52 protein-coding genes and 1 tRNA gene are annotated in these 57,671 nt (G+C 45.0%); 26 read left to right on the top strand and 27 right to left on the bottom strand.

Annotated elements, in window-relative coordinates; all coding sequences use genetic code 11:
* Positions 1-168: 168 nt before the first annotated feature.
* From QUB70_RS03985 to QUB70_RS03975, 3 genes are all read left to right on the top strand, one after another.
* Complete coding sequence (locus tag QUB70_RS03985; protein ID WP_332978474.1) at positions 169-681, top strand: hypothetical protein; 513 nt, start codon at positions 169-171, stop codon at positions 679-681.
* A 213-nt stretch (positions 682-894) separates the two neighbouring features.
* Positions 895-1,659, top strand: a complete 765-nt coding sequence (locus tag QUB70_RS03980; protein ID WP_332978473.1) for an HpcH/HpaI aldolase family protein — start codon at positions 895-897, stop codon at positions 1,657-1,659.
* A 304-nt stretch (positions 1,660-1,963) separates the two neighbouring features.
* The gene (locus tag QUB70_RS03975) at positions 1,964-2,632 is read left to right on the top strand and encodes a 2OG-Fe dioxygenase family protein (RefSeq protein WP_332978472.1); all 669 of its coding nucleotides are present in this window, start codon (positions 1,964-1,966) and stop codon (positions 2,630-2,632) included.
* A 256-nt stretch (positions 2,633-2,888) separates the two neighbouring features.
* Here QUB70_RS03975 and QUB70_RS03970 read toward each other — a convergent pair whose 3' ends face one another.
* Positions 2,889-3,302 (bottom strand): nuclear transport factor 2 family protein, encoded by a 414-nt coding sequence (locus QUB70_RS03970; RefSeq protein ID WP_332978470.1) that lies wholly within the window; start codon positions 3,300-3,302, stop codon positions 2,889-2,891.
* A gap of 545 nt (positions 3,303-3,847) precedes the next feature.
* On the opposite strand from QUB70_RS03970, the gene QUB70_RS03965 reads away from it, so the two are divergent.
* Together QUB70_RS03965 and QUB70_RS03960 are read left to right on the top strand one after the other, a co-directional pair.
* Positions 3,848-4,900, top strand: coding sequence for an aromatic ring-hydroxylating dioxygenase subunit alpha (locus tag QUB70_RS03965; RefSeq protein ID WP_332978469.1), 1,053 nt, complete (start codon positions 3,848-3,850; stop codon positions 4,898-4,900).
* A 34-nt stretch (positions 4,901-4,934) separates the two neighbouring features.
* On the top strand, positions 4,935-6,371 hold the full coding sequence (locus QUB70_RS03960) for an NCS2 family permease (protein WP_332978468.1): 1,437 nt from the start codon (positions 4,935-4,937) through the stop codon (positions 6,369-6,371).
* 177 nt (positions 6,372-6,548) lie between these two features.
* On the opposite strand, the gene guaD is transcribed toward QUB70_RS03960, so the two are convergent.
* Positions 6,549-7,904: a guanine deaminase gene (gene guaD, locus QUB70_RS03955; RefSeq protein WP_332978467.1), complete on the bottom strand. Its 1,356-nt coding sequence runs from the start codon at positions 7,902-7,904 to the stop codon at positions 6,549-6,551.
* Between the two features lie 673 nt (positions 7,905-8,577).
* On the bottom strand, positions 8,578-9,492 hold the full coding sequence (locus QUB70_RS03950) for a branched-chain amino acid transaminase (RefSeq protein WP_332978466.1): 915 nt from the start codon (positions 9,490-9,492) through the stop codon (positions 8,578-8,580).
* A gap of 309 nt (positions 9,493-9,801) precedes the next feature.
* Between QUB70_RS03950 and QUB70_RS03945 the strand changes: the two genes are divergently transcribed.
* Positions 9,802-10,170 carry a Lin0512 family protein gene (locus QUB70_RS03945; protein WP_332978465.1) on the top strand — a complete coding sequence of 123 codons (369 nt, stop codon included), beginning with the start codon at positions 9,802-9,804 and terminating at the stop codon, positions 10,168-10,170.
* A 168-nt stretch (positions 10,171-10,338) separates the two neighbouring features.
* Here the strand turns inward: QUB70_RS03945 and QUB70_RS03940 are convergent, their stop codons facing one another.
* The 3 genes from QUB70_RS03940 to QUB70_RS03930 all read right to left on the bottom strand — a co-directional run bounded on the left by QUB70_RS03940 (position 10,339) and on the right by QUB70_RS03930 (position 14,063).
* On the bottom strand, positions 10,339-11,085 hold the full coding sequence (locus tag QUB70_RS03940) for a DUF4142 domain-containing protein (protein WP_332978464.1): 747 nt from the start codon (positions 11,083-11,085) through the stop codon (positions 10,339-10,341).
* Between the two features lie 71 nt (positions 11,086-11,156).
* Positions 11,157-12,008 (bottom strand): hypothetical protein, encoded by an 852-nt coding sequence (locus QUB70_RS03935; protein ID WP_332978463.1) that lies wholly within the window; start codon positions 12,006-12,008, stop codon positions 11,157-11,159.
* A 1,599-nt stretch (positions 12,009-13,607) separates the two neighbouring features.
* On the bottom strand, positions 13,608-14,063 hold the full coding sequence (locus tag QUB70_RS03930) for a hypothetical protein (RefSeq protein ID WP_332978461.1): 456 nt from the start codon (positions 14,061-14,063) through the stop codon (positions 13,608-13,610).
* 429 nt (positions 14,064-14,492) lie between these two features.
* Here QUB70_RS03930 and QUB70_RS03925 point away from each other — a divergent pair, with 429 nt between their 5' ends.
* Positions 14,493-15,212 carry an SAM-dependent methyltransferase gene (locus tag QUB70_RS03925; RefSeq protein WP_332978459.1) on the top strand — a complete coding sequence of 240 codons (720 nt, stop codon included), beginning with the start codon at positions 14,493-14,495 and terminating at the stop codon, positions 15,210-15,212.
* Between the two features lie 178 nt (positions 15,213-15,390).
* On the opposite strand, the gene QUB70_RS03920 is transcribed toward QUB70_RS03925, so the two are convergent.
* Complete coding sequence (locus tag QUB70_RS03920; protein WP_332978457.1) at positions 15,391-16,491, bottom strand: iron-containing redox enzyme family protein; 1,101 nt, start codon at positions 16,489-16,491, stop codon at positions 15,391-15,393.
* Positions 16,492-16,825: 334 nt separating this feature from the next.
* Entirely contained in the window at positions 16,826-18,577 is a 1,752-nt protein-coding gene (locus tag QUB70_RS03915) for an AAA-like domain-containing protein (protein WP_332978456.1), read from the bottom strand.
* Positions 18,578-18,751: 174 nt separating this feature from the next.
* On the opposite strand from QUB70_RS03915, the gene QUB70_RS03910 reads away from it, so the two are divergent.
* The 9 genes from QUB70_RS03910 (at position 18,752) to QUB70_RS03870 (ending at position 27,257) form a co-directional block, all read left to right on the top strand.
* Complete coding sequence (locus QUB70_RS03910; RefSeq protein WP_332978455.1) at positions 18,752-19,294, top strand: NfeD family protein; 543 nt, start codon at positions 18,752-18,754, stop codon at positions 19,292-19,294.
* A gap of 259 nt (positions 19,295-19,553) precedes the next feature.
* Positions 19,554-20,114, top strand: a complete 561-nt coding sequence (locus tag QUB70_RS03905; RefSeq protein WP_332978454.1) for an SPFH domain-containing protein — start codon at positions 19,554-19,556, stop codon at positions 20,112-20,114.
* A 122-nt stretch (positions 20,115-20,236) separates the two neighbouring features.
* Positions 20,237-20,761 (top strand): type IV pilin-like G/H family protein, encoded by a 525-nt coding sequence (locus QUB70_RS03900; protein ID WP_332978452.1) that lies wholly within the window; start codon positions 20,237-20,239, stop codon positions 20,759-20,761.
* A 19-nt stretch (positions 20,762-20,780) separates the two neighbouring features.
* A complete protein-coding gene (locus tag QUB70_RS03895; RefSeq protein ID WP_332978451.1) occupies positions 20,781-23,585 on the top strand; it encodes an AAA-like domain-containing protein in 2,805 nt (934 codons plus the stop codon).
* Between the two features lie 107 nt (positions 23,586-23,692).
* A complete protein-coding gene (locus tag QUB70_RS03890) occupies positions 23,693-24,751 on the top strand; it encodes a potassium channel family protein (RefSeq protein ID WP_332978449.1) in 1,059 nt (352 codons plus the stop codon).
* A gap of 18 nt (positions 24,752-24,769) precedes the next feature.
* The gene (locus QUB70_RS03885; protein WP_332978448.1) at positions 24,770-25,000 is read left to right on the top strand and encodes a hypothetical protein; all 231 of its coding nucleotides are present in this window, start codon (positions 24,770-24,772) and stop codon (positions 24,998-25,000) included.
* Positions 25,001-25,080: 80 nt separating this feature from the next.
* Positions 25,081-25,902: a TIGR04255 family protein gene (locus QUB70_RS03880; protein WP_332978447.1), complete on the top strand. Its 822-nt coding sequence runs from the start codon at positions 25,081-25,083 to the stop codon at positions 25,900-25,902.
* A gap of 4 nt (positions 25,903-25,906) precedes the next feature.
* Entirely contained in the window at positions 25,907-26,716 is an 810-nt protein-coding gene (locus QUB70_RS03875; RefSeq protein WP_332978446.1) for a hypothetical protein, read from the top strand.
* 121 nt (positions 26,717-26,837) lie between these two features.
* On the top strand, positions 26,838-27,257 hold the full coding sequence (locus tag QUB70_RS03870) for a hypothetical protein (RefSeq protein ID WP_332978444.1): 420 nt from the start codon (positions 26,838-26,840) through the stop codon (positions 27,255-27,257).
* Positions 27,258-27,463: 206 nt separating this feature from the next.
* On the opposite strand, the gene QUB70_RS03865 is transcribed toward QUB70_RS03870, so the two are convergent.
* Positions 27,464-27,535, bottom strand: a tRNA-Thr gene (locus QUB70_RS03865).
* Positions 27,536-27,629: 94 nt separating this feature from the next.
* Complete coding sequence (pyk, locus tag QUB70_RS03860; protein ID WP_332978443.1) at positions 27,630-29,417, bottom strand: pyruvate kinase; 1,788 nt, start codon at positions 29,415-29,417, stop codon at positions 27,630-27,632.
* 540 nt (positions 29,418-29,957) lie between these two features.
* Between pyk and crtR the strand changes: the two genes are divergently transcribed.
* Positions 29,958-30,848: a beta-carotene hydroxylase gene (crtR, locus tag QUB70_RS03855; RefSeq protein ID WP_332978442.1), complete on the top strand. Its 891-nt coding sequence runs from the start codon at positions 29,958-29,960 to the stop codon at positions 30,846-30,848.
* A 156-nt stretch (positions 30,849-31,004) separates the two neighbouring features.
* Here the strand turns inward: crtR and aroH are convergent, their stop codons facing one another.
* The 3 genes from aroH to QUB70_RS03840 all read right to left on the bottom strand — a co-directional run bounded on the left by aroH (position 31,005) and on the right by QUB70_RS03840 (position 32,743).
* On the bottom strand, positions 31,005-31,412 hold the full coding sequence (gene aroH / locus QUB70_RS03850; protein WP_332978440.1) for a chorismate mutase: 408 nt from the start codon (positions 31,410-31,412) through the stop codon (positions 31,005-31,007).
* 152 nt (positions 31,413-31,564) lie between these two features.
* A complete protein-coding gene (gene sppA / locus QUB70_RS03845) occupies positions 31,565-32,383 on the bottom strand; it encodes a signal peptide peptidase SppA (RefSeq protein ID WP_332978439.1) in 819 nt (272 codons plus the stop codon).
* Positions 32,384-32,425: 42 nt separating this feature from the next.
* Entirely contained in the window at positions 32,426-32,743 is a 318-nt protein-coding gene (locus QUB70_RS03840) for a hypothetical protein (RefSeq protein ID WP_332978438.1), read from the bottom strand.
* Positions 32,744-32,871: 128 nt separating this feature from the next.
* Here QUB70_RS03840 and QUB70_RS03835 point away from each other — a divergent pair, with 128 nt between their 5' ends.
* Positions 32,872-33,945 (top strand): DMT family transporter, encoded by a 1,074-nt coding sequence (locus QUB70_RS03835; protein WP_332978436.1) that lies wholly within the window; start codon positions 32,872-32,874, stop codon positions 33,943-33,945.
* A gap of 13 nt (positions 33,946-33,958) precedes the next feature.
* Here the strand turns inward: QUB70_RS03835 and QUB70_RS03830 are convergent, their stop codons facing one another.
* Genes QUB70_RS03830 through QUB70_RS03810 form a run of 5 tightly spaced genes read right to left on the bottom strand, consistent with a single transcriptional unit; the run spans position 33,959 to position 37,245 of the window.
* Positions 33,959-34,378 carry a type II toxin-antitoxin system VapC family toxin gene (locus QUB70_RS03830; protein ID WP_332978435.1) on the bottom strand — a complete coding sequence of 140 codons (420 nt, stop codon included), beginning with the start codon at positions 34,376-34,378 and terminating at the stop codon, positions 33,959-33,961.
* Positions 34,375-34,671 carry a hypothetical protein gene (locus QUB70_RS03825; RefSeq protein ID WP_332978433.1) on the bottom strand — a complete coding sequence of 99 codons (297 nt, stop codon included), beginning with the start codon at positions 34,669-34,671 and terminating at the stop codon, positions 34,375-34,377. Before QUB70_RS03825 ends, QUB70_RS03830 begins: the two co-directional genes overlap by 4 nt.
* A 50-nt stretch (positions 34,672-34,721) precedes the next feature.
* Positions 34,722-35,399 (bottom strand): phage tail protein, encoded by a 678-nt coding sequence (locus tag QUB70_RS03820; RefSeq protein ID WP_332978431.1) that lies wholly within the window; start codon positions 35,397-35,399, stop codon positions 34,722-34,724.
* A 1-nt stretch (position 35,400) separates the two neighbouring features.
* Entirely contained in the window at positions 35,401-36,570 is a 1,170-nt protein-coding gene (locus QUB70_RS03815; RefSeq protein ID WP_332978429.1) for an AAA family ATPase, read from the bottom strand.
* Positions 36,571-36,630: 60 nt separating this feature from the next.
* Positions 36,631-37,245 carry a hypothetical protein gene (locus QUB70_RS03810; RefSeq protein WP_332978427.1) on the bottom strand — a complete coding sequence of 205 codons (615 nt, stop codon included), beginning with the start codon at positions 37,243-37,245 and terminating at the stop codon, positions 36,631-36,633.
* A 73-nt stretch (positions 37,246-37,318) separates the two neighbouring features.
* Here QUB70_RS03810 and QUB70_RS03805 point away from each other — a divergent pair, with 73 nt between their 5' ends.
* Both QUB70_RS03805 and QUB70_RS03800 read left to right on the top strand, forming a co-directional pair.
* Positions 37,319-38,179 carry a M28 family peptidase gene (locus tag QUB70_RS03805; RefSeq protein WP_332978425.1) on the top strand — a complete coding sequence of 287 codons (861 nt, stop codon included), beginning with the start codon at positions 37,319-37,321 and terminating at the stop codon, positions 38,177-38,179.
* Between the two features lie 232 nt (positions 38,180-38,411).
* Positions 38,412-42,137, top strand: coding sequence for a hydantoinase B/oxoprolinase family protein (locus QUB70_RS03800; protein WP_332978482.1), 3,726 nt, complete (start codon positions 38,412-38,414; stop codon positions 42,135-42,137).
* A 189-nt stretch (positions 42,138-42,326) separates the two neighbouring features.
* On the opposite strand, the gene QUB70_RS03795 is transcribed toward QUB70_RS03800, so the two are convergent.
* From QUB70_RS03795 to QUB70_RS03780, 4 genes are all read right to left on the bottom strand, one after another.
* Positions 42,327-42,782, bottom strand: a complete 456-nt coding sequence (locus QUB70_RS03795; protein WP_332978423.1) for an HNH endonuclease — start codon at positions 42,780-42,782, stop codon at positions 42,327-42,329.
* On the bottom strand, positions 42,779-43,012 hold the full coding sequence (locus tag QUB70_RS03790; protein WP_332978421.1) for a hypothetical protein: 234 nt from the start codon (positions 43,010-43,012) through the stop codon (positions 42,779-42,781). Before QUB70_RS03790 ends, QUB70_RS03795 begins: the two co-directional genes overlap by 4 nt.
* 41 nt (positions 43,013-43,053) lie before the next feature.
* On the bottom strand, positions 43,054-43,260 hold the full coding sequence (locus QUB70_RS03785; protein WP_332978419.1) for a hypothetical protein: 207 nt from the start codon (positions 43,258-43,260) through the stop codon (positions 43,054-43,056).
* Between the two features lie 150 nt (positions 43,261-43,410).
* Positions 43,411-44,199 (bottom strand): DUF5131 family protein, encoded by a 789-nt coding sequence (locus tag QUB70_RS03780; RefSeq protein WP_332978418.1) that lies wholly within the window; start codon positions 44,197-44,199, stop codon positions 43,411-43,413.
* A 209-nt stretch (positions 44,200-44,408) separates the two neighbouring features.
* On the opposite strand from QUB70_RS03780, the gene QUB70_RS03775 reads away from it, so the two are divergent.
* The 3 genes from QUB70_RS03775 (at position 44,409) to QUB70_RS03765 (ending at position 45,971) form a co-directional block, all read left to right on the top strand.
* A complete protein-coding gene (locus QUB70_RS03775) occupies positions 44,409-45,056 on the top strand; it encodes an RNA polymerase sigma factor (RefSeq protein WP_332978415.1) in 648 nt (215 codons plus the stop codon).
* A 136-nt stretch (positions 45,057-45,192) separates the two neighbouring features.
* Positions 45,193-45,513: a 2Fe-2S iron-sulfur cluster-binding protein gene (locus QUB70_RS03770; RefSeq protein WP_332978414.1), complete on the top strand. Its 321-nt coding sequence runs from the start codon at positions 45,193-45,195 to the stop codon at positions 45,511-45,513.
* A 5-nt stretch (positions 45,514-45,518) separates the two neighbouring features.
* Complete coding sequence (locus QUB70_RS03765; protein ID WP_332978413.1) at positions 45,519-45,971, top strand: hypothetical protein; 453 nt, start codon at positions 45,519-45,521, stop codon at positions 45,969-45,971.
* Positions 45,972-46,322: 351 nt separating this feature from the next.
* On the opposite strand, the gene treS is transcribed toward QUB70_RS03765, so the two are convergent.
* Positions 46,323-49,712, bottom strand: a complete 3,390-nt coding sequence (treS, locus tag QUB70_RS03760) for a maltose alpha-D-glucosyltransferase (protein ID WP_332978481.1) — start codon at positions 49,710-49,712, stop codon at positions 46,323-46,325.
* A 395-nt stretch (positions 49,713-50,107) separates the two neighbouring features.
* Between treS and QUB70_RS03755 the strand changes: the two genes are divergently transcribed.
* The gene (locus QUB70_RS03755) at positions 50,108-50,338 is read left to right on the top strand and encodes a photosystem II protein, Psb35-related (protein WP_332978412.1); all 231 of its coding nucleotides are present in this window, start codon (positions 50,108-50,110) and stop codon (positions 50,336-50,338) included.
* Here the strand turns inward: QUB70_RS03755 and QUB70_RS03750 are convergent.
* From QUB70_RS03750 to QUB70_RS03735, 4 genes are all read right to left on the bottom strand, one after another.
* The gene (locus QUB70_RS03750) at positions 50,308-50,487 is read right to left on the bottom strand and encodes a hypothetical protein (RefSeq protein ID WP_332978411.1); all 180 of its coding nucleotides are present in this window, start codon (positions 50,485-50,487) and stop codon (positions 50,308-50,310) included. The two genes, QUB70_RS03755 and QUB70_RS03750, sit on opposite strands and share 31 nt — an antisense overlap.
* A gap of 159 nt (positions 50,488-50,646) precedes the next feature.
* Entirely contained in the window at positions 50,647-51,018 is a 372-nt protein-coding gene (locus QUB70_RS03745) for a DUF5615 family PIN-like protein (protein WP_332978410.1), read from the bottom strand.
* Positions 51,015-51,245: a DUF433 domain-containing protein gene (locus QUB70_RS03740; RefSeq protein WP_332947108.1), complete on the bottom strand. Its 231-nt coding sequence runs from the start codon at positions 51,243-51,245 to the stop codon at positions 51,015-51,017. The genes QUB70_RS03745 and QUB70_RS03740 overlap by 4 nt, the downstream gene beginning before the upstream one ends.
* Positions 51,246-51,619: 374 nt before the next feature.
* Positions 51,620-54,553, bottom strand: a complete 2,934-nt coding sequence (locus tag QUB70_RS03735) for an ATP-dependent Clp protease ATP-binding subunit (protein WP_332978409.1) — start codon at positions 54,551-54,553, stop codon at positions 51,620-51,622.
* A 442-nt stretch (positions 54,554-54,995) separates the two neighbouring features.
* Between QUB70_RS03735 and QUB70_RS03730 the strand changes: the two genes are divergently transcribed.
* Together QUB70_RS03730 and QUB70_RS03725 are read left to right on the top strand one after the other, a co-directional pair.
* The gene (locus QUB70_RS03730) at positions 54,996-56,516 is read left to right on the top strand and encodes an MBOAT family O-acyltransferase (RefSeq protein WP_332978408.1); all 1,521 of its coding nucleotides are present in this window, start codon (positions 54,996-54,998) and stop codon (positions 56,514-56,516) included.
* A 5-nt stretch (positions 56,517-56,521) separates the two neighbouring features.
* Entirely contained in the window at positions 56,522-57,502 is a 981-nt protein-coding gene (locus QUB70_RS03725) for an SGNH/GDSL hydrolase family protein (RefSeq protein WP_332978406.1), read from the top strand.
* The last annotated feature ends 169 nt before the right edge of the window (positions 57,503-57,671 follow it).

Raw genomic sequence — 57,671 nt, 5'->3', positions numbered from 1 at the left:
AGTTTCATCGGAGATTGTGGAATTAATTTTGACATAAGCGAAAAACACTCATTCCATCTAAATGTTTATTTTGCAGTATACTGGTATTTTGCGGTGTTGCCAGGTAAAACTTTTTTAGAGAAGAGGCATTAATACCAGCAACAACTATTGAACAGCCGGATGAACCTTATGCTCAAGATCGTCAATTTTTTTAGGTTATTTATTCCTTTTGAAAGTTTAACAATTACCACCAGTTTAACTTGTTCGGAAGTTTGGCGAAGGTTGGACGAAATTGTCACTAATCCCAAAATTTTGAAAATAATTATACCCTTTGGCCCGCCACCTGCAAAACCTTATGAAGGAACAATTTCTGGCAATACCTTCAAAATCAATCGTATCATCATCGGCAGTCATTTATTTTTTCCAATTATAAAAGGAAATATCCATTCTCAACCCTTCGGTTGTTCCATCAAAATTAGCATGACTTTAAATAAAATAGTCCTAGCATTTTTGATTCTTTGGCTGTGGACAACTGGCAGTATAGGAATGTTTTCTTTATTTGCTTGGTTAGTCGAACCCTCCGTGGGAGCAATATTTTTACCAATTCTAGGAATGTTTATTTTTGCCTGGCTTTTGTGCTTGATTCCCTTTAAAATTGAAGCAAAATCAGCTACCAAATTTTTAGCTATTCTGTTAACATAAAATAGACCTCTTGCAAAAGTCCTTTTAATCAAATTTTGGAACGGGCTCTCCGGCCCATTCCACAAGAAAAAAACTTTTTGTGGGATGGGCATCTTGCCCGTCCCAGCTATTTTTGCAAGAGGTCTAGTAATTTAGAAGGGCAATATTTGAGCTGTATTTAAAAAAAAACATGGGTTCACCGGCATTCATCGCCAATAAAAAAACTCCAAATTTATGCGTCAAAACCAACTCAAACAAAAAATTAAACAAGGCGAAACAGTCCTCGGTTTATTTATGAACTGCGCTTATCCCGCATTCATGGAAATCTGCGGTCACGCTGGATTTGATTTCGCCGTCATCGACATGGAACACGGCCCCCTGAACCCGCTTGCTGCTGAAGATTTGTGTCGCGCCGCCGACTGTAGCGGAATTGCACCGATTGTTCGCGTCCGCAAAAACGACGGGCCGCAAATTCAACGAGCTCTCGACATCGGCAGTGCAGGCGTTCAAGTACCTCAAATTGAAAGCAAAATCGATGCCGAAACCGCTGTCAAAAGCGCTAAATACAGTCCTCTGGGCACGCGAGGCCTTTCCTTCGCTACGCGGGCGGGACTTTACACCGCCGCAGGTACAAATATCACCGATCGACTCAACGAAGAATCCTTAGTTGTGATTCATGTCGAAGGCAAAGGCGGCATCGACAACCTTGCGGAAATTGTGACTGTGCCGCAGGTTGACGTGATTTTTCTGGGCCCTTACGATCTGTCACAGTCGATCGGCATTCCCGGCCAAGTCCGCGATCCCCGAGTCATCGACATGATGCAGGAGGCAGTGCAAACCATCCGCAAAGCAGGCAAAGCCGCAGGTACTTTTGCCGAAAACCCCGAAATCGCCCAGCAGTGGATTGATGCTGGCGTTCAGTACGTCGCGCTTGGGGTCGATGTTGCCGTTTTCCTGCGGGCCTGTCAGTCGCTGGTGAAAGCAGTCGATCGATTTTAGATTAGACCTCTTGCAAAAATAACTAGGACGGGCAAGATGCCCATCCCACAAAATTTTTTTTCTTGTGGAATGGGCATCTTGCCCGTTCCAGAATTTGATTAAAAGGATTTTTGCAAGAGGTCTATTGTGGATTTTGGATTAAAAGAAGAACCCGCCCCCGGATTCATCTTGCAAGCTTTACGATATCTTTGCAATTTTGGTAGTGCCTTTTACGACACATACAAAAATCCTGCGCTAGAGTAGAAGCATACACCTCCTCAAGGCAAAATTAGGGAGGGGAGCAAGGCTTCATGGAGTAAAATTTATGAAAACCGTATTAGAATCCATTCATTTGGATTATGCCTTCATGTTTACTTTCAAAAAAGTAAACTCGATTAAGCTAGAAGGTTTCAAGGAATTTTTTGACGATATGCCTGTCGATCCGTATGTGAAAGGTAAGTATCGTTCGAGAAGATTATCGCGGTTTGCAGTCAACGGAAATGAGTTAGTTAAGTTACCTCACGGCTATTTGTATCAAAGCAAAACCTACAATCCGCTAGTGGGCGATATCAGGCGGGAATTTGCCGAATTGGACGATCGGCTAATCGCCCTCGATAATTTCAAACAAATGATTTTTGCTTTTTTCGATTCTTGCAAAATTCACCCGGAAGCTGAAATCGGTATCCATCAAATCAGGACGAGTTGTTCGCCGCACAATTTCGGCAACCCCGCACCGGAAGGCATTCACCGAGACGGTACTGACTTTATCGGCATCTTCTCGGTTGACAGAACTAATATTGTCGGCGGGGAAACGCATTTGTACTTGGCTAAAAAAGAGAAGCCTGTTTTTAATAAAATTCTGCATCCGGGAGAATTGCTGTTAGTTAACGACCACGAGTTTTTCCACTTTACTACGCCGATTAAACCGGAATCAGAAGGAGTGGGAACCAGGGATGTCTTTGTGCTGACTTCTCCGAGTTTACTTTGCGATTGAGTAGAGTTGGACAATTGGGCGTCTTTCGTTCGTAGTGAGGATTTGAGTCCTGTTTCTGGCGTTTAGTCAATCACGACTCTTCGTCCTGACTACAAACCTGCATATAGCCTTTCTCAAACAGATGAGGTATGACTGACAGCTTATATAACCACTAAACGTATAGGGCTGAAGCCCAACTACGTACCTCATCTTTCTGAGAACCGCTATATTTTCCTAAAAAACCAGGTTTATGCGTCTAGCAAATCACAGATAAATTTTATCGAAACTTCCGTTCAGACTCTTGAATTGGAACATCATTAATGCTGGCTTCACGTCTTCGCATTAACCCATTTTCTGCAAATTCCCATTGCTCGTTACCATAGGCGCGATACCAGTAGCCAGAATCATCGTGCCACTCGTACTCGAAGCGAACAGAAATCCGATTGTCTGTAAAACTCCAGAGTTCTTTCTTTAAACGGTAATCTAATTCTTTTGCCCATTTTCGTCTTAAGAAAGCCTTGATTTGTTCCCGTCCGCTAAAGAATTCGGCGCGGTTTCGCCACTGAGAATCTTCTGTATAAGCTAAGGCTACTCGTTCTGGATCGCGGGTATTCCAGGCATCTTCAGCAGCTTGAACTTTGGCTTTAGCCGTTTCCAGCGTAAAGGGCGGTAGAGGTGGTTTAGTTTCCATAAGCTTTGTTGTTTGTGACTGTAAAGGGTAAGTGCGGTGTGCGTGGAGCCCTAGAGATAGCGTGTGTGCGTCGAGGACAGGCTTTATTGGATTAGATATTTTCTCATGCCCTCCCTCTACATACAGCAGATTTCAGGTCGTCGATCGCACAGACGTGAAACCATGAGCGATCGCTCCTGTGAACCCTGCAATTCCTGGTGCGCCGACTGTCAATATTTGGTGGCGCGTGATTTTCTGAGATAAGCAGAAGAATCAACCAGCTAAGAATGCCAGCGAAGGGGAAGATAAAAAAGAGGCAAAACTAGAGCCTTTTAAAATGACAATGGGCGCGATCGGGGGATTGGTGCTATTTTTATATGGTTTTACTCGGATGGCGAAAGGACTCGAAGCAATTGCGGGCGATCGCATGAAAGAAATTATCGGACGTTAAGCCCAACCTACAACTAACTACTGCAATCATTGCCATACATTTACATATGTAGTAAATCGTACAGAAGTAAGCTTTCTAATGTTTTAAGCTTCAGCGGTATTTCGCATACATCATTATGCACACTACACAAGAACGATCGTGCAATTCTGCGTTTGTATTGCCTCGAAACTGCACCTTTACTGAAACTGATTGGAAAGCCCTTGCGCCGTTTTGGTATCCGATCGCGTTCTCGCATGAAGTCACGGATCGACCGTTTGCCGCAAAGCTGCTCGATGAACGGCTCGTGCTGTTTCGACTTTCCGATAGCTCGATCGTTGCAGCGCGGGACTTGTGTTTGCATCGCGGTGCTCCTCTGAGTTTGGGATGGGTTGAGAACGATGAACTCCAATGCAAATATCACGGCATCCGCTACGACAAAAGCGGTCAATGCACGTGTATTCCCGCTCAACCGGATGCCGCAATTCCCGCTCGGCTGAAATTGACGACCTACTCTGTCACCGAACGCTATGGTTTAGTGTGGGTAAGGCTCGTGGATAACGGTTCAGTCCATTTTCCTGACTTTAAGGAATGGAACGATCCAGACTATATTCAGGTTCTGCCAGCCAGCGTGGCGATCGAAGCTGCCGCAGGTCGTCAAGTCGAAGGCTTTCTGGATGTGAGTCATTTTGCGTTTGTTCACACCGAATCCTTTGGCGAGCGCGAAAATCAAGAAGTGCCAGATTATCCCGTTGAGCGACTACCGCACGGGTTTCGCGCTGATTATGTCAGCACTGTGAGCAACTATCCGCACGGTCTAAAGCATCTGAGTCCGCCTGGGTTTAAGTGGCGTCGATTGTTTGAAGTGTGGCTGCCGTTCACAGCTAAGTTAACCGTTACCTTTCCGAACGGGCAGTTACACATCCTGAATGCTGCCTGTCCGGTTTCAGCCCGCAAAACGCGCTTGTTTGTGCCGATTTGCCGCAATTTTGACAAAGATGCACCGCTGCAAGACACGCTGGACTTTAACCATCAAGTGTTTGGCGAAGATAAGGACATTGTTGAGGAACAGTATCCCGAAGATTTGCCGATCGCGCTGCAAGATGAAGTCCACATTGCCGGGGATAAAAGCTCGATCGCGTATCGCAAAGGATTGGCGGCATTGGGTCTAGGACGATCGTTTACCGCCTAACTCCTATCTCAATAGAATTTCGGAGATCCAAACCATGAGCGCTGATTTAGAATTTCAAAAACCGATTCCGCCAAAGCAATCCTACACAGGTTGGCAAGCTGCACTCGCAGAGTTCTTCCAGTTTGATTTCTACAGAACCAATTTCAAAACAGAGACGCTCGCGGGTATCACCACGTTCATGACGATGGGATACATCTTAGTCGTCAATCCGATTATTCTGTCAAACGCGATTTTTCTACAACAGCCTGGAGATTTGTTTTCGCAATTGGCTGTGGCAACCGCTGTGGCGGCGGCAGTTGCAACCTTCTGTATGGCAATTTTAGCAAACTACCCGTTCGGGCTGGCACCTGGAATGGGAACGAATGCCTTTTTTACTTTCTCAGTTGTAATCGGACTGAAAATCGATTGGCGATTGGCGCTGTCGTGCGTGTTTGTTCAGGGGTTAATTTTTATCGCTCTGACATTCACGGATGTACGTCGGTTATTGATCGTGGCAATTCCCAAGTCGCTCAAGCACGCAACCGCAGCAGGGATCGGCTTGTTTATTGCCTACATCGGTATGTCAGGAGATGTTGCCACTGGGGGAGCCGGATTGATTGTGGCAAATCCAGCGACAAAAACGGCGTTTGGCAGTTTAGCAGAACCGAACACGCTACTCGCTGTGGCGGGTTTAGCGATGACAGCCGGATTGGTGGTTCGGGGTGTCAGAGGTGCGTTACTATTTGGAATTTTTGGCACCGCAATTTGGGCTTGGCTGTTCAAGGTTTCACCCCCACCTCAAGGATTTTTTGCGCTGCCAGAATTGCCAAAAGACATTTTTGGTCAAGCATTTCTGGGAATTGCTAATCTGAACTCCGACAATTTTCTTGACTGGATTGCAGTGCTGTTTGTATTTCTGTTTGTTGATATTTTTGACACGATCGGGACGCTAACGGGTGTGGGAATGCGGGCAGGCTATATCGGCCCGGATGGCGAGTTGCCGCGTGCAAATAAAGCACTGATGGCAGATGCCATTGGCACCACAATCGGCCCGATCTTCGGTACGTCGAGCGTGACGACTTATGTTGAATCCGTGGCAGGCGTTGCCGAAGGCGGTCGAACTGGATTTACCGCTTTAGTTGTGGCAGGATTATTTGCGGTGTCGCTGTTTTTCATTCCGGTGTTTAAAGCGATTCCGGCTTTTGCAACGACGCCGACGCTGGTCATTGTTGGCGCGATGATGTTGGCTGAGGTTAAAGAAATTCCCTGGGATGATATTTCGGAAGTGATTCCAGCGTTTCTAACGATATTCCTGATTCCATTGACTTATTCGATCGCGGAAGGGTTGTCGATCGGATTCATTGCCTATCCGATTGTGAAAACCTGCCAAGGTAAAGCCAAGGAAGTGTCTGCGGGAACTTGGATCATTGCGGGCATCTTCGTGATTCGGTTCATCTTTATGTCGCTGCGGTTTCATAATTCAGCAGCCTGAGCCAACTTCTAGGTTTGAATGACTTACCTGTTGTTTAGGCGACGCCGATAGTTTAATAGACCTCTTGCAAAAATCCTTTTAATCAAATTCTGGAACGGGGTCTGGGGCCCGTTCCACAAGAAAAAAAATTTTGTGGGATGGGCCCCAGAGCCCGTCCTAGTTATTTTTGCAAGAGGTCTAATCTGCTTTGCTGTAGGCGAGTTCCCCCAGGATGTAGGTTGCCTGAACGGCCCGATCGTCGCCCATGATGATTAAACTAAAGGCACGATCGGCAAGTTCTTCCAGCGTTGTTGCGGGTGCTGCTGAATTGCGAAAAGCCATGATCGGCGTCGATCGTAAGTCCAGCACCACAAAATCTGCTTCTTTACCCACCTCGAAATTGCCAATGCGATCGTCCAGACATAACGCTCTAGCGCTGCCCAGCGTAGCGAGAAACAATGCTTGAAATGCAGACAGAGAGTATTGTCTCAGTTGCGCGACTTTGTACGCTTCATTTGCCGTTTGCAGCATCGAAAGACTCGTTCCTGCACCAACATCTGTGGCAAGCCCTACTTTAACCGGAGCGTCGATCGACTTCGCTTTTTCAAGATCGAACAACCCACTGCCTAAGAACAAATTTGACGTAGGACAGAATGCGATCGTAGATTTTGCTTCAGAGATCCGTTGAAATTCTGCATTCGTCAGTTGTACGCCGTGTGCAAAGATCGATCGCTCTCCCACCAATCCAGCTCGATCGTACACATCGAGATAGCCTTTGCACTCTGGAAAAAGTTCTTTTACCCAAGCAACTTCATTAACGTTCTCTGATAGATGCGTGTGCAGATAAACATCAGGATACTCTTGCAACAGTTTCCCTGCTAGCTTCAGTTGTTCCGGGGTTGAAGTCGGTGCAAACCGAGGCGACACCGCGTACAGCAATCGTTGATTGTGATGCCATTTTTCAATCAGCTTTTTGCTATCTTGATACGACTCTTGGGCCGTATCGGTCAGATATTTCGGTGCATTGCGATCCATCATCACTTTCCCCGCAATCATCCGCAGATTTCGACGGCTCGCTGCCTCAAAAAAAGCATCGACTGATGCTGAAAAAACCGCTGCTAAAACAACTGCCGTCGTGGTGCCGTTGCGTAATAGTTCATCAAGAAAAATAGCTGCAACCTGTTCGGCGTATTCTCGGTCTTTAAACTTCAGTTCGGTTGGAAACGTATATTGATTCAACCAATCCAAAAGCTGTTTTCCGTAAGCAGCAATCATTCCAGTTTGGGAGAAATGCACGTGAATATCAATAAATCCAGGCATCAACAGCATTCCTGGGTATTCAGACACAGTGATGTCTGAGAACTGCTCTTTCAGGCGATCGTAAGCTCCAAAAGCTTTAACAATTCCGTTTTCTACAACCAGCAGACCATCTGGAACATAGCGAACGCTTTGATTTTGGGCAACATAAAAAGGATCTTCCACAAAATCTAGAAAAGCACCGCGAAACGCTTTAATTGAATTTTTAGATACAGATAAATTTTTGTTAATTGCCATGTGAAAAATTCTTTGGTTTTGGAGGTTTGCTCAATCCTATGAAAATGATTGCTTGTAATGTCAGATTTGTAAGTTACATTTACTACAAAAATAATTTTAAGACTAATCTAATCGCATTATTACTGCTTTAGCATTTATAAAATTGCATAGAACAGTCCTGGACGCACTCCGACAGAGAAACCGGGTTTTTTACCGAATCTGCGGGTAAAAACGGAGTATTTTCGTAAAAAAACCCGGTTTCTGAGCCCCCGTGCGTCTAGGACTAAGCTGTGTTGCATCTAGATTGCCTATGGTATTAGAGAGGGAGAGGGGGAGAAGGGGAGCTGACAGGTGTAGGTTTTGCCTTGCAAAGCCCTACAGACAAGCGACAGTGCAACGGTTTTAGGCTTTTGCCTTGCGAAAATCTCAAACTCTTATGGGATAAGGCTTTTACCAAAAAACCTACATCTGTCAGGAGAAGGGGAGAGGGGGAGAGGATTTGACGATTTTTGATCGGGACTCGAAATATACAATTTAAATGCACAACAGCTTATAGTTAATTCTGGAGCGTCGATATAGAAGTTTTCAAGCCGATGAAATACAGCAGACGGGTGTAAACACGGCAGTCCAGTTGATGGTTTGTAGTGAGGAATTTAGTCCTTAAAAGAAGGACTGAACTCCTCACTACAAAGGGTTAATTTAGGTCGATGGGAAATACCCAGTCTTGGTAGTTACTATCGCGATTTTCGATGATTCCCGTGAGTTTGTCCAAAATCTTTTCGGTGATGGGTCGGTTTTTGGGCAAGTGATAGTTTTCTACTCGCTTAATTGGCGTAATTTTGGCGGCGGTTCCGCAGAGGAAAATCTCGTCTGCAATCAACAATTCTGATTTATCAACTGGTCTTTCTATGACTTCAATTCCTAAGTCTCGGGCGATTGTGATTACGCTGTCTCTGGTAATTCCTTCGAGAATATCTTGCTCAAAACCGGGAGTAATTAACTTACCGTTTCTGGTGACAAATATGTTCATTCCTGAAGCTTCGCTGACTTTTCCTTGAGAATTCATCATAATTGCTTCGTCGAAGCCGGATTCTACTGCTTCTGTTTTAGCTAATGCTGAGGTGATGTAAGCACCGCTAATTTTACCTCTTAAGGGCAAGCTGCGGTCTTCTTGGCGATACCAAGAGCTAATTCTACAGTTGACTCCTTCTTTGGGCAAATAGTCGGAAAGTTCTAATCCGTAGACAAAAAAGTCTGTTTCTACGTTGTGCAGTCGCGGGGCAATTCCTAAACTGGATGTGTAGATAAAAGGGCGGATATAAAATGATTTTGTTGGCTGGTTTTTCTGGACAAAATCAATGATTATTTGTTGGATTTTGCTGGCTGGCAAATCGCAGTGGAGGAAGCTGGCACTTTGACTTAATCTTTGACAGTGGCGGTCTAATCTAAATAGCAAGATTCGATCGGCATTTTGGGGGTCTGGAATTCCCCGCAACCCGCCTAAAACTCCGGTTCCGTAGTGCAGTGCGTGGGTGGCTATGGAAATTTTGGCGTCGGTAAATGGGAGAAATTGGTTTTGAAAGTAGGCAATTGGTAGAAAACTATCCATGATTCAAGCTGGCGATGAGTTTTGCAGTCCGCTAGGAAAGCTGAATTTGGTTATATTACCATAAGTTGTACCATTTTAGATTTTAGATTTTAGATTTTAGATTTACAATGACTGATTCGATATGGGTTTGGAGGTTGCACAAAGTTGCATTGTTTTTTTTTAAAGTGGATTATTATTTTATTGTTATTTCGATTTATAAAATAATATAAATTGCGGTCAGTTTGGTCGATAATTGTTTGGGGAAAAAGTGCGATCCTCTTCTGCAAGCTTCGCTAACGACTAAAAATAAAAATCAACCAAGGGGCAACTATGGCACGTAAATGTTTCATCATTGAAATGGGGATGGGTATAGACCAGCACGGGCAGGAACCGACTGTAGCCTGTGCAAGGGCTGTACGAAATGCGATCGCCAATAATGCTCTCCTAGGCGTCTGGGAAGTGGCGGGTTTGAGCGACCCGAATCAGATGATTGTTGAGGTTAAAGTGGCTGTTCCTTACCCGGAACAAGTGCGGGAACAGGAGGTGTTGGCGGTGCTCCCTTTCGGCAGCAAAACTCTGATTGTGGAGCAAGGGGGCATGATTGTGGCAGGCAGGGCGATCGCCTCTCTGAATGATAAAAATGATGAAATGCTAATCGCTGTGGCGGCTGTGAGTGTTTTTGTGGACACTCAGGATTAACTAATTTTTTGTTGTTTGAATAAATCGCCCGATCGCACTTGCTTGTTTCCGCGATCGGGCGATCGAACGCCTGTCTGTTCAAAAATGATTAATTTAGGCTAAGTCTCGAATTAGGAAAAGTAAAGTGCGATCGTCTCAAACCCGATCGCACTCTACCTCCTCTACCTCCTATTTAGGCTGGCTGGTATCTGCCAACATTTGGTTAACCATTTGCAAGTGCGCCTGAAGGTTCGGCAAAAGCTTGGTGGCCCAAGCCTTCAATTCGGGATCTTGTCCCTGTTGAGACTGAGCCTGAAACAAAGCAATAGCCTGATTGTGGCTGTCAATCATAGCCTGCTTGTAAGCGCTGTCAAAACTTGTACCGGAGAGTCCCGAAAGTCGCTCCATCAAAGCTGTGTTCTGGGTACTCATTTCGGTTGGCAATTTTACCTCTTTTTGCATTACTAACTGCATCAATTCTTGATTGGCCCGAGTGTGTTCCTCAACCATTTCTTGCCCGTACTCTTTCACACGAGCGCTAGAACCGCGCTCCACGGCCAACTTACCAAGCTGCACTTCCAGCATACCAATTTGACCTGCTTGCATGACAAAGTTTCTGTCTTGGCTGCTGAGAGAATTAGGCGAAGTTTCGCTACCTGTTGGAGTGTTGGGAGAACGGCTGGGATTGTTGTTGATGGGGGTATTTGGAGAACGGCCGGGAGTGTTGTTGGTGGGGGTATTTGGAGTGTTGGGAGTAGTAGCATCGTCAGTAGCGTTATCAGCAAGCTCAAAAACCCGATCGCCCGACTGGTTGAAGCCGTGAGTCTGGCGGTTTAATTCTGCCAATCCCGGCACAGCTATCAAGGAACTAACGCCGGCAATTCCGGCAACTGTTACCAATTTTTTGAACAAACTTTTGCGATTGAGTGAAGTCATGAATTTCTAAGCCTCTAAGTTGTTTTCAAAAGTATGTGAAGCGAAGCTATCCCGTAGGGAATCGCCAGAAACTAGCGATGGGAGGGTGTACTGCCTTTCCGAAACAAGTTGATCAAACCAAACGCGCCCAAGGCACCCAGCCACCCCAAATTGTTGGGGCTATCGCGCCGAGCACTCAAAACTCCAGAATTAGTATCAGCCGGCGTGGATGTGGTACCCGTTGTACCCGTTGTACCCGTTGTATCGGTTGTACCCGTTGTACCCGTTGTACCCGTTGTACCCGTTGTACCCGTTGTACCCGTTGTACCCGTGCCTGTCGTATCGGTTGTACCGGTTGTGCCGGTGCCACTCGTACCGGTTGTACCGGTTGTGCCGGTGCCACTCGTACCGGTTGTACCGGTTGTGCCGGTGCCAGTCGTATCGGTTGTACCGGTTGTGCCGGTGCCAGTCGTATCGGTTGTACCGGTTGTGCCGGTGCCACTCGTACCGGTTGTACCGGTTGTGCCCGTGCCAGTCGTACCAGTTGTGCCCGTACCAGTTGTGCCGGTGCCAGTCGTATCGGTTGTACCGGTTGTACCCGTGCCAGTCGTATCGGTTGTGCCGGTTGTACCCGTGCCAGTCGTACCGGTTGTGCCGGTTGTACCGGTGCCAGTCGTATCGGTTGTGCCGGTTGTGCCCGTACCAGTTGTGTCGGTGCCCGTACCAGTTGTGCCCGTACCAGTTGTGTCGGTGCCCGTACCAGTTGTGCCTGTACCAGTTGTGCCCGTACCAGTTGTGCCTGTACCGCCTCCAGCACCCCCTCCAGCACCCCCTCCAGCACCGCCGCCTGACTGGGCAGAAGCAGGCACTGCTAAGGAAACCGTTGCTAAACCTAAAGTACAAGCGCTTGCTAAAACAACTTTCAACAATTTAGAAGATTTCATGGTAATGCTTGCTTTTGCGTAAAATCCTGCGATCGCTTGTGATGCCAAAATCCCAGGGTCAAATTGACAGCGTAACGTGCAACTTTTCTAACCTTTGCTGCGGAATAATCAAGGTAAAGGAGCATATTTAGTCCCGTGCCTCGATTATTTCACCCGGATAAATTAGACCGCCACGTTAACAGTTTATAAGCTATTAGGTATTGTTCAAGTTCGCCATTCATCTTTAGGAATATTTGGCAAAATGGCGTTTTATTTCAGGTGGTGGATGATATTTGATGGGGCGGCAGACTAGCTAAATCAAAATTTGTGTACGGGGGATAAAAAGCGGGGTGAACTGAAAAATTTTGGGTTGAGTAACGAAACATATACGCATCAATCTGGTTTCTGAGACAAGCGCGCGGTTCTTTCTATAAATTTTCTCCGGCGCCTGGTGCTTTGAGACAGAAATTCTTGATTTTCTCACCGTCAATTTTGGGTTAGCGCTACGCCCTAGGAGTTAGTTTCAAATTTTTTGAGCGTTATTTTTCCTTAACTTGCTGCTGGCAATTTGGGCGCTGGCAGAATACTGCTCAAACTTTCCCAGAAACTAAATTATCTCAAAACGCCCGATCGACCTTTCCGAGTCGCAAAAGCGCCTGCAAACCCTCAACAGCAAGGCGTTTGACTGGGCTTTGACTTGCGTAAAACAGGAAGGCGAACTGAGGGCTATCCGAGTCGAACCCGCGCGACATTAAATTAACCAGCGGCGGCGCACTCGTCAGAATTGCTTGTAAGTGCGATCGGCTAAACCCTGATATAGTAAAGCCAAAACTAAGCCAGATAGCGCTTATTCCCTAACACATTTCACAAGCAGACATCAAGTAGGCTGTATCGAATTATGGCCAGAATTGGCTATCTAATGTTCATCTCTTTTTCTAAACTCGCAAGTGAAAAAGCCGAAATCAGATTAATGACTGTTTCAGAAAAGAAATTACCCAAATCCGGGCCAAGCAGCAACGGCAAGTCAATTCCCTTCGTCGCTCATAATAAATTTAATATTACATCTGTCTTGGGAATGAGAAAAGTGCGGTTTAAAACTTGCTTTTAGAGAGAGGAAAGTAGTGGCTTCTAGTAGATAACATTAAATTTATGTTTAATAATTAGAGGTCATTATTTCAGAAAAACACTTTGACACCTTACCTTCAAAAGCACAAGAACTCCCCCAAGGGGAGAAACAAATTTTTCAGACTGCTTTTAAAAGTGCTAGTGAAGATGGAATGAGCGCTGCTTAGAACACTGTAAAATCTGAATATGTTAAAGGCGAAGGTGGCATTTGGAATCACAAGGGCGACGATACTAATCAAACCCGCAAATCTGTACAGTCTGGTGGCAATTAGTTATCAGCCATCAGTAAAATCGTGTCCGCTAACCTAACCCCTATCCGCTGTGTAGTGATGGCTTCCTTCCTCAAATTTTGATTAGAACGAAGAGTCCTCACTACCAACCAATTGCAGTAACATTATTCTAGCGGGCACGATCTCATCAGTCATTAGTAATGTACTCATCACTTGTGGTTAATGCTTTACGTTGATAGCTCTTGAAATCGCGGTGGTACAGAAGTTAATGCAGCCTGTTAAGAGGCTGGCGCATATCCCATTGCAATTCTGCTAAAACGAGCAAGCTAAATACCATTACGGCTCCCGTAAATAGGAAATACCAACCGCCCGTGAAAGGCAAAATCAAAATCCCCAACAGGTGAAATAAACTGGTAGCTAAAAGCGCGCGCGCTCGCACTGCCCATCCCCTCCCAAAATAGCCGATTCCGCTCATTCCCAACCACAGGGAACAGAGATTCGCCAACACTTTTTCCCGACTCAAAAAAATGGCAGAGTCGGTTAGCAGCAATGCTAATAATATCAGTATTACCCAACTGTAAAGCACCCAAGTCAGGCGTTCTATTTTAACCCAATAGTATGTCCAGCTTACCATAGCTGCTGTACCTACGAGGCTGAGTGTTGACTGCAAAACTGCTTGCAGCATCCAACTCACCGAAAAAAATTGTGCCGTGCCGAACATGGGTATTAACAGCAAGCTCCACAGCAGGCAAGATCGATCGAGACAAGTATAAAATTTTGAATAAAATCGCTATTTGCCAAGGGGAAACTGAACTTGCCAAAGCCGTTCTCAATCCTGAACGGCAATGTTAATCTGTTTGCGGCGCAGAGGCGGAACTGACTATTTTAAAAAGGTCACGTTTGACACTATTAAAATTAATAGTTAGTGGCTCATTTACCTCTCTAAACAGTAATCAATATAATTGCTATCTGCACAAGGGATTAATTTTGTTAAGGTGACGATCTATCGGCAGTAATAGTTATTTAATCGCCATGTAAAACCGGAAGAGATCGATTATAAAAATTTAGAAAATAGCTCTTGCGACAGATTGCTGCACTATTACTTGTCCGATAAGTTAAAAACAGTCAACTTTGTTACCGAATCGAATTTATGCTCAGTTCAGCCCATCCTCTGAAACAGGTATTCCACTGCCCGGAAGAATCGGATTTTTACGCGCACTGCTTGGAAAGTTTAGTGTTAAATGCCAGCGATAATTCTCGACTTATCGTAGAGTTTGGTTCAGGAGAGGGAAGTCCTGTTATTAAGTCTTTGTTGAGAAGTGATTTTGACGGGACAATACAGGGATTTGAGCTAAATAATGTAGCTTGGAAAATAGCTCAGTCTCAAATTAAGGAATATGAACTGAGCGAACAATACACGGTCAACAATTGCTCTTTTTTTGATTCGCCTTTATACGAGTCGGCGGATTGTGTAATCTCAAATCCTCCTTACTTACCTGCGGTGGATGATAAAATTTACCAGCCGCTGTTGCACGGCGGGAGTGATGGTTCTACAATTGCTAAAAAACTTTTATCTCTGGGCAGTGACAAAGTTTTGCTGATGGTTTCTAGCTATTCTAATCCGGTGGGTTTGGTCGATTATGCCTTGGATCGAGGCTACTCGGTTGCGAATTTTGAGATTGCACCTTTAAGTTTTGGGTATTATAGTTCGGAACCGAAGGTGAAAAGCGCGATCGCCAGTCTCCGAAAACAGGGAATGGCTTTTTATTCGGAAAATATCTATCTGCTGGCTGGAGTTTTGTTTAAGAAGCAAGAAAAGTCGCAAAGAGATTTGTCGATCGAGCTAATTCAGTTAATGACAGCATTTTAAAATACAGGCCTGGTAGGGTGCCTCTGAGATGTTGCACCATTGTCAGCAACAGGCAAGATGCCTGTTCCACAAGAAATACACTCTTTGTGGAACAGGCATCTTGCCTGTTCCTAAAAGGCTTATTGAGAACGGTGAAATATGTAGGGTGCATCACTCTTTGATGCACCCTAGATAGCTGTTAATTCCGTTCTGCGGCTTGGATCGATCGCACTACAGCAGCAGCAGCCCGATCGCCGATCGACTTCTCCTGATCGTACCCCAACACCAATTCCCACGCATCTTGCGGGTATCTGTCAACCAGCGGGATCGCCACTTCATCCAACATCCAGCGGCCGTGACGTTCATCTTCTTTGATGTGCAGTTCCCAATAACCCATCGCAGCTTGCGAAAGGCCCAAACGCTGGGCGGCGGCTAGATAATTGCGGTAAGCAACGGGCCCCGCCACCTCAAAATAAGTGAGTCCGCCGTTGTAGCGCAGAAAATGGCGCTTGCGTTCCGTCAGCAGAAAGTTGTGATTGATGCCTGCGAGCACTTCCCAAGGCACTAAATCGAAGTACGCTTCCGGTTCCGTACTCATATCGAATTCGGCCAGCATTTGAGCAAAAAAGGTCGAATGCTTGCGGGGAAGGCGACCGCCGCCGTATTCTTCGATCAGCACTCGGGTAAGGGTACACTGAATTTCGTTGCCGGCACCGCCGAGGATGCGAGAAAGACGGCTGGCTTCCACTAAACCGTCGAAGGAGGCGATCGCCAGCAGGTGTCTGTATCCCTCTTCAGTCATCTGTTCCCGCTGGTAGCGATCGATCTCAGTTAGCGGAGGATCGACATCGGCGGCTGCGCGATCGCGCAGAGCTTGCTTGACATCCTCGATGTTTTGCAGCGCTGCAACGTCGATTTGCGCGATTTCCCACTGCTGCCAAGGTTCCTCGATGCGATCGCGCACCGAACGCAAATAGTGCGATCGCTCGTTGTTGTAGCGGCGCAAATCGTCGTACCAAAACAATTTGAGGCGGTTGATGCGGTAAAGTACGCGCTGCAAGAAGCGGTGCGCGGCCTCATCGCCCGGTTCCTGTTGGTAAGCTTCTTGAATTGCATAGGCGATCGCGCTTTCAAAATCGCTGACAAGTAACGGTTTTGCCGCCACCGTCTTGTCTAAATCTTCGACTTCTAGCAAATTGACAAATTGGCGATCGGCTGCTTCGTAATTTGGGAGTGCGGGTTGCTTTTTGGGAAGACTCGGCGAATTTATTTGTGGGAGTAAATCTGCGGTATTTTGCATGGAATCAACTTATTCTAACTCTGATTTTGGTGCTGCCTGCCCAAACAGCCAACCGTTGTAGATTGGTGAGGATTATGGCTAATTACTTTCAAGATAGCGAATCAGTCAGCCGCATACACCCTTCCATTGATAGAGATTTGACCGCTACCGTCTCATACCCTTTTCAACTTGTGAGTAAAGGTAACAACGTTTATGGAAATTTGTATTAACTGATATCAGGCATCATTCTCGATCACCTGTTTAGAAACGGGCAAGATGCCCGTTCCACAACAAAATACAGGTTTTGTGGAACGGGCATCTTGCCCGTTCTTGAGACTGGTACAACCTATGACTGTCAACCTAGGCGATCGCGAAAATACTCCTCATACAAATTGCATCTCGCACTGCAATAATTGCCCTCCTGTTTCACCAAGCCCATACTGTTTAATTTAAACGCCACTTCTAGCCTTAATCTGACTGGCTTTGACACACTCGTTACTTCCCTCATCGCCTCGATTAATTCTGGATATTTTTCTAAATTCCACAAATGCCGGCGCAAATGATCGCTGTAAATTCCTGTTTCCGTTGTCGCCGATTTCAGCAATTGATTTAAAGTCACATCTTCACGGGCAATGCGATACATAGCCAGCCGCACTAAATAGGGATGTCCTCCCACTAGCGCCATCAATTCTGCAACTTCTGTATCACTCCAACTCAGTTCGTGCCGTTTAGCTAAATCTTGCACTTGCTGCGAATTAAACTCAGGCAAATCAATCGGCAAACCCACATTAAACGGCGATTTATTCACATCCAGCGGGATGTAAACTTCTGTCGAATGCACCACAATCAAACGCAATTTTTTCCAAATATCTCGCCGTTTTGCTTCTTCGTGCAAAGCTCGCAATAACCCAAAAAAGTCGTCGGCAATTTCCGGCGATTCAAACAGGCGATCGCTCTCATCCAACCCTAACGTCAGAGGTTGTGAGGATTCTGACAGCAAATACTGTTCTAAATAAGCCTTGCAGCACTGATTGCTCCCAATCAAATCGGCTAATTCCCAACACTTCGGCAACTGCTCCAGCATTCCTAACTCTTGACCGATGCTAGCACAAAACCACTGCAAAAATGTATCTGAATTAGCGAATATTTTCCTATTTGCTAGCTGAAAACTGAGCGCTACCGTGCGAGAACCTTGCACTTCTGCGTGATGCAAAATCCTCGCCATCAAAGAAGTTTTGCCCATTTGTCTGGGTGCTTTTATGCGGATCAGCGCTCCCGGTTGGGCGATCGTCTCGTAACAGCGGGATTCGATCGGAGGGCGATCGATATAAAAACGAGAAGCTATTTCAACTTGTCCTCCCGGCAATTCTGGCGGCGCTGCTGGCAGGGGTTGAATTATTGACTGTTTTGTGCTAGTAATTGCGTTCCATTGTACAGCTAATTCATGGTCGGCAGTTAACGATGTGCGACCTTCTTTGATAAGGGTTAAAATTTGTGATAATAACTTAAATGAGTCGCCAGCACCGCGCCACAGCCAGGGCTGAATTCCTGCTAAATAGCTGAGTAAATCAAAGGAAAGCGGTGTATTTAATTCAACTAAAATCGGTAAAATTGCGGGTTTGCGAGCAGTTAAATTGTGCAATTCTTTGGCTAGCTGCACTTGTTCCAATACCATTTCGCTAGCGGCAGATGCTTCGGAAATCAGCAACAGCAAATAATCGCAACCCTTTAAATATGAGCCTGAGTCGCTGCTGTTGTTAATCAAAAAGACTTCGTGGCCTCGGGCACTCAAAGCTTGGTGTAACTGCTGGGAAAGGGTGTTGTTTGAGGTCGATCCTATCGCCACTTTTGCCCTTACCAGCACTACCTCCTCCGGCTCTGAATTAGCCTCAAAATCGGCTAAATCGCGCCATTCCTGCCCCAATCCGCGACAAATTTCGATGAAATTGGCATAATCCACAGGTTTGCCATTCAGAAAATGGCTGACAGTAGATTGGGCCATCCCTAAATCCTCAGCCAAAATTTTCTGACTGGGAAAGCCATTTCTCAGGAGACAGGATTTAACTGCGCGAATGCACTCTTCGCGCACCCTTAGCGATCGCGGCATTGCTTATAACGATCGAGACACTGAAACCATCATAAATGCCAACTGCCCTTAAGTCGATGAAAAGTCGATGAAAAGTCGATGAATTTTCAAATAACTCAGTCGCCAACTCAAATAGCCACCTGATTAGATTAGAAATAACAAGGTTGAGCTACATCGCAACGAGGTAAAAGCATTGTGTATTCTATCCTAATTTGGTCGCTGGCCTCAGCCACTAATCGATCGGGTTTCGCCTTCACACCCCCGATGTTGTGGTTGCTAATCGGAGTTGTGCTTAGTGCGATCGAGCTATTAATCATCAAAACTCAGCCCCAAAAATACAGGTTTTACCTGCTAATGATGGGAACTTCTGCTTTAATTGAATCCTTTATTTTGTGGAGAGGATCTGTAGCATTTCAGTTTAGTTGGGCGAACATAATGTATGAAGATTTTGACTGGCAAATCTTCTACTGGATGGGGATAGCCCTCGCGCTGAGCATCTGGATTCGACCGATTTTCATTGTTCGCAAAAAGTTTGTGATTCCCGAAGCAACCGAAGCGACAACTATCTCCGAAATTTTCCCCGGAGAAACTGGAATGGTGATTTATGAAGGTGCTTCGTGGAAAGCTCGCAACGAAGATTCCCAAGGAATCGCACCCAGACAAAAAGTTTACGTTTTGCGCCGCGAAGGAAACACGCTGATTGTTGTACCTGACAGACTAATTCACATCAACGGCTAAATCTGAGTTATAGCGCTTCTCAGAAAGATGAGGTACGTAGTTGGGCTTGGGCCCTCTTAGTTTAGTTATATAAGCTGTCAGGCATACCTCATCTTTTTGAGAAAGGCTGTAGCTCTTTTATGACTCGGCGATTGAAATCGCTTCTTGTCAAACAAAGTCCGCCTTCGCGGACTAAGAAATCACTATCAACTGTCAACTGTCAACTATCAACTGTCAACTGTCAACTGTCAACTGTCAACTATTTACCAGGAGATTCACTATGTATCAGTATTTTTTGATGGTGTTGTTTGCAATTACCGGAGTATCCTTAGCCAACAGCGTCAAAATCGTCCGTCAAGGAGATGAGGCTTTAGTTGAGATTTTTGGAAAGTACGATCGCAAGAAACTCGAACCTGGTTTGACATTTTTGATTCCCTTTGTCGAAACAGTGGCCTATAAACAAACTCTGCGCGAGCAAATTTTAAGACTGCCACCGCAAGAATGCACGACGCGCGATCGCGTTGCCGTCACCGTTGATTTTATTGTTTACTGGCGCATAATTGACTTAGAAAAAGCTTCCTACAAGGTGCAGAATCTCAAGGAAGCGATGTTAAATATGCTGATTCTTTCAATTCGGACTCACATTGCGACATTAGCTGTAGAGGAGCTTTACACGGCTCGCAATCAAATCAATAATGCTTTAGTGCAGGAGTTGGATACAACGACAGATCCTTGGGGTGTGAAGTTTACGAGAGTGGAATTGCGCGATTTTGCGATCGGCAGTAAAGTGATTCAGCCGACATCCATTGACCGGAAAGATACACCAAAAATGCGAGCTTAGAGATGATTCTCCTCGTTCCCAGGCTCTTCCTGGGAATGCAGATTCAGAGGAAGAGCCTCCCTGAATTTAATTAAGCTTTTCAGGACTAAAGTCCTTACTACAAACACAGAGGATAAAATACCATGAGTCAACAAAGTTATAATTCAGATAGCAATTTACCTATTAATGCTGGTTGTGGATGTTTAGTTATTTTGATAGTTCTTCTCTCAACAATTGGTATTTTAATTCTTCCCGAATTATTGACCAGCAACACAAAAGCAAAGCAAACTGAAGCAAAACAGTATATTAGAGCGATCGACAAAGCTCAACAAGTCCAATTTGCCAAAAAAGGTAGTTTTTCTAATTCAGTTGAAGCATTGAACCTTGGCATTAAAACTGAAACAAAAAACTACAAATATTCAATTAGCACCACCAAGCAAGCAACATTTAGTTATGGAGTATCCCAGGAATCCAAACTAAAAAGTTATATCGGCGCTGTTTTTGTACTTCCTGCGAAAAAAGTCGATACCAAGGCTGCTAAAGATAAAATCACAACAGCATCGATCTTGTGCGAAGCTGATTCTCCTGGTACACTTAAACCAGCCGAACCAATTTATCAAAGTGGCAAAGTTGCTTGTGCTAAAGGCACAAAAGATTTGAAAATATAGTCCAGCTAAAGGCAAAATAATGACAGTCGATTACCACTATCAAATCGGCGGCAGTCTCCCGCAAAATGCACCTACTTATGTAGTGCGACAAGCTGACTCGGAACTTTATCAAGCCCTCAAAGCCGGAGAGTTTTGTTACGTGCTCAATTCCCGACAAATGGGAAAATCTAGTTTGCTGGTGCGAACTGTACAAAAACTCTCGGCTGATGGCATTGCTTGTGCTACGATCGACCTTTCGGACATTGGCAACCAGCAAGTCTCTCTAGATAAGTGGTACGGCGGCGTCGCTTACAAAATCTTGTGCAGTTTCAACCTGTTTAACCCAGTCGAGTTTATGACTTGGTGGCGGGAGAGAGAGTTGATGCCGCCGGTGCAGCGCTTAGGAGAGTTAATTGAAGAATTGCTGTTGGTCAAAATTTCTCAAAACCTGGTCATTTTTATTGATGAAATTGATAGTGTTCTCAGTTTCCAAGAACCGCTAGACGATTTCTTTGCATTAATTAGATGTTGCTACAATAAACGCGCTCACAATTCAGAATACCAGCGCATTACATTTGCTTTGTTGGGAGTAGCTACGCCATCGGATTTAATTAGCGATGCAACTCGCACGCCCTTTAATATCGGTTTAGCTATTGAATTGCACGGTTTTAACTTAGAGGAAGCTCTGCCTTTAGCAAAGGGATTTGAGGGACAAGTAGGCAATCCTCAAGAGGTTTTAAAAGAGATTTTGGACTGGACTGGAGGGCAGCCATTTCTGACTCAAAAGCTTTGCAAGCTGATTTTGAACCATGTAAAAAGCTTACCTTCGGCTTCTATTATATCAGACTCAACGGATGAAAGCAAAACTGAAATTTTTACTACTAATCAATTATTAATTAGCGAGATAGTGCAAACTCATATTATTGATAATTGGGAATCATCCGATGAACCTGTACACATCAAAACAATTCGCGATCGCCTTCTCCGAAGTCCGCACCGCGCCAGTAGGTTATTAGGACTATACCAAAAAATATTGCCACTTTCAGAACCCCCCGATTGTAGGGGCGGTACCCCCGTGCCCGCCCTGGTAGGAGAAATCTGGGCGGATGATACTCCCGAACAAACAGAATTGCGGCTGAGCGGATTAGTAGTAAAACGAGCCGGAAAATTAACCGTCTCCAACCGCATTTACGCAGCTATCTTCAACCATAACTGGGTAGAAAAAGCACTCGGCGACTTGCGCCCCTATGCCGAATCTCTAACTGCATGGATAGCTACAAATTGTCAAGACGAATCTCGCTTGTTGCGCGGTCAAGCACTGGAAGAAGCCCGAAAGTGGGCGGCAAATAAAAGCTTGAGTACCCAAGATTATCAATTTTTAAATGCGAGTCAAGAAGCGGAATTTGCCAAGTTCCGCTGTCAAGAAAAACAGCATCAAGCTGAAATAGAACAACTGCGCCGCGAAAAAAAGTTACTAGAGGAACTAAGCGAAGCACAAAAGCAGAAAAAAGTGATTGCAATTAAACTTTGGCGCGAGCAACAACTGAGAGTGCAAACAGTTACAGTAGCAGCAGGAATACTGATATTAATTTTGATAGCAGCCTTTTGGATTAAACCATCAATCGAAGAAAGAAACCACAAAATTCTCACTCTCAGTTTGCTATCAGAAACGCTCTTGGCTGCCGATAAAAAAGAGGAAGCACTCCTAGAAAGCATCAGAGCTGTTACAGAAATCAAGCGATCGCTCGGAGTGAGTTCAGATATTCAGATGCGAGTGGCGATCGCCCTCGAACAGGCAGTTTACAGCTTCCGGGAACGCCGCCGCTTCCAGAGTCAAGCCAGTAGCCTTGCTTTCGCGAGTTTCAGTCCTGACAGTCAAACGATTGTGACGGCTACCGATGATAATTATATCAAACTTTGGCAAACTAATGGAACTTTGCAAGCAACATTGACAGGGCATACTGATAAAATTAGAAGGGCAATTTTCAATGCTAGCGGTCAGATAATTGTCTCTGCCAGCGACGACAAAACTATCAAGATTTGGCAAAAAGATGGCAAATTTATTCATGATTTAAAAGGACACCGCAGTCAAATAACAAGCGTCTGTTTGAGTCCAGATGGTAAAATTATTGTTTCAGCAAGTGCCGATGGAACTGTTAAACTCTGGAAAATTAACGGTGAAGAATTGTCAAGTTTTAACGTGGAGCGAGGTTGGATAACCAGCGCGACTTTTAGCCCAGACGGTCAGATAATTGCTGCGGCTGGCACTGATGGTACTGTTAAACTTTGGAGTTTGACAAAGGTTATGGAAAAGTTGCAAAAACAGCAGTCCATCGAAGCAAGCACCGATATCCAATTGCTCCGAAGCTTACAGATTGAACGCGATCAAATTATGAGTGTAACTTTCAGTCCAGACGGAGCAATGCTGGCGGCTGCAAGTGCTGCGGGAACTGCGAGAATTTGGAGCCAAGACGGCACACCGCTAAGTATTTTAAAACATACAAGTGGATTGACAAATATCAGCTTTAGTCCCGACAGTCAAATGTTGCTATCTGCAAGCACAGACAAAATGTTGAGGCTGTGGAACATTGACGGTACATTGCTCAAAACTTTAAAAGGTAACAAGGATGCTGTTTGGAGTGCGAGTTTTAGTCCAGACGGCAAGGCGATCGCAAGTGCTAGTGCTGACGGTACGGTGATGCTGTGGAATCTTAATCTTGACGATTTGCTGGTGCAGGGCTGCAATGTCGCCCGCAATTATTTTCAGACAAAGCCGATCGCAAATCCCAGCAATCGCCACCTCTGCGACGGGATTGAAACTCAGTCAATCGATTTTAGATTTTAGATTTTAGATTTTAGATTTTAGATTTACTGCAATGAAGCGGGTTTTTGCGTCAGTCTTGATATGCTTAAATTTGGTAGCAGCTAATAGGTAATAGGTCAGCCCGATCGGTGTATTCAACTCTAGAACAAAAGTATCAGCGCCTGCAAAAAGACTTAAGAAACGGAGTCATCGCCCTTGGCGGCATTTTATGCACGGGTACTCTCTGGTATTGGCAGGTGGAAAAATGGTCTTTGCTAGATGCCGCTTACATGACAGTATTTACCCTAGCAACTGTGGGCTACGGTGAACTTCAGCCCCTCGGCCAACGCGGGCGAATGTTTACGATATGCCTGATTTTGATGGGCGTGATTGTGATTGGTTTCATCGTCAACCGCTTTACAGAAGCGCTGATTGAAGGATATTTTCAAGAAGGAGCAAGAATTAGGCAGCAGCGGCGATTGGTAGATTCTTTGATCGGGCATTACATTCTCTGCGGTTTTGGGCGCACGGGCCGCCAAATTGCCTTGGAATTTCAGGCGGAATATATCTCTTTTGTGGTGATAGATTCGGCGGTACAGTCGGTTGAGGCAGCTTTGGCGCTGGGGTACACGGCTGTGCAAGGAGACGCGACACTCGATGAAATATTGCTGAGTGTGGGGATCGATCGCGCAATTTGCATAGTAGCAGCTTTGCCTTCGGATGCCGAGAATTTATACACTGTCATGTCGGCGAAAACTCTGAATCCGAAGGTACGGGCGATCGCCCGCGCCACCACAGAAGAAGCTGTAAAGAAGTTGCAGCGGGGCGGCGCCGATGCCGTCGTATCCCCCTACATTACCGGGGGAAAACGCATGGCGGCGGCGGCTTTGCGGCCTCAAGTTATGGATTTTTTAGACGGTGTTTTGACGGGAACAGAAAGTTCTTTTTACATGGAGGAATTTTTGATCGATCCCAATAGTTGTGTCTACGTTGGGGAAACTTTGAGAGATGCCAAGTTGCGATCGCAATCGGGGGCGTTAATTGTAGCGATTCGACGCGCTGGCGGGACTTTGATTGTGGGGCCTACCGGAGAAACTGCGATCGAAGGAGGAGATACGCTGATTTGTTTGGGTACTGCGGAACAACTGCGAACTCTCAATCAAATCCTCAGTCCCCTGAGTTTTCGCATCCCGCGGCCTCCGAACTAATACGATGTGGGGTTTGTAGTGAGGAATGCAAGTCCTGTTTTGGGGCGGTTTCGGCGGGCGAGTGAGTTAACGCCGACTGGGTTGGGAGGTGCGATCGCTCGTTGGGAAAAGTTTTATTTGAACCTGTTTCCGTCTGGAGAGCCGTTGGAGGCGATCGCGCGCGGTATGCGGTATGTGGTGAGGGTGGAAGGCGATTGTATCGATAAAAATATCCAGATCAGAATCAAAGTTTTCTTAATGATCGAGTAACCAGGTTCATTCTGAGTTACACTTAATATTAAAGTATAAATCTATAAAGTAGTTTGTTCGGGTAAGTAGAGGAGTACAGCGTGACAGTCAGCGTCAACACCAAACAATTGCCATCTTATGACCAACCACCCGTTAGTGAGGTGGTTTGTAGTGTTCTGTTTGACTCTATCGAAGCTTTACTTAGTCCCCATATTGGCTTATTATGGCTGAGGTTTCAACCTGACTACCCCTTTTGCAACGACGTTGCCCCACTAGCACCAAAGGTGGAAGTTTTCAATAATCAAATTATTGAAGCTCAACTGCAAATGAGTGATATTCCTCCTTTGCCAAGGGTATGGTTCATTAGTTCTGATGAAACGAGGGTTATCCAAATTCAACGCGACCGACTGATTCATAACTGGAGAAAAATTAGTTTAGATAGTGAGTATCCCAGATATGAAAGTCTTATTAAAGCGTTTCAAGATCATTTAAACCGCTTTAATTTATTTATAGAAGAGGCTGATTTGGGTAAAATTCAGATTCATCAATATGAACTAAGTTATGTTAATCAAATTTCACAAGGAGAAGCATGGGAAACTCTTGAGGATATAGGTAAAATTTTCCCTGACTTTAAATGGCAAACAGGTCTAGCTAGATTTCTTCCAAAACCTCAAGGTATTGATTGGGATACAATTTTTGACTTGCCGGAAGAATTTGGCAGATTGCATATATCGATCAGAAATGTAGTTTTTAACAACCATCCAACTCTTTTATTTGAATTAACTGTGCGTGGAATTGGCGGTTATACTTCCCTGGATTCGATGCAAAGTTGGTTTGACGAGGCACATGAATGGATTGTACAGGCATTTGCGGATTTAACCGATCAAAGAATCCAGACAAATGTTTGGAAGCGGAGAGGGTGAAGTTATGACTATAATTACATCTCTATTGGAAAAACCAGAACGAGAAGAGCAAGCAACTCTCTTAATAAACCCATTGACCAATCAGAAAAAAAAGTATCCTGCTACTTCTGTCCGAATGGTTAAACCAATTCGTTCCCCAGCACAGATATCGGCTGATTATGGAAATGCTGAAGGTAGTAAATATGATCGGCTTGATCTTCCTATACAGCTAGATATTGGTTCGAGAATTTATGCGGACCTACTTAAGCATATTGATGAGGAGAAAGTCAGAGATTCCCGCCAGGAAATAGCTGTGTACAATTTGGCTCCACCTGTTGGGCATCAAGCTAATTTGATCAAAACTGATCCACAAGAACGACGGGGTAGATTTTTATCACCTCCGATCAGTGATTTATCAAATAATTTGCCCCGTATTCATAAAAAGATTGATGCTAGAAATCATCAGGGACAAAGATGCCAGGGGCTTCGATTATATCTTGATTCACTAAAAAATGAGGTGACAGAGGCAAGAGATGCAAACTTTTCAGAAAGAGTTCTCAATCTATCCTGGTCGGTGTGGAAAGCACTCAAAAGTCTGTTTGAAGCCAAAGGGCGATGCTTGGAAGTGCCAGATGCTTGTCCAGGTTCCAAAGATAATTTCATGTACACATGGTCAGAATCGGAACACTACTTAGAGTGCGAAATCTTTGCGACTGGTGAAATAGAATTTTTCTATCGTAATAGAAACACGGGAGAGGTTTGGGGAGAAGATACTACACTTGAACAGGGTTTTTCGACTGATATATTGGACAAAGCTTCGTTCTTTATTGAGTAAGTTCTTGAAAAGAAACTCGGCTGGAGCTAATTTAACCCCAGTCGCAGATGTTTGCTGCGTCCTTCGACTTGCTCGACCACCCAAAGATTTTACAGAAAAGGGTAATATCTTAGCGATACAATTGGAAGATGAATTTACTCTGTCAACAAAGGATAAAAACTCTGATCCACCCCACCTAAGCGTTTGGGTTGACTCTCTTACAACACCTGAACAAGCTTACGGATTCCTTCCGCCAAACTCGCCTCGGAGATTAGTTCTTCGCCTTAAAGTTAATGAAATCTGTCAAATTCAAGCTAACTCTGGGGAATGTGTCTATCCTAACCTGTTAAATGTTATCTGGGTTTACCTGTTTCAAGAAATCGATGGCAAGTGTGTTAGAGATTATTGCCCTGGTGCTGATGGTCATTCTGGTATCACAGGGCTTGATGAGGAATCAGCCCCTAATGAATTAACTAACAGGCAAAAGAAGAATATTCGCAAGGATTTACGTGCCCAATTAGCAGAACTTGCATCTAAGGATTTTTTTCAAATTACGGATTGATAGATATCTCGATAAAAGTGAAAGCTAATCACCATGCGATCGCACCCTACTCCTTTACTCTCTCACGCGATCGCCCATAAATCACATATAACCACACCGGCACAACAAACTTCCCCTCAGCCCAAGCTGAGCGATCGTATTAATTTGTCAATACGTACAACAATCTGTCAACGCAGACAAATAATTTGACACTCGACAAACCCCAAAGCCGATGGCGGGATTTGAACCCGCGACCGATCGATTACGAATCGATTACTCTACCACTGAGCTACATCGGCACAGACAATTTTGAATTATAGCACAGCCTAAGCAAAAAAAGCTAGGAGTTGTAGAATTAAATTCACAACTCCACAACTCCTAGCTTACCAACAGTTAAACAGCCACTTCCATGTCAGTTGAGCCGCCTCTGGCCCCGGAATAAACTAAACCCCGCTGCATATCCAGCGTCAGCATAGTTCCGTCCCGAATCACCCGCATCGCATTGTCCACGCCCACCATCACCGGCACGCCCAAGCGCAAACCGATAATCGCGGCGTGAGAAGTCAAACTTTCCTCCTCCGTCACCACACCTGCTGCTTTCCGAATCATCTCCACAAAATCGGCGCTGGTGCGCTCCACTACCAAAATGTCTCCAGCGCGGAAATTCGACACATCCGCAGCAGTGCGAGCAACCCTGGCCATGCCGCTCACCGATCCCAAACCGACACCGGTGCCTTTGCCTAAAACCGCTGTCACTACCTCAACTTTGATCAAATCCGTCGATCCGGCAACCCCTTGCAGAGTACCGGCGGTCATCACCACTAAATCTCCGTCGCAGAGTAACTCTTTTTCCTGGGCGACAGTCATTGCAGATTGAAATGTCTGGCCTGTGGAGGGCAAATCGAGCACCAGCAAGGGTTTGACTCCCCATACTAATTGCAGTTGTCGGGCTACGTCTACGTGGGGAGTAACTGCCAAAATCGGAGTTTTTGGTCGGAACTTGGAGACATTGCGCGCTGTAGAGCCGGTTTTGGTCAGCGTCATGATGGCGGCCGCGTTCAACTGTTCGGAGATTTGGCTGACTGCTTGGCTGATGCCGTTGGGGATCGATCGACCTACATCTTCTACATTTCTAATATTGCGCTTAATTCCTTCCCTCTCCATCCGCACCGCAATTCTCGCCATCGTCGCCACCGCTTCGACGGGGAACTTGCCGACAGCCGTTTCATTCGAGAGCATCACCGCATCAGTTCCGTCGAGAATCGCGTTCGCCACGTCGGAAATCTCGGCGCGGGTGGGACGGGGATTGTTGACCATGCTGTCGAGCATCTGGGTAGCGGTAATTACCGGAATCCCCATGCGGTTGGAGGTAGCAATCAGCCGTTTTTGTAAAATCGGCACGTCTTCGGCGGGCAGTTCCACTCCCAAATCGCCGCGGGCGACCATCACGCCGTTGCAAAGGGCCAGAATTTCCTCCATTTGTTCGATCGCCTCGTGCTTTTCGATCTTGGCAATCACCGGTACTTGCTTGCCCGCACTGGCTATCAGTTCTTTAATTTCGAGCATATCCTGGGGATTCCGCACAAAGCTCAGCGCTACCCAATCCACACCCTGGTCGAGACCGAACATTAAATCTTTGCGGTCTTTATCTGTGAGCGCCTTAATTGACAGGTACACTCCCGGAAAATTCACGCCTTTGTTGTTGGAAAGCGGCCCGCCGACTACGACGCGGCAGTACAATTCCCGCGAAGTGCGGTCTACTTTTTCGACGCGCATTTCCACTTTTCCGTCGTCTAGCAGAATCACTGCTCCCTCTGGAACTTCGTCTGCTAGGGGGTCGTAGGTGACGGAAGAAATGAGTTCGGTGCCGGGAACCTGGCGGCTGGTGAGAATGAAAGGATCGCCGTTTTTGACAACTATAGAGCCTGTCTCAAAGCGCCCTAAACGAATTTTCGGGCCTTGGAGGTCTTGGAGGATGGCGACCGGCTGGTTGAGTTCAAAGGATGTTTGCCGGATCAAGCGAATGCTGCGCTGGTGGTCTTCTTCTGTTCCGTGGGAAAAGTTGAGGCGCAAAGTTGTCGCACCGGCTTCTATGAGCTGGCGCAGCACTTGTGGATCGGAAGTGGCTGGGCCAATGGTGGCGACGATTTTAGTCCGGCGTAGGGCTTTTGGCAGTTGCATGAATTGAGATGGGGTGGCTGGAGGATTTATTGTTTAAATTTCGGCTAAGTTTTTGCTATTCATTACCACAAGTAATGACGCACGTCTTAATTCTTAAAAGTTTGTCGATCGTCCGTTACAGCGGGCATTGACCATTCTCTAGAATATCTGACTTTATTACCGATCGATAATCTTTTCTTTTCGTTCGGCTTTTCTTCAAAATAACTTTAGATTTAGGGCTTGACAAATATACAAATATACCCATTTATTTTTGTTGGTTTCCCAAGAGCGTTGTGCGAATCTAACATCGGTAAGCTGTTGTGGATTTGACTTTGTATGTTGAGGGCGGGTTCCGATGCTTACCCACAAGAATTCGATCGCGCTTTGACTGTAATATCAAATCCGGTAGCATCGGACGATCCTTGCCAAGCAACAATACTTTTATGTTTGTGTACAGAAGGGGCGATCGAGATTAGATACACTTATTTGACAAAACTTTACTATGGAGAGGCTTGTATCTTATACTACGCAAGTGTGAAATATTAAGGAGTCTTAACAAAGATGTCGGAGGCAGGACGGCCGCTGACAGTGCCTAGAGAGTTTCTCAGTCCTCCCGGTGACTTCAATCCGACACTGCTGCTGTTTTTGAGTGCAGTAGCGATTATCGTGATTTCTTACTTGGGTTTCTGGTTTTGGGAATGGCCCCAATGGTGCTGTTTTTTATTGAACGTGTTGGCTTTGCACATGGCGGGGACAGTGATTCACGATGCGTCTCACAATGCAGCGCACCGCGATCGCACAATTAACGCTATTTTGGGACACGGTAGCGCGCTGATGTTGGGTTTTGCTTTTCCAGTGTTTACGCGGGTACATATGCAGCATCACGCCCACGTTAACGATCCCGATAACGATCCAGACCATTATGTTTCGACTGGTGGGCCTCTGTGGCTGATTGCTGCGAGGTTTTTTTACCACGAGATTTTCTTTTTTAAGCGCCAACTATGGCGAAAAAATGAACTTTGGGAGTGGTTTTTCAGCCGCTTGTTTGTGGTAGCGATCGTGTATATCTCGATTCAATACGACCATTTAGGTTACGTGCTGAATTTTTGGTTTTCTCCGGCTTTGGTGGTGGGGTTGGCGTTGGGATTATTTTTTGATTATTTGCCGCACCGTCCGTTTCACGATCGCGATCGCTGGAAAAATGCCAGAGTATATCCGAGTCCAATTCTGAATATCTTAATTTTGGGGCAGAACTATCACCTGATCCATCATTTGTGGCCTTCAATTCCTTGGTATAATTACAAGCCTGCTTACGAAGCTGTCAAGCCGCTGTTAGATGAAAAGGGTTCTCCTCAAACTTTGGGAATATTGGAAGGTAAAAAGGACTTTTGGAGTTTTATATATGACATCTTTTTAGGGATTAGGTTGCATCACAAAAAAGCATCTGATTGATAAAAACCCGGTTTCATTGAGAAGCCGGGTTTTTTTCTAATAAAAGCTTTTAACCATATATCCCCAGGGCAGGTTTTGTACTGTATCAAATCCCGTAAAAAATAAACCCACCTGTAATGATGGGTTTATTTTTAAATCAAGCCCAAAGTGAATCTATTATTTTTCCCCAGCCACAGCCACCGCTAAATTCCAATCCGGCCGCAAATTTTGAGCTCCCCGCAAATAAGGATGATAAATTTCAACCTGTGCCGGCCAATTGACGTGAATTAAAAACCGAATGCAGCGTTCCAAAGCACCCTCAACGTGCATTTGCTGTACATCCAACAAAGGAACATTACACCAGTGAGGACGTTCGCGGGCGATCGCAGCCGGAAAGACAGCATCTAAATCGCGAGTAGCAGAAAACGTAGCACTAATAATTAATTCTGGATTTATATCATTTTTTGCTTCTAATTCATCTAATAGTTCTTTCACCGCTTCTCGAATTGCTGCCACCGAATTATCGCTAGCAGTAGTTGCCCCACGAATTCCCCGCACTTGCCACTCCACGAAATTTTTCTCCATTTTTTAGTTGTCAGTTGCTAGTTGTCAGTTGCTAGTTGTTAGTTGCTAGTTATTAGTTGTTAGTTGTTAGTTGCTAGTTATTAGTTGGCAATTACCAACTGCCAACTGCCAACTGCCAACTGCCAACTGCCAACTGCCAACTGACTATTCAATCACGGGCGATACATCCACAGCGGCAAACCGCTAGCAGACAGCTCGAATTCCAGCCATTTTGTGTAAGCTGAAAGCCCCGATGTATCCAGACTACTCCCCAAGACGCGATTTAGGAAAGGTTTTGCTTTTTCCAGAGTGCAGCACTCGGTTTTTTCTGGGTCGAGGCCTGCGAGTTCAGCGGCAAGGCGACGGGCGTCCTCTTCTGTTCCGAGTCGATCGACCAAACCCAATTCTAAGGCTTGCTGACCCGTAAAAACCCGACCGTCGGCAAAACTTTTCACGTTTTCCACTGCCAATTTTCGGGCTTCAGCGACGGTTTCCACGAATTGCTGGTAGCTGGTGTCGATCAAGTCTTGCAGAATTTGCTGTTCAGGATCGGTCAATTCGCGATCGAATGCCAAGATATCTTTATACGGCCCAGATTTAATCACCTGAAAAGAAACGCCTACTTTTTCTAACAGCCGTTCTAAATTGTTGCCCCGGATAATCACGCCAATGCTGCCGGTAATTGTACCGGGATTGGCAACGATATGCTCGGCTCCCATGCCGATGTAAACTCCGCCAGAAGCTGAAATATTGCCAAAACTGGCAACAATTTTGACTTTTTCGCGCAAACGCTTCAGCGCGCTGTAAATTTCCTGGGAATCGCCGACAGTGCCGCCGGGGCTGTCTATCCGCAGCAGCAAGGCGGGAAATTTGCGTTCTTCAACAGTTTTGAGAGCTTCTAAGACTCGTTTGCGGGTTTCTCCGGCAATGGCTCCGGTGATTTCGATACGGGCGATTTGTTTGCGGTAGCGGGGCTTGAATGGCCAAATCATGGGCAGTTTTCGGGCAATGTTACGGATTTTTGTAGCTAACTTCTAGTGTGCCTTATTCATCGGGGTAGATGTTGTGCCCTTTAGGAACAGGCAAGATGCCTGTTCCACAAGAAATTGCTTGATTGTGGAACGGGCATCTTGCCCGTTCCAGATTGTTCGCAACAGGCAAGATGCCTGTTGCACAAGAAAATTCTGGATTGTGGAACGGGCATCTTGCCTGTTCATAATGGCAGCAACAGGCAAGATGCCTGTTCCACAAGAAAATTCTGGATTGTGGAACAGGCATCTTGCCTGTTCATAATGCCCGCAACAGGCAAGATGCCTGTTCCACAAGAAAATTCTGGATTGTGGAACAGGCATCTTGCCTGTTCTAGATTGCCCGTGCGATCGCACTTAACTCCACACCAATATATAATTGTAAAAATTGCTTAACAAATCTACATCATTCTCCTGAGAGCCAATCTCATCAATTATTTGGAGTCTCCGCCATGCAGCTAAAACTTACCGATTCTAAACTGCCTTTTGCCCCGCTGTTGCTAATTGCGCCGTTTTTCCTGTGGGGAACCGCGATGGTAGCGATGAAAGGGGTGATGCCGCACACAACGCCGCTGTTTGTGGCATTCGTGCGTTTAGTACCTGCGGGCGTGTTGGTGCTGCTGGCGGCGGCACTGATGGGCAAACAGCAGCCGCAGGGTTGGAAAGCTTGGCTGTGGATTTCGCTGTTTGCTTTAGTTGACGGTACTTTATTTCAAGGCTTTTTAGCTGAAGGTTTGACCAGAACCGGTGCGGGTTTGGGTTCGGTGATGATTGATTCTCAACCGCTAGCTGTGGCGATTTTGTGTTTGTGGCTGTTTCAAGAAAAAATTGGTTTTTGGGGCTGGTTGGGATTAGTTATTGGCGTTGTCGGCATCAGTTTAATTGGGTTGCCGGATGGCTGGATTTTGGGGCTTTTTCATCCTGAAAACGCGCAGGTTTCTGGGGGTATCGAACAGTTGTTTCAGGGTGGGGAATGGTTGATGCTGTTGGCGGCTTTGTCGATGGCTGTGGGTACGGTTTTGGTGCGCTGGGTTTGCCGTTATGTTGACCCGGTGGTGGCGACTGGTTGGCACATGATTTTGGGCGGTTTGCCGCTGTTGGCAATTTCGGCTGCAACTGAGTCCGAACAGTTTGTGAATATCGATTTTTCCGGCTGGATGGCGTTAGGTTATTCTACTGTGTTTGGAAGTGCGATCGCCTACGGTTTATTCTTTTATTTTGCTTCAAGTGGCAGTCTTACGAGTTTAAGTTCTCTTACCTTTCTTACGCCTGTATTTGCTTTGCTATTCGGCAATTTGTTGTTGGGCGAAGTCCTCAATCCGCTGCAATCGATGGGAGTTGGGCTGACTTTGGTGAGTATTTATTTGATTAATCAGCGGGATACTTTGGGTGAGAAATTGCGAAAAGTGCGGCACGGTGAAGCGAGTGCAGAAGTTGAAGCAACAGGATTGTTAGAGTCGTCTGAGTTGAATTCTGTAGAATTACCCGTGCAGTTGCGGGTTAGCGAACTCGAATCAGAAGTTTAGCGCTTTGAGAAATTTAGGGAGAATTAGTTAATTCTTGAATTAACAGATTTGGAGTTACAATCCTAGGAGTAGTAACCGGAAAATCTCGCGGGTTGCGGGTGACAATGGCATCAATTAGATTGATGACAGCAGTGCTGTACTGAATCGCATCTTCAAAATCCTTAAAATGGCAAGTTAATGCAATGGAAATAACAGAGTTATCTACTGTTGCTACTTGACAAAATGTGGCTAACTGCCGCAAAAACTCCAGTGTCCAATCGCGGCCTTTGTCTCTACGAATAATATAAAAAAGGTCGCTAAAAGTTGAGGCTGAAACATAGCCTTGAATTTGTGCTTCTTCAACAAAAGTTAAAATGCGATCGCTCTGAGCATAGAAAGGTTCTCGCTCAAGCGCAACATCTACTATCACATTGGTGTCTATGAGGACTTTCACAAGTTATGTTTCTCCTTCAAATATTCCCATTTTGCTTGTTTGTCGGGATTGTCAAAATCTAGCGGTTCGGGTACAGCATCTCGCTCAAACAAAGCTTGAAATGCTCTCACCTTCGTTTTAAAGTTTGTCTGAGGTGTCTCAGGTATCGCACTTTTCGACTTGCTAGCTAGTGTAACCGCATCAGGCACTGGCCAAACGATGATTTCGACATCTCCGGGTGGCATATCTACGGATTCCAAAACTACCAAGTTGCCAGTTGCATCGATTTTACCTCTCAGTTTGTATGCCTGCATAGTAATCTCCTAAGTTTTGTCTCTATTATACGACATGAAAATCTGGATCGTTACCAGTCATCCTCTTCAATAATTTGAATATTTCTACTCTCAATCTCTTCTATAAAAAATTTCAGACTAGGATTATCTTGGTAATGCTTCATTAAAACTTTATGCTTGCCATATTGTTTTGCAATATATCGATAATATTCAGGATTTTTACGATTCTTGTCAATTGTAAAATTGTGTTGCTTGGAAAGCTCATCATTTAACGTATTAAGACAGTTTTTGCATTTAGCTTTTTTCTGTTTATCTGTATAATATAGTGGGAGCAACCAACACTCAATAGAGTGTACAGATATTGCAAAAATTATCTTCTGTTGATTGGTGTTGTAAAAATCCTCACCAATCCCGTCTATAAATTTCTCAATAACTTTGGCAATCAACTGCTGAGGAGTAAACTCACCATTTTCATCTTGGTGGGCGATATTATAATCTTCTGAAACATCAGTATCTATTTGAATAATGATATAGTCAAGAAAGCGAAATGATTCTTGAAACTTTTTTGAATGACAATAATCAAACACTAGAGTCCAGCCGCCGTATTGGGACTTATTCTGATTGTCTTTATTTCTTTTTGGCTGAAGAGGTGTTACCTCTATATTTGGACTATTAAAATATCCAGCTAAAATATTCTCAATTACAATTTGGTCAGTAAGTCCCTCTGTAATCAATCCAAAACTAATCATATTAAAAATTTTTAGGAAGTCCGCCGATATAGCCTCTCAAAAATGCCTCTGATAAATCTACAGGTTCTTGTCCATCCAAAGGTTCGGGGTTGAGAATACGTCTGACTTTAGTATAACCTAATTGGTTGCGGGAAATCACAAACAGCCGCTGTTCGTCATCATCTAAATCCAAACCATCCAACACTGCTGGGTTGTGAGTTGTCAAGATGACTTGTTTATCATTGTTTTTTGCGAGTTCGACTAATTCTTCGATTAATCGGCGACACAATCGAGGATTGAGGGAAGCGTCAATGTTATCAATTGCAAAAAAATTAGGTGTGAGATCGCTGATGAACAAGGTAAAGTAAAAAAGCAAGAATAAAAAGCCTTCATTAGAACTTCTTTGGTCAAAGTAACTTAAATCTGTATCTAAGTATCTATCTGTGATTTGGAGAGAAGTTTGCATCGCTGCTAAATTCTGAGGAATTTCAAAATCTTTAAACCAATCTATCAATTGCAACTTTTTTTTGATTTGATTAAGTTTGTCTTGATTTTTATCGAAGCTTAAAAAGCTTATAAGTTTAAACAAGCCTTCACCATTAATACCTAACGGTTGAATTTGCCCTTCTTTTTCAAACGTCCTTAAGGCTAGATTTTCAGGAGAGTAAATGATAAATTTATTTAAGTCAAGTATTGGAATGAATGATTCGGCATCCTTTTTGAAATTTAACCATTCTTGTTCTGACAACTCTGTCTTTTCTTCTAAAACAGATGTAAATTTGTCTATTCCCCCATGTTTTTGAATGACTAGCATGACAGCCTCCTTTAGAGAGGTTTCAGTATTGACCAAAAAGTTTTTACTAATCCACTGAGAATAGGGAGAATTATCATTTTGTAAAATACAACTAAATTGTTTTTTATTATTCTGTCTTAATTCAATGCTGATATCTTTATCTAAATTTTCCTTTTCAAAAGCCGATCGCATAAATCGAGGTTCTGTCACCCGAATCCCCCGTGCAGCAAGAAACTCATTATCCAGTTTATCATTAGCAGCCGCAGAAGCAAGGGCGATCGCCTCTAGGATATTACTCTTGCCGCAGCCATTTTCGCCGATCAAAACAGTTACTCGTCCTAACTCCAGCTTCAGCTTTTGAATCGATTTGTAATTTTCTATTCTAACTTCTTTTAGCATGATTTTCTAGATTTATACTTGTGTTTGTTTAATATGACTTAATTTTACGGCCGATCGCAATCAAACGTCAATTGGTTGCGAGACAGCCCCCATTGCTAAAATCCCCAAAATTTTATTCACATCTTTGAGGTAATATTCAGTCAGATCGATACTAATTACACTTCCGTCTAACTTCATGAATTTCCAAATACTCCCAGTTGTCACCGCCCCGTAAATTGTTGAAACTTCATTACCTGCACGTTCATTAAATATCCTAGCTGCTAACATTTCCGCGACGCATTGTCCCAAGCCAGCAGTGATATTTTCTTTTTTTGCTTCCACGAGGGTAATTACGGGAGCGCTGACAAATAGTATTTCAGGTGAATTGCTGATAATAAAATCGCAAATCCCATTTAATCCCTTTTCGCTATCCACGTCAAACTCTATTCCAGAAAATAAGTTAATTCGTTCTTTCAACTGTCTTCTGAGGTCGATTATAATGGGGGAAATAATCATTTCCGAGCGAGCTTTTTCGCTGTTGCTGGCAAGGGCTAAAGGTACATTATAACGTAGAACTTCTGTCAAGAGGACGCTGCATTCTAAGTCGGGTACATTTCCAAATAAATCGACTGTTTCTGAAGTAGTTAGTTGAAAGGTTCGCTTGACTTTTTCTAAACTAAAATCGCTGTAGGGCATTTTGCTGGTATTCCTATAATTTCCAAGATTAAACAGAATATAATTTGATTGTACTCATTGTGTAGCAGACTGCATGGATCTCAAGGAACGCCTGCACAGCCATCTGATTCAAATTGTACGCGATCGCAACCCATACCTCGCATCCGAAGGGCATTTTTATGCCCAGCAATACATCCGCGAACAATTGGGACAGTGGGGAACTGTAGAAATCGACGATTTTTCGGTGCGCGGTCGAATTCATCACAATTTGATTTTGGATTTACCCCCCCTCAATCCCCCCCTTGCTAAGGGGGGGAAGCAAGAAAATTTGCCGATCGTAATTGGTGCTCATTACGATACTGTACCCGGAACACCTGGGGCCGATGATAATGGTACTGGTGTTGCTGTTTTGCTGGAACTCGCAAGGGCGATCGCATCTGGGCCGCTCAAATATCCAGTGCAATTAGTCGCTTTCGATATGGAAGAATACGGTTATTTTGGAAGCAGTCATCATGCAGCTAAATACAAGCAACAGCAAGAGTCAATCCGGTTAATGATTTCTTTGGAAATGTTGGGTTATTGCAACCATAATCCTAATTCTCAAAGCTATCCCGCTGGCTTGAAATATTTTTATCCAAATAGTGGCAATTTTATTGCTTTAATTGGCACTTTGCGGACGGTTCCCGATTTGATTAATTTGAGTGGCAAAATTCGCAAATCTGGTCAGCCCTGCGAGTGGCTGCCAGTGCCGAATCGAGGTTTAATTGTGCCGGATACTCGCCGCAGCGATCATGTTCCTTTTTGGGATAACGGTTATCCGGCTATTATGGTGACTGATACTGCTAATATGCGAAATCCGCATTATCATCGAGAAAGCGATCGGATTGAGACTTTGGATTTGGATTTTTTGGCGGGTGTTTGTCGGGGGTTGGTTGAGGCTATTAGATATTTATAGCAGTTTTATTTTAACTGACATTTTGTACCTCGATCGAGAACAGGCAAGATGCCTGTTCCACAAGAGATAAATTGTATTGTGGGGTGGGCAGGATGCCCGCCCGCAAAAGGCTGATTAACATTTACGATCGAGAACAGGCAAGATGCCTGTTCCACAAGAGATAAATTGTATTGTGGGGTGGGCAGGATGCCCGCCCGTAAAAGGCTGATTAACATTTATGATGGATAATGATATGAATGCTGTTTTTGACGATCGCACTCGCTGGCAATTTTGGATCGATCGCGGTGGCACTTTTACTGATATTGTCGCCAAGAGTCCCGACGGTAAATTAGTCCTTCACAAGCTGCTGTCGGAAAACCCGGAACGATACACAGACGCCGCAGTCCAAGGAATTCGCGATATTTTGAGGATTCCCGCCGACGCAGCAATACCCGCCGCCGAAATTGAAGTGATTAAAATGGGGACGACGGTGGCGACAAATGCTTTGCTGGAACGAAAGGGCGATCGCACAATTCTGTTAATCACCAAAGGTTTCGGCGATGCGCTGAGAATTGGCTATCAAAACCGCCCGAATATTTTCGCCCGTCACATTGTTTTGCCCCAGATGCTGTACGATCGAGTTATTGAAGTTGCAGAACGCTACAGCGCTCAAGGTGAGGAGTTAACTGCCCTCAATCCCGAGTTTATCCCCTCTTTGCAGCAAGCATACGATGAGGGAATTCGCAGTTGTGCGATCGTCTTTATGCACGGCTACCGCTACTCGGAACACGAAAAACAAGTTGCTAAAATAGCCAAAGAAATTGGTTTTACTCAAATTTCAGTATCTCACGAAGTCAGCCCGCTGATGAAATTAGTTTCGCGGGGAGATACTGCGGTTGTCGATGCTTATTTGTCTCCGATTTTGCGGCGTTATGTCGAACAAATAACCAGTGAATTAATTGAGGTAGATCGTCGAGATGAGGGATTATTAATGCCCAATGCCCAATGCCCAATGCCCAATGCCCAATCCCCCAAATTAATGTTTATGCAGTCGAACGGCGGTTTAGTGGACGCGGCACAATTCCAAGGAAAAAACAGTATTTTATCCGGCCCTGCTGGGGGAATTGTCGGTGCAGTTCAAACCAGTAAAAATGCAGGTTTTGATAAAATTATTACCTTTGATATGGGCGGAACTTCGACAGATGTTGCCCATTTTAACGGCGAATACGAACGCGAATTTGAGACGGAAATTGCTGGGGTGAGATTGCGATCGCCCGTGATGGCAATTCACACTGTAGCAGCCGGCGGCGGTTCAATTGTGTTTTTTGACGGGGCTCGCTACCGCGTCGGGCCGGAGTCGGCTGGGGCCAATCCTGGGCCTGCTTGCTATCGCAAAGGCGGCCCGTTAACGGTGACTGATTGCAATGTGATGTTGGGGAAAATTCAACCGGATTTTTTCCCGAAAGTATTTGGATTGAATGGAGATTTGCCGATCGCCCCTGACGCAGTAAAGCAAAAATTTGTGCAGTTAGCGGGGGAAATTGGGGGCGAGAAGACTCCCGAACAGGTGGCGGAGGGTTTTTTGGCGATCGCGGTGGAAAAGATGGCAAATGCTGTCAAAAAAATCTCGCTTCAGCGCGGTTACGATGTTTCGGAGTATACATTGTGCTGTTTCGGCGGTGCGGGCGGCCAACACGCTTGTGCGATCGCCGATGCTTTGGGGATGAAACGGGTATTTATTCACCCTTACGCGGGTGTGTTGTCCGCTTACGGTATGGGTTTGGCTGATGTGCGGGCTATGCGCGAAAGGGCGATCGAGCAACAATTAAATGCAGAATTATTAGCTGATTTGCATCATATTTTAATTGCATTGGAGGCAGAGGGAAAGAGGGAATTGAACCGCAGAGGCGCAGAGAACACAGAGAATGAGTCAGAGGTTTTAGTTGTTAGCAAGTTGCGCTTAAAATATCAGGGAACTGACTCGGTTTTGGCGGTCAATTTTGCTGACAATATTGAGGTCATGCAGGCGGAATTTGAAGCTGCACACCGACAGCGTTACAGTTTTATTATGCCAGAAAAAGCGCTGATTGTGGAAGCGGTTTCGGTGGAAGTTGTAGAAAGAACGGATGTGCCGGAAGCATCCACAATTTCCCCCTCTGGTGGCACGGGCATCTTGCCTGTGCCACCAATTTCAACCGTGCAAATGTATGTTGCTGGCGGGTGGCGGGAAACGCCTGTTTACAAGAGGGAGAATTTGCGATCGCACGACTGCATTAGCGGCCCTGCGATGATTGTTGAAGCAACTGGAACCAATATCATAGAACCGGGCTGGGAAGGGGAAATCACCGAAAATAACGATTTAATTTTGAACCGCAGATGCACGCAGATGGACGCAGATAATATCCGCGTTCATTCGCGTTTATCTGCGGTTACATCCGATCCGGTTTTGCTGGAAATATTTAATAACTTATTTCGGGCGATCGCGGAACAAATGGGCGTCACATTGCAAAACACAAGTTCCTCAGTCAACATCAAAGAACGTCTCGACTTTTCCTGTGCAATTTTCGACAAAAACGGGCAATTAGTTGCGAACGCGCCGCACATTCCCGTACATCTGGGTTCGATGAGCGAAAGCGTTGAAGCTTTAATTTTAGCACAACGCAATGCCATTCAACCGGGCGATGTTTATGTTTCTAACAATCCATACAACGGCGGCACGCACTTGCCAGATATCACCGTTATTACTCCAGTATTTGCTGATGGTTCCTCCCTTCCTTTGTTTTATGTTGCCTCGCGCGGACACCACGCCGACATCGGCGGCATTACTCCCGGTTCCATGCCTCCTAACAGTACAACAGTAGCTGAAGAAGGCGTATTGCTAGATAATTTTCAGCTAGTAAGCGAGGGAATTTTTAGAGAAAAAGAATTACTAGAAATTCTGACAGCGGGGAATTTTCCTGTTCGCAATTACGCTCAAAATATAGCCGATTTGCAAGCACAAATTGCTGCTAACAAGCGCGGCGCAGAAGAGCTGATCGAGATGGTAGAATATTATGGATTAGAGACTGTGCAAGCTTATATGGGCTTCGTACAAGACAATGCGGAAGAGTCGGTACGCAGGGTAATTGAGGTTTTGCAAGATGGCGAGTTTACTTATCCGATGGATAGTGGCGGACAAATTAAGGTAGCGATTACAATTGACAAATCTGCGCGCAGTGCAAAAATAGATTTTATTGGCACTTCTGCTCAACAATTTAACAATTTTAATGCTCCCGCTGCGGTGTGCAAAGCCGCTGTTTTGTATGTTTTCCGCACCTTGGTAGATGACGATATCCCTCTGAATGCTGGCTGTTTGAAACCTCTGGAAATCATCAATCCCGAAGGCTGTATGCTGAATCCTCGCTATCCAGCGGCGGTGGTTGCAGGTAATGTGGAAACATCGCAGAATATTACGGATGCTTTGTATTGTGCGTTGGGAGTGATGGCTGCTTCTCAGGGAACTATGAATAATTTTACCTTTGGAAATAACCGCTATCAATATTATGAAACAATTTGCGGCGGTTCGGGTGCTGGTGCAGATTTTGACGGTACGGATGCGGTGCAAACTCACATGACTAATTCGCGTTTAACTGACCCAGAAGTATTAGAATGGCGCTTCCCGGTGTTGTTAGAAAGTTTTGCAATCAGGGCGAATAGCGGGGGGAATGGATATCATCGCGGCGGTAATGGAACAGTGCGCAGAGTGCGGTTTCGGGAGGCGATGACTGCTGGTATTTTATCGGGGCGACGGGTGATTTCTCCTTGCGGTTTGAATGGGGGGGAAGCGGGGAAAGTTGGGCGGAATTATGTTGAGAGATTTGATGGTAAAGTTGAGGAATTGGGAAGTACGGCGAGTGTGGAAATGCGATCGGGGGATGTGTTTGTCATTGAGACTCCGGGCGGCGGAGGATATGGTAAACAGTTGACAGTTGACAGTTGACAGTTTTACGAGTTTTGCTACTGTTTTTTTTGAAGTTTTTGTTTGAAGTCCGAGGTGTGATGGGCTATGCCCATTTGCATCAGTTCTGCTTGAATATTTTTAATTGTTTGTTGTTCTTCTGCGATTTGAGAATCTACTTCTGTTTGATAGCTAAAGTTTGTATGTTCCTCAAAAAAATATGGAAAAAGTTTATTGCTGTTCTCTGGGATCGTCTGGTGGTGGATGACAGCCAGCTTTAATCCACAAAGCGCGTGCTTCTTGAATCGATCGCTCTCCTTGATAGCGTTCATCGTTCATGTCAAGGCGATGGCAAGTAGCGCGGCCAATTGGTGTAACTCCAATAATTTTGATCCCATCTCTCGTCCAAATAAAATGCTCTTGCCATTCCTGACTTCGAGGGTTAAATATAGCTACTTCCGCCTGAGTTACTTGATCGCTCCCTGCTGTAAAATTGTAACGGCGTTGGTTGCAACGGCTACAAGCAAGCGCCAAATTTTTGACATCATCCGTACCATCTAAAGAACGGGGTTTAATATGGTCGATGGTAAAACGAGAGGTGCTGATTTCTTCTGGAGAGTGACAATATTCGCAAAGATATTTAGCTTGTTGTCTGACATAATTGCGGTTTGCTTCAGAAATGGTCATTGTTGAGCGATGAGGAGTGAGTTTAGGTAAGTAAAGAGGCGATCGAGTTCGTTGATAGCATTTAGTTCCTCTTGTTCTTCCGAGGTTAGGGCATTGATTTTATTTTTTTCTAAAAGGGCTTCTAGACGGGATTGAAGCGGGTCAGTAAATTTGAACAGAGGGCGATTGTTGACCGTTTCGACTTTAATTCCGTTTTCAATGAGGGAAGGAGGTTGAATGATTACTTGCATGATTTTGAATTTGACTATCGGGTTAAAGATTGTATTTATTTTTAGGTTTGCTTGCCATAAAGCATACTGCGATTAAAGGGTTGGAGGATTTCGCTTTCAAAAAACAGCGGATTAGGAGCCAATTGCGATTGTTGTTCTTCTGTTAATGGGTTCTGATATTTGTTGGTGGTTCTAAATGCTTCTATTATCGCATAAATCTGCTCGATTTGTTTGGGAGTAAGTCCAGTAAGATCGAGATTTTGAGTCATTTTGGATTAGGATTAGGGTTTACCAGTATTCTAGCTCGATTAAGAAAGCTCTTAAGAAACTAGAACAACAAGGTAAGATTATCGCAGATCCACCAGCTAGTCAACGAAGGAAGTACAAAGGCGAAATTACCTTTGGAGAGAAAGTGAGAGTTACATTCCTACCAAAGTAGGTGTTACTACTTTATTTGAGTGGCGAATCACATTCAAAGTGTAACGATTCCATTGATTTTGATGTTTTTCCCATGCTTCCGGCATCTCATCCCAAATTTTCTCATCCAGAAGTCTCCCAGCAGCTTTAGGCGTTCTACCTCCCCATTGCTTAAAGAAAAATGCTACTTTAGCATCTTGACATTGCTGTCTGATATTCTCAACCCACTCTGCTTGCATGGGACGGTGTTTGACCCCAGACTCTCCCCCGACAATTACCCAATGAATGCCTTTTAAATCTAGTTTTAAATTACCTAAAAGTGGTTCGCATGATAGGAATCTGACTTTTGCCGGTACTTGTCGCAAACAGTCAATCCTGTTAACGTAGTTTTGATTTTCAACAGAAACTCCCATCCAAATGTTTTCATGCCAGTCTAATTTGTCAGCTATTTCTCGAAGGTGTTCGTGTCTTTTGGTCAGAATTTGATATATATGCCAGGGAGTTTCACGCATGACATCAAAAACTTCTTTGAGAAATTCTATTGGCACTTCTTCATGAAATAAATCGCTCATCGAATTTACGAAAATACGGCTCGGTTTTTTCCAGCGTTTTGGTTCTTCCAAACGATTCCTATGCAGTGTTAAATCAAAGCCGTTAGGGAAATTAGTGTGAAACCTTTTGGTTAATGCTTCTGCATAACAATGAGTGCAGCCCGGACTGACTTTATCGCAGCCAGTTGTGGGATTCCATGTGCGATCGCACCATTCGATACCAGTATTAATGCTAGACATACAAAAACCTTACCATTGAAACAACAAATTATATTTTTAGGTGCGCTGAATATATAGAGTTTATATGTATCACTTTAGATTAATCCAGCATCACCTACAACTCTATATAATTAATTGACTTAATTATAAACATAATTTCCAAGCAGTTGCACCAAATGTAGATCGTGGTGTAAAATCGTGCTGCACTAGCATATATTACAAAAACAATTGTGCAACCACCTAATTTTTCCGAACTCAACCATCCTGTGGTTAAATCCCTGTTCCACCACAGCGACCAGGAATTATTGACTCTGTTTCAAAACCATCCCGATCAGGGTAGGTTCTTCACGGCGATTTTTTGCCGCTACGCTCAAATTGTACACTCCCTGATTCGCCATTCCGTACGATCGCCCGTACAAGGCGATTACCTGTTTGCCCACACTTGGCAGCACATCTATCACGAACTGCGAGGCCTCGATTTGCGCCGCGAAATCCAAGAGTCTGATGGCGGAAATCTCAGTCTCCAAAACTGGCTGATTAATGTCACGGCCGTCTGCATCAATCAAGCCGAATTGCCCCCTGTTGAGTCGATTCACTACTCTTTGCAATCGGCTCCGCCTCCCCTGTGGTGTTACGTCAAACAAGCCTTAGAATTGTTAGCACCGCTGCCGCGTTTAGTAGTGTTGATGGCTCAGACTTTCCGCTGGAGCGAAACTCGAATTGCAGCTTATTTGCAAGCAGAAGGCGAAGCTATTTCGCCCGCTCAGGTAAAGGCTTTGCTGCAAAAAGGATATCAAACTTTAGAATCCAATTTGCCGGAGGATATTCGAGCTATTTATCTCGATGAAAATCTCGACTATCAAGAGGCACTTGTCTAGATATACACAGTTAGTCTAGTAAAACTAACAGTATAATAAACCCGCCTTTTCTAGTTGTAGCGGCGGGTTTTACCCGAAATATTTGCTAGGACTAACAGCATAGTAAACCCGCCCTTTCGCGAATACAGAGGAAAAAATGGCAGTTTATCAAGTTCGGTTGGTGAATCAGGAACGATCGCTCGATCGCACGATCGCAGTACCAGACGACCAGTATATCTTAGATATGGCAGAAGATGCCGGCATCCGCTTGCCGAATGGATGCAAGCAAGGAGAGTGTTCTGCTTGCGTTGTCAAACTGCTGAGCGGTGAAATCGACCAAAGCGAACAAAAGTTTTTGAAGCCGTCAGAATTGCAAGCTGGCTACGCTGTTACTTGTGTGGCTTACCCGCTTTCTGACTGTACTTTGTTAACTCATCAAGAACAAGTTTTGTATCAAACATCTCTTTATTTTAAGTAATAAGTATGGAGCGATTCAAAGATACTCGTGAAACAATCTACTCATTCCAGAGTGAATTTCTGGTGCGGTGCCCTTGTTGTGATTCACGTGCGATCGTGCGCTGTATCGAGCCCGATCGCGCCGATTTATTTGCTCCTCGCAGATTTTCCTGTACAGCTTGTGGTTCCTCAAAAGATTGGTCTGAGAAGAAGATTGAAAGCTGGTATAGCGAGGCATTGGATAACTACTTCCACTATCCTCTGTGGCTTCAAACTTCCTGTTGCGGTGAGACGCTTTGGGCTTACAATCTTCGACATTTAGAATTTATTGAGGCGTTTGTTAGGGCAAAGCTGAGGGAACGAAAACCTCACGAACTTTATGGCTGGTCGAATCGCAGTCTGTTCTCTCGCCTGCCAAAATGGATACAATCAGGTAAGAATCGAGAAGAAATTCTGAAAGCGATCGCAAAGATAAGCTAATCCGCATTTAAATTGCATAGTCAAATAAATTTTTCCTCTTGTGGGGTGGGCATCCTGCCCGCCCTCAACATACAAATTAAATGCACAACAGCTTACGTGAATCAGCTTTTTGACTCCTAACTAATATTCGCCGCTCCAAATAGTTGTTCAACCAGATTTGGTATGATGTAACGCGCGTGACTCTCCAGCATCTCGCTGTTAATTGAGCAACTAGAAAGTCACGCACCCTACTTATGAATGAGAATTAAATAACTTACAATGCGTGATGGTTCTTGCGGGATGGGCGTCCCGCCCGTCCAGAAAGGGCGGGACACCCCACTTTCCTTGTGTAAATTATTTAATTCGCGATCCTTATTTACTCAATGAAGGCAGCAACTGTAGAATCCGCTGAAGGGGAATTTCTACCCAATCCAACCGGTAATTGAGTTCGTATACCAGTTCGGCAACCCCTTTTTCTAAGATGTAAGCATCCAGCAAAACTTGCAGTTCCGGGATAGATTTTGGCAAGAAATTTGCATCGGCTGCTGTCGCCAAATAACTCTTGACAAAAGTCAGGCTAACCCAGCGATGCCAAACGTTCGCCCACTGCTGCATCTCCGGGAGATTTTCAGGGCGAATCATGCCGCTTTCTACTTCATTGCGGAGTGCCAAAGTAACAGCGTAACTCAAAGATTGCAGCATTCCCGCAACATCTCGCAGGGGCGACCTTTTCATCCGCCGCTCGCTTAAGGGTCGATTCCGTTCTCCTCCGAAATCAATAATTACGAAGTCTTTGCCTGTATAAAGAACTTGCCCGAAATGAAAATCCCCGTGACAGCGAATTCGATCGGCCGTGATTCTCAAGTTCAAAATTGACTTGAAACGTTCCATCAGCAAGTCTTCGCGGTTGAGCAGAGTTTGTGCCAATTTTTGGGTGGCAGGTGGCAGGTGAGACAGCCGTTTTTTTAGTAGCAGCAAAGTCCTTCCTGCTAGATTTCTCATCTGTTGATAGATCGAACGCTGGTAAAATGAGGTGAAGTTTTCTGGGGCAAAAGCGGGATTTTCTTTGTCAGAAGCTAAAGCGAGGTGAAGTTCGGCTGTCCGCTGACCTAAAAGTTCGGCTGATGCTAAGTAAGAGCCGATGAGTTCGCGAGCTAAGGCGGGAATTTCTAGGGATAAATCGGCTAGTAGCGAGTTTGACGGCCGCTGCATTTGTGCAGTCAAAGTGCTCGGTAAATAATTTTCGGGGGAAGTAGATAAATTATCGCCGGAATGCTTTGCTTCTACTGTCATTACTCGCTCGAAATAGTCGCGCAGCGTGTCTAATGTATAAGACCAAGCGTCTATGCTGTCGGGGATTAATTTTTGCAGGATTCCAACTGTAATTACTTGTTTTCCTGCGGTGCGATATTCCAATGCTCCGGCAATTGGAGCGTAGTGTTGGATCGAGTTGCGATCGGTTAAAAAGCGTCCGATTTCTAATTCGGGGTTGATTCCTTCCTCGACTTTTCGCAATATTTTCAGGACGAAGCGGTCGCCGTAACCTGCGGATATATTGCTTTGTTCTTTTTTGAACAGGTGAGGTTCGAGGTTCGATAAATCTTGTTCTGAGGTGAATGCACTGTCGGCAATTCCTAGCAGTTGACCTGCTGCACCTTTGTAACTGCGAGAATTGGCGATCGCCCCCAGCAACGCGCTCAGGAAACCTTTGTCGCCCGCAGCATCAAATAGTACCCCGACTTCGTTGGTTTCTGGGAAGTGCAGGCGCGCGATCGCCCGATCGTCCGCATCGCCTTTCATCTCCTCCCAACCTACAGGCAAAACATAAGTTTCCGGCATATCTTCAGTATAATTCAACTGCAAAAACAGAAGGTAAACTGTAGATTCTTCCCCGGCACTATCTTTACATTCAACAGGCACAACTTCACTTATTTCTAATGATTGAATTGTTCTGTCTGTACTGCTATACCAGCGATTTTGCCGCAAATATTCCGGCAAAATATCGATCAGGCTATCGTTTAACTGACTTGTAGAAAAAGCAGTTTTCCAAGTACCTATGACCGCCAAACTAGGCAAGTTCGTATGATAACCGCGCAGCGAGAAATCTTCTTGTTTAACAGTAAGAGTAAACCAGTAAAAGGTGTGAGGACTCAAACTCAAAAAGTAAGAATCCTCGCCAACCTCCGGAAACTCAGTGCGGCCGAAAATCTCCACCGGCACAGCACCTTTAAAGGGCGAAAGGTCTAATTCTGCTGTTTGCACGAAGCGCGACAAATTAGCCACTACGAGGATGTGTTCGTCTTGATAAGTACGAACAAAAGCTAAAACTTTGCGGTTTTCCGGGGACAAAAACTCGCAAGTTCCGCGACCGAATGCTTGGAAGCGCTGCCTAATTGCAATTAGGCGTTTCATCCACCACCAAAGAGAACTCGGATTCGCCCGCTGCGTGTCCACGTTAACAGATTCGTAGTGATATTCAGGGTCAACAATTGGCGGCGCGTACAGCCGCTGCGGGTTAGCGCGGCTGAAACCGGCATTGCGATCGCCGCTCCACTGCATCGGAGTTCTCACCCCGTTGCGATCGCCCAAATAGATATTGTCTCCCATGCCAATTTCATCGCCGTAGTAAAGCACCGGCGTACCCGGAAGAGACAGCAGCAAAGCATTCATCAACTCGATGCGGCGGCGGTTATTTCCCATTAAAGGAGCCAAGCGGCGGCGGATGCCCAAATTAATTCTCGCCTGAGTGTCTTGAGCGTAAACCCGATACATATAATCTCGGTCTTCATCGCTCACCATTTCCAGCGTCAATTCGTCGTGATTCCGCAAAAATAATGCCCACTGACAGTTATTGGGAATCTGCGGAGTTTGCTGGAGAATGTCGCTAATTGGAAAGCTATCTTCCATGTACAAAGCCATAAATAACCGCGGCATCAGCGGAAAATGAAAGTTCATGTGACATTCATCCCCCGCCGCGTAATATTCAACCGCATCCTCCGGCCACTGATTCGCCTCAGCAAGCAGCATCCGGTTCGGGAATTTCTCATCTACGTGCTTCCGCAAGTGTTTGAGGAATACGTGAGTTTCGGGTAAGTTTTCGCAATTAGTACCTTCGCGCTCGTACAGGTAAGGCACGGCATCCATTCGCAGTCCGTCTACTCCCATTTCCAACCAAAAATCAACCACATCTAAGATCGCTTGACGCACGGCGGGATTGTCGTAATTTAAATCTGGTTGGTGCGAATAAAAACGGTGCCAGTAATAAGCTTTTGCTACCGAATCCCAAGCCCAATTTGAAGTCTCAAAATCTTGGAAAATAATTCTAGCATCTTGATATTTTTCCGGCGTGTCGCTCCACACGTAAAAATCTCTTTCGTTACTGCCTTTCGGGGCGCGGCGCGCTTTTTGAAACCATGCGTGCTGGTCGGAAGTGTGGTTAACAATTAACTCAATAATGACTCTAATTCCCCGCAAGTGCGCTTGTTCTAAAAGATGTTTGAAATCTTCTAAAGTGCCGTAAATGGGGTTGACGGTGGTATAGTGAGATGTATCGTAGCCGTCGTCTCGAAGTGGCGAAGGAAAGAAGGGCAGCACCCAAATTGCTGTTACTCCCAAGTTTTGCAGGTAATCTAGTTTTTCTGTCAGTCCCCGAAAGTCGCCGATGCCGTCTGCATTGCTGTCGGCAAAAGCGCGAATTGGTACTTCGTAAATAATCGCGTCTTTGAACCACAAGGGGTCGTTATTTAACATTGAGTTGGCCATGATTTTTATGGGTGATTGGTAATTGGGATCGGGTAAGTGAGATTTTTTAGTTCCAATCCAAACTGATAAATCATAACTCATAATTTTGCCGCGCTTCGTCATGCCAGCCGCAGAGTTTTAATCGTAATTTATTAACGCAAAACTTATAAGTTCTTAACTATAAAATCTCAACAATCTGTTTTGCTATTTAGGATACAGTTCACAATTCCGATATTGGTGCTTGCTAAGCACACCCTACAGACTGGTGCGCGCTGCACACCCTACAGACTCAGGATTAGGGGCGGTTTTTACTACCTGTCGGACGGTTGCCACGACATTACACTACCTTGACTTTAAATGCTAAATTTTGTTACATTAGTTTACATAAAGCAACAAAAGTTAAGGAAAAAGCAAAAATGACTATTGTAATCGCTCTATTGATCGTCGGTTGGGTAGCGGCCTCAGTGATTGGCACTCAAGCATATTTCCTGGGCGAACAGTCAAAGCCCATCCACGATCGCAATTGGAACTCAGAATCTTTTGAACAACTGGCAAAATCGGTTACGGGAACAGAAATTGATTACAGCGTTCGCGTTCCCGCCTACAGCATGGATGCTTACGGCAGCCGCACCATCTCTAATTCTTGACATATTTCACCATTTTTAATAACAGGCAGGATGCCTGTTCCACAAGAGAATTGATGGTTTGTGGAACAGGCATCTTGCCTGTTCCTAATTTTCAATAACAGGCAAGATGCCTGTTCCACAAGAAAATTGATGGTTTGTGGAACAGGCATCTTGCCTGTTCCTAATTTTCAATAACAGGCAAGATGCCTGTTCCACAAGAGAATTGATGGTTTGTGGAACAGGCATCTTGCCTGTTCTTAATTTTTGAATGACAGGCAAGATACCGGTTCCACAAGCAGATTAATTTTTGTGAAACAGGCCATAAATAATTATCGAAGTGTAATCGGCAAAATTCTCACCCTAGAGCGCGTTTCATCCACAGAAATGAACGCCCCCGACTCAATTTGTGGCTCAAATTGATGGAACACTTCCACAATCAAACTCTCTATATTAGCAGGCAGCACGTCTTGAATACGGACTTGAATGACACTGGGAGCATTAGCTTGGGTTGCGGCCAGCAGTGCGCCAAAATCTAAATCATGAGTGAATACGGCATAGTCATTTACTCGCGCCCATTCCATAATAACGCGATCTGTGGCACGAGGATCGCCGACTGTAGACCAATGAAGAGACTCTATTCCGTATTTAGTAAATACGACAGTCCATTCAGGTGACAGGTTCATATCAATCAAAATTTTCACGCTATTTTGAGAGGAATTTCTACTTCTTCAACTCGCCACGCTGCATAGGCAAGCGCTTCATATATATCTGCTTCTTCCAGGTAGGGATAAGCCTGCAAAATGCCTGACGGTAAGTGTCCCGATGCCATCAGTCCGACTATAGTACCCACAGTGACTCGCAAGCCGCGAATGCAGGGTTTTCCTCCCATTACTTCTGGATTCAGAGTGATTCTAGTTAGTTGTTTCATGATTTTAAACTACCAGGCTTTCTGGGCTGTGCTACTAGAAAATTGATTGTTTGTGGAACCGGCCATAAAGCCATTGGTGTCAACTTAAGCCAGAAAAATTTTGTATCTTTCGTTTATAGCCTAGGCCAGATCCCCCTAAATCCCCCTTAAGAAGGGGGACTTTGAGAAGACTTTTGTCCTTCTTCGCAAAGAGAGTTGCTAGTTGGAAAGATACCTCAAAAAGGGAAGTAGGGGTTGACTTTGAGAAGACTCTTGTCCCCCCCTTCTTAAGGGGGGTTAGGGGGGATCTAGCCTTAAATCACCCAACAGAAGTCTCTGAGTACGTTTGATGTTAAGTTGACACCAATGGCCAGAAAGCCTGTTCCTAAATGCAACTACAAACTGTTACCTACCAGCGCGGGGAGAGACTCTTTTTTGCGAAACTGCAAAGTGTTATTTATGCAGTCGATCGCAATTGTATCACCTTCGACAAACGCATTTTCCAGAATCTTGTTAGCCAGCGGGTTTTCCAACTCCCGCTGGATGGCGCGTTTCAAGGGACGAGCGCCGTAAACCGGGTCGTAACCGACATCTGTGATATGGTTTTTCGCAGCATCCGACAGTTCCAAAGTAATTTTTTGTTCCGCCAACAACCGCTCGATACGCTTCACTTGAATGGTGACGATTTGCCGCAGTTCCGTCTTGCTCAAAGTGTGGAACAAAATTGTCTCGTCAACCCGCTGAAGAAACTCCGGCCGGAAGTGCGATCGCAAAGCTCCCATCACCCGTTTTAACATTTGCTCGTACTCTCGATCGGTCTCCCGTTCTTGAGTCAATAAATTTTCATTTTCCTGAGAACTTGGAGAACTTACAGCATCAGTAACTCGCGAGGCTGATATCTCAACAGTACCGTCAGCATCAACTTTATAATCTGTCTTTTGACTTGACAAATCTTTCGTTTCATGCTTCCGATTTGCAGGTTTTTTAGCGATTTTTTCCTTATTGGTAAACACGTCTAAAATGTGGTCGCTGCCGATATTGCTGGTCATCACAATTACGGTATTTTTAAAGTCAACCACTCGACCTTGAGAATCGGTAATTCTGCCGTCATCCAACACTTGCAGCAAAATGTTAAATATATCCGGGTGCGCCTTTTCCACTTCGTCAAACAGCACCACCGAATAAGGGCGTCTCCGCACTGCTTCGGAAAGTTGTCCCCCTTCATCGTAACCGACATATCCGGGGGGAGCTCCTACCAACCGGGAGACGTTTTGCTTCTCCATGTATTCCGACATATCTATGCGGATCATCGCATCGTCGCTGTCAAACAAAAACTCAGCCAACGCCCGCGCTAACTCGGTTTTGCCGACGCCTGTGGGGCCCATAAACAAGAAAGAGCCGATCGGTCTTCCCGGATCTTTCATCCCCGCCCGTGCCCGCCGAATCGCCGCAGCAACCGCCGTTACAGCCTCTTCTTGACCGATGACTTTTTGGTGCAAGTGTTTTTCCAATTGCAGCAATTTTTGGCGTTCCGATTCTAACAACCGGTTAACCGGAATTCCCGTCCATTTTGCCACAATTTCGGCAATGTCGCCCTCAGTAACTTTTTCCCGCAGCAGCGAAGAACCTTGAGCTTGTTGTTTCAAAAGTTCCGCTTCTTTGGCTTCGCGATCGCGCACCGCAGTTTCTAACTTGCCGTATTTCAACTGCGCGGCCTTATTCAAATCGTAAGCTCTTTCTGCTTGTTCGATTTGCACTCGCAGTTGGTCTTCTTCTGCTTTCAATTTATTGATTCCATCCAGCAACTGTTTTTCGCCCAACCACTGAGAAGACAATTTTTCCTGCTTAACTTTTAAGATGTCAATCTCAGATGTGATGCGTTCGACGCGGAAGCTGAGCCCGGGGGCTAGAGCACCTTTTCCTTCGCCTTCGATCGACAATTTCTCCATTTCCAACTGCATCACCCGGCGGTCGATTCCTTCCAATTCCACAGGTTTAGAGGTAATCTCCATTTTCAAGTGGGCGGCCGCTTCGTCTACGAGGTCGATCGCCTTGTCCGGCAAAAAGCGATCGGAAATATAGCGAAAAGACAGAGTTGCAGCAGCTACCAGCGCCGAATCGGTAATTTTTACCCCGTGGTGGCGTTCGTAGCGGTCTTTCAATCCGCGCAAAATCGAAACAGTATCTTCAACGCTGGGCTCGCCGACAAATACTTGTTGAAATCGGCGTTCTAGGGCCGGATCTTTTTCAATATTCTTGCGGAATTCGTCGAGAGTTGTAGCGCCGATGCAGCGCAATTCGCCTCTGGCCAACATCGGCTTCAACAAATTTCCGGCATCCATTCCCGAACCGGAACTGCCGCCGCCACCGGTGCCGACAACGGTGTGCAATTCGTCAATAAACAGGACAATTTGCCCGTCGGAATCGATGACTTCCCGCAGAACAGACCGCAACCGTTCTTCAAATTCGCCCCGGAATTTTGCCCCAGCAATTAAACTGCCCATGTCGAGGCTGAATAGCTGGCGATTTTTCAAAGATTCGGGTACGTCGCCGTTGACAATTCGCTGGGCCAAACCTTCGGCGATCGCAGTTTTTCCGACTCCGGGATCGCCAATTAACACCGGATTGTTTTTTTGGCGGCGGGAAAGAACTTGCACCACGCGGCGGATTTCCTCGTCGCGGCCGATTACTGGGTCGAGTTTGCCGGCTTTGGCTGCTTCTGTCAAATCGCGGCCGTATTTGCTGAGGGCGTCGGAGTTGGCTTCGCCGTCTCGATCTGGGACTTTAGCGTTGCTGCGGCCGGCTTTCCCCGTTTCGGAATTTTTTTCTGGGACTTTAGCAGTAGCGCGGGCAGATTTGATTGCTTCTTCGAGTTTTGGGCGATCGATCGTACCGATTGGCGCTTGGCGATCGTAACCGGGGCGACCAGGCGGCCCGTCGCCTTTTGTCAGCAAGCGGCGGCCGACTCGTTCATCTTCTAGCAAGCCAATTAATAAATGTTCAACGGCAATAAAATTATCTTGCCAAGTCACTCTGGCAGACTCGGCAGCATCTAACATCACGTCTAAACCGCGACCGAGGTATAGTTGGTCAGCGTTGGCAACTCTGGGCTGTCGTTTGGCAAAGGCTTCTAATTGTTGGCCAAAGCGGACGACATCTACTCCAGCCAAGCTGAGAATGGTGTTTGCTGTCGCGACCTGTTCGAGAATGGCGATCGCTAAATGTTCAACCTCTAGCTGCTGATTGGCAAAGCGGCGGGCTACATCCTGGGATTTGACAATGGCTTCCCAGGCTTCATCTGTAAATTTGCTAGGGTCTGTTGGCTGCACGTTGGTTCCTCGCAATCAAGGGGATTCCTGTTGTTATCCGTTAATACATCGTCTCACAACCATCATAATCTTTAAACAGGATTGTGAATTTCTGAGTGCGGTTAACCGATTGAACTTGTTACATAATTGACTTTTTGCCAAAACCTCAAGTAGGAACACGGCACCGTGTCCGTTGGTGTCAACTTAAGCCTAAAACCCTTGAGAAATCTCGTTTATATCCGAGTCCAGATCCCCCTAAATCCCCCTTAAGAAGGGGAGTAGGGGTTGACTTTGAGCAGACTCTTGTCCCCCCCTTCTTAAAGGGGGCTAGGGGGGATCTAGATTTAATAGTTAAACAGCAGTCTATGAATGGGTTTGAGCTTAAGTTGACACTAATCGGCAATGCCGTGTCCCTACAAAATATCTATATTGCCAGTTGCCAATTTGCGATCTACTGAAATTTATGCTATTTCCCACTTACCAATTTCTAGTATTTTTCCTAATTATTTTTAGCGCTATCCTCTCTTTGAAACCGCAAGTCGATTTGTATAAAATTGTCTTGCTATTTTCCAGTTTGCTATTTTATTCCTTTTGGAGTTTCGACTTTCTCTTGCTCCTCGTTTTAGCCACTGCCTACAATTATATCATTCTCCGGGCTGTCTGCCACGGTAAATATAAAAAACTTGCTTTAATTTCCGGCCTAATTTTCAACATTGCCAATCTCGGCATCTTTAAATATTGCAACTTCTTTGTAACTTCCTTATTTGAGGTACTGAACCAGCTACAAATTCCAGCTAGCTTTCAAGTTTTGCAAATAATCGCCCCCGTCGGCGTGTCGTTCTACACATTTAGAATGATTTCCCATTTAATCGACTGCTACCAGCAAAAAATCCCCTATCCGAAATTTGTAGACTACGCCACCTACATTACCTACTTTCCCCAAATTGCCTCCGGGCCAATCTCGCGAGCTCGCGAATTTTACACGCAGTTAAATTCACCTAAAAAATACGACTATCAAATCGAAGAAGTTATAGTTTTGATTCTGTCTGGACTCTTCAAAAAATATACTTTATCGAGCTTTTTGTTTAACTTCACTCAACTACCATTCAAAGTCCCCCAGCAGTACAGCAGCATCGATTTAATCCTCGCGGCAATTTCCTATTCTTGTTTAATTTACGTAGATTTCAGCGGCTACTCGGATTTAGCCAACGGTATCTCCTGTTTGCTGGGTTTCAAACCGATTGCTAACTTTAATATGCCATACCGATCGCTGGGCTTGCAAGAATTTTGGAAAAGGTGGCACATCAGTCTTTCCGAGTGGCTGAGGGATTACGTTTACTTTCCCTTGGGCGGCAACAAATACGGCAAGTTGAGGAAGTACGTAAATTTACTGATGACAATGGCGATCGGCGGATTTTGGCACGGCGCAGGTTTAAACTTTATTGTCTGGGGCTCAATTCACGGTTTAGGATTAGTTGTCAACCATTTATGTAAAGATATCCCCCAAGCTATCGGCTGGAAATTAGACTATTTCTCTAAAATCGTGCAACACTCTTCGACCCCCCCTAGCCCCCCCTTGCTAAGGGGGGGAACAAGAATACTGTTGCATTCTTTTTTAAAATTGGTATTAGACTATTCCTTTCCCAGATTTGCTCAATTTTGCAGTTGGCTATTAACATTTAGTTTTGTTACTTGTAGCTGGGTATTTTTCGGCACTCCTAACTGGGAAACTGCGGTGAATTTTTTTCAAGGAATTGCCCATCCTGCGGTTGCAACTTTTCAATTTAACTTTTGGCAATTGTATTTAGTAATTGCAGTCATTGGCGCGATCAACTTGTGGGGCGATCGCATTTCCCAACTGTTGCAAGTCATATTTTCCTTAAAAAACATATTTTTTCGGGTTGTCTTAGTTTCGCTGTTCGTGTATGCTATTTTGATGCTTGGGCCGAGCACCGTCCCGCCTTTTATCTACTTTAATTTCTAACAAATATGAGAGACCGAGAAATTTTGCTGATCGTTACTTCTGTAATTCTCACTTTGATATTTTCCAACTTATCTTTATTTCTCAAGAGTTTCTCCTCAACTCCTTTCGCAAGTCCCGAAATCAAACAAGCAGCACGACAGGTAGAAATCGACGGTTTTCGGAAATCCGAACAAGATTTTTGGAGCAAAATTAAAGATATTGACTTCGATCGCCTTCCCCCAAAAACTGAAACTGCTAAAATTGAAAAAACGCCAATTGTTCCACCCAAAAAAACAACTAAAAAGCCAACCGCAGTCAAACCGAAACTCACCAAGCCTTATCGCAGATTTTTGTTTGTTGGAGATTCAGTAATGTTTGATTTAGGGATTCAACTTCAGTACACGATGAAGCAAAAATATCAAATTGTTGATACTAAACTTGACTACAAAGTATCTAGCGGATTAAACCGCATAGATTATTATGACTGGTATGCCAGAACCCAAAAACTGCTCCGGGATTACCAGCCGGATGTCGCGGTCGTTTTGTTCGGAGGAAACGATACTCAAGATATCACGGATTTTCAAGGAAAACACCGGGCTATCGCGACAAAGGAATGGCAAAATGCTTATCAAGAAAGAGTAGATAAGTATGCCAAATTACTTGAGTCATCTTCGGTGAGAAAAGTGTATTGGATCGGTCAACCGATATCCAACAAATCTCGCTATGCTAAATATTTTCCCGTAATGAACGAGACATATAAAAATGCCAGTAAATCTTCTGCCAAAATCGAATTTATTTCTACTTGGGATGCTTTTGCCGCTTCAGGTAATTTTGCTCCGGTGGTTGCTGACAAATCGGGGAAGCGAGGATATGTCAAAATTAATGATGGCGTGCACTTTACTTCCCACGGTGCTAAAATTATCGGCGATTTAATTGCTGACAAAATGGTCGCCGACAAAATCTTAAAATCTCCCCAACCTCCCAAATCTCCCAAAAAGAAACCCTAAACTTCGGCTTGCTAACGGTGCAGTAAATTCGTAGGGTGCGTCAGGTTCGGAGTTTCAACGTAAGTCAAAAAGTTTGTTGCTGACGCACCCTACTAACGGTGCAGTAAATTCGTAGGGTGCGTCAGGTTCGGAGTTTCAACGTAAGTCAAAAAGTTTGTTGCTGACGCAC

Origin of the sequence: Microcoleus sp. A003_D6, assembly GCF_036702825.1 — a bacterium.
Lineage (GTDB): Bacteria > Cyanobacteriota > Cyanobacteriia > Cyanobacteriales > Microcoleaceae > Microcoleus.
Note: the sequence above shows the minus strand (reverse complement) of the source record. Positions and strands in the feature narration are given on the sequence as shown.

Coding starts and splice junctions, on each gene's coding strand:
- QUB70_RS03985 (WP_332978474.1), top strand. CDS start 169: ATGCTCAAGATCGTCAATTTTTTTAGGTTATTTATTCCTTTTGAAAGT.
- QUB70_RS03980 (WP_332978473.1), top strand. CDS start 895: ATGCGTCAAAACCAACTCAAACAAAAAATTAAACAAGGCGAAACAGTC.
- QUB70_RS03975 (WP_332978472.1), top strand. CDS start 1,964: ATGAAAACCGTATTAGAATCCATTCATTTGGATTATGCCTTCATGTTT.
- QUB70_RS03970 (WP_332978470.1), bottom strand. CDS start 3,302: ATGGAAACTAAACCACCTCTACCGCCCTTTACGCTGGAAACGGCTAAA.
- QUB70_RS03965 (WP_332978469.1), top strand. CDS start 3,848: ATGCACACTACACAAGAACGATCGTGCAATTCTGCGTTTGTATTGCCT.
- QUB70_RS03960 (WP_332978468.1), top strand. CDS start 4,935: ATGAGCGCTGATTTAGAATTTCAAAAACCGATTCCGCCAAAGCAATCC.
- guaD (WP_332978467.1), bottom strand. CDS start 7,904: ATGGCAATTAACAAAAATTTATCTGTATCTAAAAATTCAATTAAAGCG.
- QUB70_RS03950 (WP_332978466.1), bottom strand. CDS start 9,492: ATGGATAGTTTTCTACCAATTGCCTACTTTCAAAACCAATTTCTCCCA.
- QUB70_RS03945 (WP_332978465.1), top strand. CDS start 9,802: ATGGCACGTAAATGTTTCATCATTGAAATGGGGATGGGTATAGACCAG.
- QUB70_RS03940 (WP_332978464.1), bottom strand. CDS start 11,085: ATGACTTCACTCAATCGCAAAAGTTTGTTCAAAAAATTGGTAACAGTT.
- QUB70_RS03935 (WP_332978463.1), bottom strand. CDS start 12,008: ATGAAATCTTCTAAATTGTTGAAAGTTGTTTTAGCAAGCGCTTGTACT.
- QUB70_RS03930 (WP_332978461.1), bottom strand. CDS start 14,063: ATGTTCGGCACGGCACAATTTTTTTCGGTGAGTTGGATGCTGCAAGCA.
- QUB70_RS03925 (WP_332978459.1), top strand. CDS start 14,493: ATGCTCAGTTCAGCCCATCCTCTGAAACAGGTATTCCACTGCCCGGAA.
- QUB70_RS03920 (WP_332978457.1), bottom strand. CDS start 16,491: ATGCAAAATACCGCAGATTTACTCCCACAAATAAATTCGCCGAGTCTT.
- QUB70_RS03915 (WP_332978456.1), bottom strand. CDS start 18,577: ATGCCGCGATCGCTAAGGGTGCGCGAAGAGTGCATTCGCGCAGTTAAA.
- QUB70_RS03905 (WP_332978454.1), top strand. CDS start 19,554: ATGTATCAGTATTTTTTGATGGTGTTGTTTGCAATTACCGGAGTATCC.
- QUB70_RS03900 (WP_332978452.1), top strand. CDS start 20,237: ATGAGTCAACAAAGTTATAATTCAGATAGCAATTTACCTATTAATGCT.
- QUB70_RS03895 (WP_332978451.1), top strand. CDS start 20,781: ATGACAGTCGATTACCACTATCAAATCGGCGGCAGTCTCCCGCAAAAT.
- QUB70_RS03875 (WP_332978446.1), top strand. CDS start 25,907: ATGACTATAATTACATCTCTATTGGAAAAACCAGAACGAGAAGAGCAA.
- pyk (WP_332978443.1), bottom strand. CDS start 29,417: ATGCAACTGCCAAAAGCCCTACGCCGGACTAAAATCGTCGCCACCATT.
- crtR (WP_332978442.1), top strand. CDS start 29,958: ATGTCGGAGGCAGGACGGCCGCTGACAGTGCCTAGAGAGTTTCTCAGT.
- aroH (WP_332978440.1), bottom strand. CDS start 31,412: ATGGAGAAAAATTTCGTGGAGTGGCAAGTGCGGGGAATTCGTGGGGCA.
- sppA (WP_332978439.1), bottom strand. CDS start 32,383: ATGATTTGGCCATTCAAGCCCCGCTACCGCAAACAAATCGCCCGTATC.
- QUB70_RS03840 (WP_332978438.1), bottom strand. CDS start 32,743: ATGCCTGTTCCACAATCCAGAATTTTCTTGTGGAACAGGCATCTTGCC.
- QUB70_RS03835 (WP_332978436.1), top strand. CDS start 32,872: ATGCAGCTAAAACTTACCGATTCTAAACTGCCTTTTGCCCCGCTGTTG.
- QUB70_RS03825 (WP_332978433.1), bottom strand. CDS start 34,671: ATGCAGGCATACAAACTGAGAGGTAAAATCGATGCAACTGGCAACTTG.
- QUB70_RS03820 (WP_332978431.1), bottom strand. CDS start 35,399: ATGATTAGTTTTGGATTGATTACAGAGGGACTTACTGACCAAATTGTA.
- QUB70_RS03815 (WP_332978429.1), bottom strand. CDS start 36,570: ATGCTAAAAGAAGTTAGAATAGAAAATTACAAATCGATTCAAAAGCTG.
- QUB70_RS03810 (WP_332978427.1), bottom strand. CDS start 37,245: ATGCCCTACAGCGATTTTAGTTTAGAAAAAGTCAAGCGAACCTTTCAA.
- QUB70_RS03805 (WP_332978425.1), top strand. CDS start 37,319: ATGGATCTCAAGGAACGCCTGCACAGCCATCTGATTCAAATTGTACGC.
- QUB70_RS03800 (WP_332978482.1), top strand. CDS start 38,412: ATGAATGCTGTTTTTGACGATCGCACTCGCTGGCAATTTTGGATCGAT.
- QUB70_RS03795 (WP_332978423.1), bottom strand. CDS start 42,782: ATGACCATTTCTGAAGCAAACCGCAATTATGTCAGACAACAAGCTAAA.
- QUB70_RS03790 (WP_332978421.1), bottom strand. CDS start 43,012: ATGCAAGTAATCATTCAACCTCCTTCCCTCATTGAAAACGGAATTAAA.
- QUB70_RS03785 (WP_332978419.1), bottom strand. CDS start 43,260: ATGACTCAAAATCTCGATCTTACTGGACTTACTCCCAAACAAATCGAG.
- QUB70_RS03780 (WP_332978418.1), bottom strand. CDS start 44,199: ATGTCTAGCATTAATACTGGTATCGAATGGTGCGATCGCACATGGAAT.
- QUB70_RS03770 (WP_332978414.1), top strand. CDS start 45,193: ATGGCAGTTTATCAAGTTCGGTTGGTGAATCAGGAACGATCGCTCGAT.
- QUB70_RS03765 (WP_332978413.1), top strand. CDS start 45,519: ATGGAGCGATTCAAAGATACTCGTGAAACAATCTACTCATTCCAGAGT.
- treS (WP_332978481.1), bottom strand. CDS start 49,712: ATGGCCAACTCAATGTTAAATAACGACCCCTTGTGGTTCAAAGACGCG.
- QUB70_RS03755 (WP_332978412.1), top strand. CDS start 50,108: ATGACTATTGTAATCGCTCTATTGATCGTCGGTTGGGTAGCGGCCTCA.
- QUB70_RS03750 (WP_332978411.1), bottom strand. CDS start 50,487: ATGCCTGTTCCACAAACCATCAATTTTCTTGTGGAACAGGCATCTTGC.
- QUB70_RS03740 (WP_332947108.1), bottom strand. CDS start 51,245: ATGAAACAACTAACTAGAATCACTCTGAATCCAGAAGTAATGGGAGGA.
- QUB70_RS03730 (WP_332978408.1), top strand. CDS start 54,996: ATGCTATTTCCCACTTACCAATTTCTAGTATTTTTCCTAATTATTTTT.
- QUB70_RS03725 (WP_332978406.1), top strand. CDS start 56,522: ATGAGAGACCGAGAAATTTTGCTGATCGTTACTTCTGTAATTCTCACT.